The organism is Arhodomonas sp. KWT2 (assembly GCF_041949875.1).
GTDB classification, from domain to species: Bacteria; Pseudomonadota; Gammaproteobacteria; order Nitrococcales; family Nitrococcaceae; genus Arhodomonas; species Arhodomonas aquaeolei.
In genome coordinates, this window is the sequence record NZ_JBHFPQ010000043.1 from 55,661 (window position 1) to 112,294 (window position 56,634).

47 protein-coding genes and 1 pseudogene (1 of these 48 running past the window's edge) are annotated in these 56,634 nt (G+C 70.0%); 19 read left to right on the forward strand and 29 right to left on the reverse strand.

Translation table 11 applies throughout. The features are described from left to right. Nucleotides 1-436: 436 nt before the first annotated feature. Complete coding sequence (locus tag ACEZHJ_RS09595; protein ID WP_163138653.1) at nt 437-1,621, forward strand: FAD/NAD(P)-binding oxidoreductase; 1,185 nt, start codon at nt 437-439, stop codon at nt 1,619-1,621. A gap of 82 nt (nt 1,622-1,703) precedes the next feature. Here ACEZHJ_RS09595 and xdhC read toward each other — a convergent pair whose 3' ends face one another. Genes xdhC through xdhA form a run of 3 tightly spaced genes read right to left on the reverse strand, consistent with a single transcriptional unit; the run spans nt 1,704 to nt 6,303 of the window. Further along, complete coding sequence (xdhC, locus tag ACEZHJ_RS09600; RefSeq protein WP_018718180.1) at nt 1,704-2,489, reverse strand: xanthine dehydrogenase accessory protein XdhC; 786 nt, start codon at nt 2,487-2,489, stop codon at nt 1,704-1,706. Further along, nucleotides 2,486-4,843, reverse strand: a complete 2,358-nt coding sequence (xdhB, locus tag ACEZHJ_RS09605; protein WP_018718181.1) for a xanthine dehydrogenase molybdopterin binding subunit — start codon at nt 4,841-4,843, stop codon at nt 2,486-2,488. Before xdhB ends, xdhC begins: the two co-directional genes overlap by 4 nt. Beyond that, nucleotides 4,840-6,303, reverse strand: a complete 1,464-nt coding sequence (gene xdhA / locus ACEZHJ_RS09610) for a xanthine dehydrogenase small subunit (RefSeq protein WP_018718182.1) — start codon at nt 6,301-6,303, stop codon at nt 4,840-4,842. The genes xdhB and xdhA overlap by 4 nt, the downstream gene beginning before the upstream one ends. Nucleotides 6,304-6,608: 305 nt before the next feature. Here xdhA and ACEZHJ_RS09615 point away from each other — a divergent pair, with 305 nt between their 5' ends. Further along, complete coding sequence (locus ACEZHJ_RS09615; protein WP_163138652.1) at nt 6,609-7,316, forward strand: GntR family transcriptional regulator; 708 nt, start codon at nt 6,609-6,611, stop codon at nt 7,314-7,316. Nucleotides 7,317-7,329: 13 nt separating this feature from the next. Here the strand turns inward: ACEZHJ_RS09615 and guaD are convergent, their stop codons facing one another. The 11 genes from guaD to ACEZHJ_RS09670 all read right to left on the reverse strand — a co-directional run bounded on the left by guaD (nt 7,330) and on the right by ACEZHJ_RS09670 (nt 22,260). Further along, on the reverse strand, nt 7,330-8,649 hold the full coding sequence (gene guaD / locus ACEZHJ_RS09620; RefSeq protein WP_018718184.1) for a guanine deaminase: 1,320 nt from the start codon (nt 8,647-8,649) through the stop codon (nt 7,330-7,332). A 92-nt stretch (nt 8,650-8,741) separates the two neighbouring features. Then, the gene (locus ACEZHJ_RS09625; RefSeq protein ID WP_018718185.1) at nt 8,742-9,917 is read right to left on the reverse strand and encodes a Xaa-Pro peptidase family protein; all 1,176 of its coding nucleotides are present in this window, start codon (nt 9,915-9,917) and stop codon (nt 8,742-8,744) included. 120 nt (nt 9,918-10,037) lie between these two features. After that, a complete protein-coding gene (locus tag ACEZHJ_RS09630; protein WP_018718186.1) occupies nt 10,038-10,796 on the reverse strand; it encodes a peptidylprolyl isomerase in 759 nt (252 codons plus the stop codon). Nucleotides 10,797-10,871: 75 nt separating this feature from the next. Then, nucleotides 10,872-11,534: a hypothetical protein gene (locus tag ACEZHJ_RS09635; protein WP_163138651.1), complete on the reverse strand. Its 663-nt coding sequence runs from the start codon at nt 11,532-11,534 to the stop codon at nt 10,872-10,874. After that, on the reverse strand, nt 11,534-12,496 hold the full coding sequence (locus ACEZHJ_RS09640; protein ID WP_163138650.1) for an META domain-containing protein: 963 nt from the start codon (nt 12,494-12,496) through the stop codon (nt 11,534-11,536). The genes ACEZHJ_RS09635 and ACEZHJ_RS09640 overlap by 1 nt, the downstream gene beginning before the upstream one ends. A gap of 98 nt (nt 12,497-12,594) precedes the next feature. Beyond that, a complete protein-coding gene (gene narI, locus ACEZHJ_RS09645) occupies nt 12,595-13,281 on the reverse strand; it encodes a respiratory nitrate reductase subunit gamma (protein WP_018718189.1) in 687 nt (228 codons plus the stop codon). 18 nt (nt 13,282-13,299) lie between these two features. Further along, the gene (gene narJ, locus ACEZHJ_RS09650; protein WP_018718190.1) at nt 13,300-13,989 is read right to left on the reverse strand and encodes a nitrate reductase molybdenum cofactor assembly chaperone; all 690 of its coding nucleotides are present in this window, start codon (nt 13,987-13,989) and stop codon (nt 13,300-13,302) included. Nucleotides 13,990-13,999: 10 nt separating this feature from the next. After that, nucleotides 14,000-15,568, reverse strand: a complete 1,569-nt coding sequence (gene narH / locus ACEZHJ_RS09655) for a nitrate reductase subunit beta (protein WP_018718191.1) — start codon at nt 15,566-15,568, stop codon at nt 14,000-14,002. Beyond that, nucleotides 15,565-19,317 carry a nitrate reductase subunit alpha gene (locus ACEZHJ_RS09660; protein WP_163138649.1) on the reverse strand — a complete coding sequence of 1,251 codons (3,753 nt, stop codon included), beginning with the start codon at nt 19,315-19,317 and terminating at the stop codon, nt 15,565-15,567. Before ACEZHJ_RS09660 ends, narH begins: the two co-directional genes overlap by 4 nt. A gap of 85 nt (nt 19,318-19,402) precedes the next feature. Continuing rightward, on the reverse strand, nt 19,403-20,812 hold the full coding sequence (locus tag ACEZHJ_RS09665; protein ID WP_163138648.1) for a NarK family nitrate/nitrite MFS transporter: 1,410 nt from the start codon (nt 20,810-20,812) through the stop codon (nt 19,403-19,405). Nucleotides 20,813-20,877: 65 nt separating this feature from the next. Further along, nucleotides 20,878-22,260, reverse strand: coding sequence for a nitrate/nitrite transporter (locus ACEZHJ_RS09670; protein WP_018718194.1), 1,383 nt, complete (start codon nt 22,258-22,260; stop codon nt 20,878-20,880). A 227-nt stretch (nt 22,261-22,487) separates the two neighbouring features. Between ACEZHJ_RS09670 and ACEZHJ_RS09675 the strand changes: the two genes are divergently transcribed. Continuing rightward, nucleotides 22,488-24,341: a type IV pili methyl-accepting chemotaxis transducer N-terminal domain-containing protein gene (locus tag ACEZHJ_RS09675; RefSeq protein WP_018718195.1), complete on the forward strand. Its 1,854-nt coding sequence runs from the start codon at nt 22,488-22,490 to the stop codon at nt 24,339-24,341. Next, nucleotides 24,338-24,985, forward strand: coding sequence for a two-component system response regulator NarL (gene narL, locus ACEZHJ_RS09680; RefSeq protein ID WP_018718196.1), 648 nt, complete (start codon nt 24,338-24,340; stop codon nt 24,983-24,985). Before ACEZHJ_RS09675 ends, narL begins: the two co-directional genes overlap by 4 nt. Nucleotides 24,986-25,054: 69 nt before the next feature. Here narL and ACEZHJ_RS09685 read toward each other — a convergent pair whose 3' ends face one another. After that, nucleotides 25,055-25,477, reverse strand: coding sequence for a hypothetical protein (locus tag ACEZHJ_RS09685; RefSeq protein ID WP_018718197.1), 423 nt, complete (start codon nt 25,475-25,477; stop codon nt 25,055-25,057). Between the two features lie 138 nt (nt 25,478-25,615). Next, nucleotides 25,616-26,572 (reverse strand): SH3 domain-containing protein, encoded by a 957-nt coding sequence (locus tag ACEZHJ_RS09690; protein WP_163138647.1) that lies wholly within the window; start codon nt 26,570-26,572, stop codon nt 25,616-25,618. 265 nt (nt 26,573-26,837) lie between these two features. Here ACEZHJ_RS09690 and ACEZHJ_RS09695 point away from each other — a divergent pair, with 265 nt between their 5' ends. The 5 genes from ACEZHJ_RS09695 (at nt 26,838) to ACEZHJ_RS09715 (ending at nt 33,422) form a co-directional block, all read left to right on the forward strand. Next, a complete protein-coding gene (locus ACEZHJ_RS09695; protein WP_163138646.1) occupies nt 26,838-27,302 on the forward strand; it encodes a ProQ/FINO family protein in 465 nt (154 codons plus the stop codon). A 131-nt stretch (nt 27,303-27,433) separates the two neighbouring features. Then, nucleotides 27,434-27,655 carry a hypothetical protein gene (locus tag ACEZHJ_RS09700; protein ID WP_163138645.1) on the forward strand — a complete coding sequence of 74 codons (222 nt, stop codon included), beginning with the start codon at nt 27,434-27,436 and terminating at the stop codon, nt 27,653-27,655. 149 nt (nt 27,656-27,804) lie between these two features. Continuing rightward, nucleotides 27,805-29,622 (forward strand): assimilatory sulfite reductase (NADPH) flavoprotein subunit, encoded by a 1,818-nt coding sequence (locus tag ACEZHJ_RS09705; RefSeq protein ID WP_163138644.1) that lies wholly within the window; start codon nt 27,805-27,807, stop codon nt 29,620-29,622. 183 nt (nt 29,623-29,805) lie between these two features. Beyond that, complete coding sequence (gene cysI / locus ACEZHJ_RS09710; RefSeq protein ID WP_163138643.1) at nt 29,806-31,536, forward strand: assimilatory sulfite reductase (NADPH) hemoprotein subunit; 1,731 nt, start codon at nt 29,806-29,808, stop codon at nt 31,534-31,536. A gap of 95 nt (nt 31,537-31,631) precedes the next feature. Beyond that, nucleotides 31,632-33,422 (forward strand): SLC13 family permease, encoded by a 1,791-nt coding sequence (locus ACEZHJ_RS09715; protein ID WP_163138642.1) that lies wholly within the window; start codon nt 31,632-31,634, stop codon nt 33,420-33,422. A gap of 40 nt (nt 33,423-33,462) precedes the next feature. Here the strand turns inward: ACEZHJ_RS09715 and ACEZHJ_RS09720 are convergent, their stop codons facing one another. The 6 genes and pseudogenes from ACEZHJ_RS09720 to tadA all read right to left on the reverse strand — a co-directional run. Further along, on the reverse strand, nt 33,463-33,807 hold the full coding sequence (locus ACEZHJ_RS09720) for a histidine triad nucleotide-binding protein (RefSeq protein ID WP_018718204.1): 345 nt from the start codon (nt 33,805-33,807) through the stop codon (nt 33,463-33,465). A 62-nt stretch (nt 33,808-33,869) separates the two neighbouring features. After that, on the reverse strand, nt 33,870-34,193 hold the full coding sequence (locus tag ACEZHJ_RS09725) for a YnfA family protein (RefSeq protein ID WP_018718205.1): 324 nt from the start codon (nt 34,191-34,193) through the stop codon (nt 33,870-33,872). A gap of 10 nt (nt 34,194-34,203) precedes the next feature. Further along, nucleotides 34,204-35,142: a LysR family transcriptional regulator gene (locus ACEZHJ_RS09730; protein ID WP_018718206.1), complete on the reverse strand. Its 939-nt coding sequence runs from the start codon at nt 35,140-35,142 to the stop codon at nt 34,204-34,206. Nucleotides 35,143-35,152: 10 nt separating this feature from the next. Beyond that, the gene (locus tag ACEZHJ_RS09735) at nt 35,153-35,623 is read right to left on the reverse strand and encodes a YbaK/EbsC family protein (RefSeq protein WP_018718207.1); all 471 of its coding nucleotides are present in this window, start codon (nt 35,621-35,623) and stop codon (nt 35,153-35,155) included. Next, entirely contained in the window at nt 35,607-36,005 is a 399-nt protein-coding gene (locus ACEZHJ_RS09740; RefSeq protein ID WP_240466047.1) for an N-acetyltransferase, read from the reverse strand. The genes ACEZHJ_RS09735 and ACEZHJ_RS09740 overlap by 17 nt, the downstream gene beginning before the upstream one ends. Before the next feature lie 117 nt (nt 36,006-36,122). Then, nucleotides 36,123-36,602: pseudogene (gene tadA, locus ACEZHJ_RS09745) on the reverse strand (tRNA adenosine(34) deaminase TadA); the annotation flags it as partial. Nucleotides 36,603-36,950: 348 nt separating this feature from the next. On the opposite strand from tadA, the gene ACEZHJ_RS09750 reads away from it, so the two are divergent. Further along, nucleotides 36,951-37,541: a LysE family translocator gene (locus ACEZHJ_RS09750; RefSeq protein ID WP_205599687.1), complete on the forward strand. Its 591-nt coding sequence runs from the start codon at nt 36,951-36,953 to the stop codon at nt 37,539-37,541. Here the strand turns inward: ACEZHJ_RS09750 and ACEZHJ_RS09755 are convergent. Beyond that, the gene (locus ACEZHJ_RS09755; RefSeq protein WP_163138640.1) at nt 37,526-38,359 is read right to left on the reverse strand and encodes an AraC family transcriptional regulator; all 834 of its coding nucleotides are present in this window, start codon (nt 38,357-38,359) and stop codon (nt 37,526-37,528) included. The genes ACEZHJ_RS09750 and ACEZHJ_RS09755 overlap by 16 nt on opposite strands. A 189-nt stretch (nt 38,360-38,548) precedes the next feature. Here ACEZHJ_RS09755 and ACEZHJ_RS09760 point away from each other — a divergent pair, with 189 nt between their 5' ends. Further along, nucleotides 38,549-39,418 carry a hypothetical protein gene (locus tag ACEZHJ_RS09760; RefSeq protein ID WP_375036470.1) on the forward strand — a complete coding sequence of 290 codons (870 nt, stop codon included), beginning with the start codon at nt 38,549-38,551 and terminating at the stop codon, nt 39,416-39,418. 235 nt (nt 39,419-39,653) lie between these two features. On the opposite strand, the gene guaA is transcribed toward ACEZHJ_RS09760, so the two are convergent. Next, a complete protein-coding gene (gene guaA, locus ACEZHJ_RS09765) occupies nt 39,654-41,231 on the reverse strand; it encodes a glutamine-hydrolyzing GMP synthase (protein ID WP_163138637.1) in 1,578 nt (525 codons plus the stop codon). Between the two features lie 97 nt (nt 41,232-41,328). Between guaA and ACEZHJ_RS09770 the strand changes: the two genes are divergently transcribed. Next, nucleotides 41,329-42,132 carry a RimK family alpha-L-glutamate ligase gene (locus tag ACEZHJ_RS09770; protein ID WP_018718213.1) on the forward strand — a complete coding sequence of 268 codons (804 nt, stop codon included), beginning with the start codon at nt 41,329-41,331 and terminating at the stop codon, nt 42,130-42,132. 9 nt (nt 42,133-42,141) lie between these two features. Here ACEZHJ_RS09770 and ACEZHJ_RS09775 read toward each other — a convergent pair whose 3' ends face one another. Next, nucleotides 42,142-43,347, reverse strand: a complete 1,206-nt coding sequence (locus ACEZHJ_RS09775; RefSeq protein WP_205599686.1) for an MFS transporter — start codon at nt 43,345-43,347, stop codon at nt 42,142-42,144. Between the two features lie 16 nt (nt 43,348-43,363). Next, entirely contained in the window at nt 43,364-44,833 is a 1,470-nt protein-coding gene (gene guaB, locus ACEZHJ_RS09780; RefSeq protein WP_163138636.1) for an IMP dehydrogenase, read from the reverse strand. A gap of 218 nt (nt 44,834-45,051) precedes the next feature. Here guaB and ACEZHJ_RS09785 point away from each other — a divergent pair, with 218 nt between their 5' ends. The 7 genes from ACEZHJ_RS09785 (at nt 45,052) to ACEZHJ_RS09815 (ending at nt 54,925) form a co-directional block, all read left to right on the forward strand. Next, a complete protein-coding gene (locus ACEZHJ_RS09785; RefSeq protein WP_163138635.1) occupies nt 45,052-46,242 on the forward strand; it encodes a cation diffusion facilitator family transporter in 1,191 nt (396 codons plus the stop codon). 11 nt (nt 46,243-46,253) lie between these two features. Further along, nucleotides 46,254-46,718, forward strand: coding sequence for a flavodoxin family protein (locus tag ACEZHJ_RS09790; protein WP_163138634.1), 465 nt, complete (start codon nt 46,254-46,256; stop codon nt 46,716-46,718). A gap of 101 nt (nt 46,719-46,819) precedes the next feature. Beyond that, nucleotides 46,820-48,223, forward strand: coding sequence for an exodeoxyribonuclease VII large subunit (gene xseA, locus ACEZHJ_RS09795; protein WP_163138633.1), 1,404 nt, complete (start codon nt 46,820-46,822; stop codon nt 48,221-48,223). A 149-nt stretch (nt 48,224-48,372) separates the two neighbouring features. Continuing rightward, the gene (gene putA / locus ACEZHJ_RS09800) at nt 48,373-51,573 is read left to right on the forward strand and encodes a bifunctional proline dehydrogenase/L-glutamate gamma-semialdehyde dehydrogenase PutA (protein ID WP_163138632.1); all 3,201 of its coding nucleotides are present in this window, start codon (nt 48,373-48,375) and stop codon (nt 51,571-51,573) included. Between the two features lie 161 nt (nt 51,574-51,734). Then, the gene (putP, locus tag ACEZHJ_RS09805; RefSeq protein WP_163138631.1) at nt 51,735-53,207 is read left to right on the forward strand and encodes a sodium/proline symporter PutP; all 1,473 of its coding nucleotides are present in this window, start codon (nt 51,735-51,737) and stop codon (nt 53,205-53,207) included. Nucleotides 53,208-53,454: 247 nt separating this feature from the next. Beyond that, complete coding sequence (locus ACEZHJ_RS09810; RefSeq protein WP_163138630.1) at nt 53,455-53,895, forward strand: NfeD family protein; 441 nt, start codon at nt 53,455-53,457, stop codon at nt 53,893-53,895. A gap of 46 nt (nt 53,896-53,941) precedes the next feature. Further along, nucleotides 53,942-54,925, forward strand: coding sequence for an SPFH domain-containing protein (locus ACEZHJ_RS09815; protein WP_018718223.1), 984 nt, complete (start codon nt 53,942-53,944; stop codon nt 54,923-54,925). Nucleotides 54,926-54,970: 45 nt separating this feature from the next. Here ACEZHJ_RS09815 and azu (ACEZHJ_RS09820) read toward each other — a convergent pair whose 3' ends face one another. The 3 genes from azu (ACEZHJ_RS09820) to bluB all read right to left on the reverse strand — a co-directional run. After that, the gene (gene azu / locus ACEZHJ_RS09820; RefSeq protein WP_163138629.1) at nt 54,971-55,423 is read right to left on the reverse strand and encodes an azurin; all 453 of its coding nucleotides are present in this window, start codon (nt 55,421-55,423) and stop codon (nt 54,971-54,973) included. 294 nt (nt 55,424-55,717) lie between these two features. Continuing rightward, nucleotides 55,718-56,170 carry an azurin gene (gene azu / locus ACEZHJ_RS09825; protein ID WP_018718225.1) on the reverse strand — a complete coding sequence of 151 codons (453 nt, stop codon included), beginning with the start codon at nt 56,168-56,170 and terminating at the stop codon, nt 55,718-55,720. A gap of 140 nt (nt 56,171-56,310) precedes the next feature. Beyond that, a protein-coding gene (bluB, locus tag ACEZHJ_RS09830; RefSeq protein ID WP_018718226.1) for a 5,6-dimethylbenzimidazole synthase crosses the window boundary here: on the reverse strand, nt 56,311-56,634 show its 3' end. Its footprint extends 393 nt past the window's final position; only the last 324 of its 717 coding nucleotides appear in the window; its start codon lies off the right edge, out of view — the gene reads right to left on this strand; it ends in the stop codon at nt 56,311-56,313.

Genomic DNA, 56,634 nt, shown 5'->3' on the forward strand with positions numbered 1-56,634 from the left:
AAAAAGACCCACTGACCCAAACGGAAATACCCCGGGGCCGGGAGCCGCCGGGGCCATCGAGCCGGTCATAGGTATTGCCGCTTCTCGGAGCGTGACGCATCTGGCCGCACGGCGCGCTCATGCGCCGGCGTGGCGGGCCAGGATCAGGCGGGGGCCGGACCACGCATCGGGCCTCCGACACACTCCCGGGGAACGGTACGGCAGTACCTATGACCGGATCGGAGACTATTTTCACGCTGCATCGCACAAACGGCAAGACGCTGAGTGATGGGAAATTTCAATCGTTCCATTGAGGCGGTGAATCGCTCGCAATGAGCAAACTCAAACCGGTATGGTTTTTTAGTTCCCAACGGTCATAACAAAGAATCCATTATTCCTTCAAAATATATATAGCCCTGCGTAAGGTTGCCGGAAACGCACAACCGGGGCGAGGGGCATGACGCAATCCCATGACGTTCTCATCGTCGGCGGAGGCACCGCCGGCATCACCGTGGCCGCCCAGCTGCGCCGACGGCGCAGCGACATCGACGTCGCGGTCATCGAGCCGTCCGACACCCACTACTACCAGCCCGGCTTCACCCTCGCCGGCGCCGGCGTAGCGCGTCTGCCGGAGCTCTCGCGCCCGACGGCCCGGGTGATGCCCGACGGCGTGACCTGGCACCGTGCCGCGGTGACCGCGGTGGATCCGGCACAGTCCCGGGTGGGCCTCGACGACGGCCGCGAGCTCGGCTACAGCCACCTGGTGCTCGCCCCCGGCCTCACGGTCGACTGGGACGCCATCCCCGGCGTCGCCGAGGCCCTCGGGCGCGACGGCGTCTGCAGCAACTACTCACCCGGCACCGTCGGCTACACCTGGGAGTGCCTGCGTAACCACCGCGGCGGCCGGCTGGTGTTCACGCAGCCGCCGATGCCGATCAAGTGCCCGGGTGCGCCGCAGAAGATCGCCTACCTCGCCGCCGACCACCTGCGCCGGCAGGGACACCGCGACGAGGCACAGATCGATTTCTACACCGCCGGCAAGGCGCTGTTCTCGGTGCCCGAGTTCGTGCCGCCGCTGGAGCGAGTGGCCGAGCGCCACGGTATCGACGTGCACTACGGCCGCCGCCTCACCGCGGTGGACGGCGCCCGCCGGGAGGCCACGTTCACCGGCGAGGACGGCGACGAGACCGTCGGCTACGACGTCCTCCACGTCACCCCGCCCCAGCGCGCCCCGGCGTTCGTGCGCGAGGGACCGCTGGCGGACGAGGCGGGCTGGATCGCCGTCGACAAGGCCACCCTGCGCCATCCCGACTACCCGGCGGTGTTCGCGCTCGGCGATGCCTGCAACACGCCGAACTCCAAGACCGCCGCGGCGGTGCGCCGCCAGGCGCCGGTGGTGGTGGACGGCCTGCTCGCCGAGCTCGACGGCCGCACCAGCGAAGCGGCCTACGATGGTTACGGCGCCTGCCCGCTGACCACGGCCTACGGGCGGGTGCTGCTCGCGGAGTTCCGCTACGGCGGCGAGCTCGCTCCCACCTTCCCCGGTAAGCCGACGGAGGAGCGCCGGAGCATGTGGCACTTCAAGAAGGACTTCCTGCCGCGCTTCTACTGGCACCACCTGCTGCGCGGCGGCACGCTGTAGGCGCGGCCCGGCAGCGGCTTCCGCTGCCTGTCGCCGCCGCGGACAGCACCGTGGGTGCCGCGCATCGACCGACCCGGCCGAGTCAGGAGCGGCCCCCGGCGTCGCGCCACTGGAGGAGCTGGGCGGCGACGGCGACGCCGATCTCCGCGGGCCGCTTACCACCCACGCCGGGCAGACCGATGGGAATGGTGAGCCCGTCGATGGTGGCCTCGTCGAGCCCGCGCTCGGCGAGGCGGCTGCGGAATCGCGCGCGCTTGGTCTTCGAGCCGATGGTCCCCACGAACGGGAAACGCCCGGCACGCAGCGCGGCGTCGACGATCTCCAGGTCGATGTCATGGCTGTGGGTCATGGCGATGACGAAGGCCCCGTCGGGCAGCGACTCGACCTCCTTCTCCGGCTGCTCGGCGAGCACCGGCTCGGCGACACCGGGCACCGCCTCCGGGAACATGCCGGGGCGAGAATCCACCCAGTGGATCCGGCAGGGCACGTCGGCGAGCACCCGGACCAGCGCCTGACCCACGTGGCCCGCGCCGAACAGGCCGATGCGGAAGGCGGCCGGCCAGACCGGCTCGAAGAGCAGCGACATGCGCCCGCCGCAGGCCTGGTCGATGGCGTCGTTGAGGGTGAAGGACTCCAGCGCCGGGCCGTCGATATTGCCCGCACCGGCGGCGAGGATCTCGCGCGCACGCTCCTGCGCCAGGTGCTCGACGGTGCCGCCGCCGAGGGTGCCGCTGGCACCCTCGGCGGTGACCAGCATCTTCGCCCCGGGCTCCCGGGGCGAGGAGCCCTCGATGGCGACGAGGGTCACCACGACGCAGGCCTCGTCGGCACGGTAGTGCCCGGCCAGGCGCTCGCTCCAGTGGCTCATCCGGCGACCTCCGGCTGCGCCGCGGCAACCCCGGCGCCGACGGTCCCGCGCACCGCCTGCACGGCCATGAGCACCGCCTCCGGCGTCGCCGGGGCGTGCAGCGGCGCGGCCACGCGATAGTCGGCCGCCGAGGCGACCGCGTCCTTCAGCGCGTGGAGTACGGAGATCGCCAGCATCAGCGGCGGCTCGCCCACCGCCTTGGAACGGTAAAGGGCCTCCTCGACGTTCTCGCCCCGCTCGTAGATGCGGGCGCGGAAGTCGGCGGGCAGATCACTGCACGCGGGGATCTTGTAGGTGGACGGCGCGTGGGTCATCAGCCGGCCGTGTTCGTCCCACCACAGCTCCTCGGTGGTCAGCCAGCCCATGCCCTGGATGAAGCCGCCCTCGATCTGGCCCATGTCGATAGCCGGGTTCAACGAGCGGCCCACGTCGTGGAGGATGTCCACCCGGGTGACGCGATACTCGCCGGTGAGCGTGTCCACCACCACCTCGGAGCAGGCCGCGCCGTAGGCGAAGTAGTAGAACGGCCGGCCGGTGCCGTCCTCGTTGATCTGGAGCTTCGGCGTGGCGTAGAAGCCCGCCGCGGAGAGCTGCACGCGGCGGAAGTAGGCGAGGCGTACCACCTCCGCGAAGGACGCGAGCTCGCGGCCGCCGGCGTACACGGCGTTGTCGCGGAAGGTGATGGCGGCGTCCGTGGACACGTCGAAGTGGTCGCGGATGACCGGAAGCAGCCGGTCGACGATCTTCGTCGCCGCGTTGTAGGCGGCGGCGCCGTTGAGGTCCGAGCCGGAGGACGCCGCCGTGGGCGAGGTGTTCGGCACCTTGCCGGTATGGGTGGCGGTGATCCGCACCCGCTCGAGGTCGATGCCGAAGACCTCCGCCACCACCTGGGCCACCTTGATGTGCAGTCCCTGGCCCATCTCGGTGCCGCCGTGATTGAGCTGGACGCTGCCGTCCTGGTAGACAAGCACCAGCGCGCCCGCCTGGTTGAGGTGCTTGGCGGTGAAGGAGATGCCGAATTTCACCGGCGTCACCGCGATGCCCTTCTTCAGCCAGGGGCTCGCCGCGTTGTACGCACGCACCGCCTCGCGTCGGCGGGCATACTCCGAGCTCGTCTCCAGCTCGCCGAGCAGCTCGGGGAGGATGTTGTCCTCCACGGTCATGCCGTAGGGGGTGATGTTGCGCTCGTCCACGCCGTAGAGGTTGCGGCGGCGCACGGCCAGCGGATCCAGGCCGAGCTCGCGGGCGATCTCCTCGATCACGTGCTCCATGCCCACCATCCCCTGGGGCCCACCGAAGCCGCGGAAGGCGGTGTTGGAGACGGTGTTGGTGCGCAGCCGCCGGGAGGTGATCTCGACGTTCTCCAGGAAGTAGGCGTTGTCCGCGTGGTACATCGCCCGATCGGAGACGGAGTGCGAGAGGTCCGGCGCGTAGCCGCAGCGCACTGCCTGCATGAAGGTGATGCCGCGGATGCGGCCGTCGTCGTCGAAGCCCACCCGGTAGTCGATGCGCAGATCGTGGCGCTTGCCGGTCATGGTCATGTCGTCGTCGCGGTCGAGGCGGTACTTCACCGGCCGCCCCGTGCGCTGCGCGAGCAGCGCGGCGATGACCGCGATCTGCGCCCCCTGGGTCTCCTTGCCGCCGAAGGCGCCGCCCATCCTCCGGGTCTCCACGGTGACCGCGTGGTCCGGCAGGCCGAGGACCTTCGCGACCAGGTGCTGCACCTCCGAGGGGTGCTGGGTGGAGCTGTAGACGAGCATGTCGCCGTCCTCCTGGGGGACGGCCATCGCCACCTGGCCCTCCAGGTAGAAATGCTCCTGGCCGCCCACGTAGGTCCGGCCCTCAAGATGGTGGGGCGCGGCCTCGATGGCGGCCTCCGGCTCACCACGGCGCCAGCGCTTGGGCGCCAGCAGGTCGGCGTCGGCGTCCAGCGCGGCATCCACGTCCAGGATCGCGGGCAGGTCCTCGTAGTCCACCTCGGCGCGCATCGCCGCGCGCCGGGCGGCGTCGATGCTGCCCGCGGCGACGGCGAACAGCGGCTGCCCGTAAAAGAGTACCTCGCCGTCGGCAAACACCTGGTCGCCCGGGAAGACCGGGCCGATGTCGTTGGTGGTGCCGAGCCCCTCCGGCGTGACCACGGCGGCGACGCCCCCGCCGTCGACCGCGGAGACGTCCAGCCGGTTGATGCGGGCATGGGCGCGCTCCGCGAGCCGGGCATAGGCGTGGAGCAGCTCCCGGGGCTCGGGCAGGTCGTCGACGTAGCGGGCGCTGCCGCTGACGTGCTTGTGGGCGCTGTCGTGGGGCCGGGCGACGTTCACGCCCGGGTTGCCCCGGCGGGTATCGGTCTCGCTCATGACGCGGCCTCCTCCGCGAGCACCCGCGTGCGGGCCTGCGGATCCGTCGTCTCGATGTAGAACTTGTGCAACAGCTGCGCGGCAACGAGCCGGCGGTACTCCCGGCTCGCGCGCATGTCCGTGATCGGGGTGAGCTCGGCGGCCAGCGCGGCCTCGCCGCGACGGACCCCGGCCTCGTCCCAGGCGGCGCCGGTGAGCTCGCGCTCGGTGCGCGGCGCCCGCCGCGGGGTGGCGGCGACGCCGCCGAAGCCGGTACGGATCGCCACCACCCGGCCGTCCGACAGGCGCAGGCGGAAGGCGGCGCAGACCGCGGAGATGTCCTGGTCGAAGCGCTTGGAGATCTTGTAGCAGCGGAAGTGCTCGTCCCCGCCGAGGGCGGGGATCCAGACACGCTCGACGAACTCCCCGGGGCGGCGGTCCTGGCGGCCGTAGTCGATGAAGTAATCCTCGATGGGCATCTCCCGCCGGCCGTCCGGGCCGTTCAGGGTCAGCCGCGCCCCCAGGGCGATGAGCACCGGCATGCTGTCGCCGATGGGCGAGCCGTTGGCGATGTTGCCGCCCAGGGTCCCGGAGTTGCGGATCTGCACCGAGGCGAAACGGCGCAGGAGCTCGCCGAAGTCCGGGAAGCGGCGCCCAAGCACGTCCAGCGCCTCGCCGTGGGTGACCGCCGCACCGATAGCCACGCCGTCCGCGTCCTCGTGGATGCCGTGGAGCTCCGCGACGTCGCCGACGTGGACCACCGTGTCCAGGTCCATGTGGCGCTTGGTCACCCACAGCCCCACGTCGGTGCCGCCGGCGAGCAGGGTCGCGTCCGGGTGTTCACCGAGGACCCTGGCCAGGCCGTCGGCGGACACCGGTGCGAAGTAGCGCCGCCCCTGCCACGCCAGCGCCAGGGTGTCGGTGCGGCGCAGCGCCGTCAGCCGCTCCGCCGTCCCGGCGGCCCGTGCACGGACCGGGTCGTCCCAGGGATAGTCGTGCATGGCGAGCGCGGCGTCGACGATCGGCCGGTAGCCGGTGCAACGGCAGAGGTTGCCCGCCAGGGTATCGTTGATCCGCTGCCGGTCCGGACGCCCGCCCTCGAGGTAGAGCGCGAACAGCGACATCACGAAACCGGGGGTGCAGAACCCGCACTGGGAGCCGTGGTGGTCCACCATCGCACGCTGGACCGGGTGCATGGCGCCGTCCGCGCCAGCGAGGTGCTCCACGGTGAGTAGCTGGCGACCGTCGAGCACCGGCACGAAGAGGATGCAGGCGTTGACCGCGCGATAGCGCATGCCACCCTCCCCGTCCGGCTCGCCGAGGACCACGGTGCAGGCGCCGCAGTCCCCCTCGGCACAGCCCTCCTTGGTGCCGGTGGCGTACTGGTCCTCGCGCAGCCACTGGAGCACGGTCCGGGTCGGGTCCACGTCGCGGAGCTCCCGCATCTCGTGGCCGAACAGGAAACGCACCGAATCCGTCATCATCTTCTCCCGCAGCCCGGCGGCCTGTCGAATCGCCGCCTGTACCCAAAGACTAGAAGCCTATTGTCGACATTCAAATCCGCCGATCCGGCCCTGCATGTCGCCGGACGGGAACCACCGCCCCGCATTCCACCGGCATCATCCGGTCATGGGGGCTATTTGACGACAGTATTAGACATTAATTGTCGACACAACATGAAGGCAACTTTCCCGGGGACCGGTGCGTGACGTAATGCGGCAAACGGGTTACCTTACGGGGCCTTACCCAATGCCCCAGGCAACCGTCACGGCCGACCTTGAACGACATGGTGCAATCGCTGGCTCAGGGACGTAGCACGCACTCGGCGGCACGCGCCGAGGACCGGATCTACGACGCAATCCGCCACGCCGTACTGGCCCAGCAGCTGCCGCCGGGCTCGCGTCTGCCGGAGCTGACACTGAGCGAGATCTTCGGGGTAAGCCGTTCGGTGGTCCGCCGGGCGCTGGTCCGGCTCGCGGGCGACCACATCATCCTGATGCGGCGCAACCAGATCGCGGTGGTCGCGAGACCGGGGCCGGAGGAGACCGCCCAGATATTCGAGGCGCGCCGCCACATCGAGAGCGAGGTGATCCGCCAGGTCGCCGGTCACCTCGGCGAGACGGCGCGCACGGAGATCGCCGGCCTGGTCGACGCCGAGCACACCGCCCACCGCGAGGGCGCCCACGAAGACCGCATCCACCTGTCCCTGCGCTTCCACGAGCGCCTCGCGGACTTCTGCCCCAATCAGGTGCTCGCCGGGATCCTGCGTGAGCTGATCCTGCGCACCTCCATCGCGGTCGCCCTGTACAAGGTCCCGGGGATCAGCGCCTGCTACCGCGAAGGCGACCACCGCGGCATCGCGGATGCGATCTTCGCCGGCGACAGCGAGCTCGCCGCCCGGCTCGCCCGCGAACACCTCGACCACCTTGAGCAACGCCTGACCCTCGCCGAGCGCGACGGCCAGGTCGACCTCGCGAGCATCCTCCGGCGCTGAGCGGGCGCCGCGCTCAGGAGGCGGCGCGGGTATAGGCGGGCTGGCCCTGGAGCCAGGTCTCGGCGATGCAGTGCTCGTCACCCAGCGTGAACAGCGCGAACAGCCGCTCCGCGACGGTCTCCGCCGCGGCGGTGCGCCGTGCGATCATGGGCGTCGCGGCGGGGTCGAGCACCACCAGGTCCGCCTCGCACCCGGCACGGAAACTGCCAATGCGGTCCGCCACGGACAGCGCCTCCGCCCCCGCCAGGGTCGTAAGGTAAAGCAGCCGCGCCGGCGACAGCGCCGTCCCCCGGAGCTGGGCCACCTTATACGCCTCCGCGGCGGTGCGGAGCATGCTCATGCTGGTACCGCCGCCGACGTCCGTCGCCAGGCCCACCCGCACCCCCGCGCTGCGCGCCGCGGCGTAATCGAACAGGCCGCTGCCGAGGAACAGGTTCGAGGTCGGGCAGAAGCCCATGACCGCCCCGGTCTCCGCCATGCGCCGGCGGTCGTCGTCGTCCAGGTGGATGCAGTGGGCGTAGAGTGCGCGCTCGCGCAGCATGCCGTAGCGGTCGTAGACGTCCAGGTAGCTCCGGCTCCAGGGGAAGAGCTCCGCCACCCAGGCGACCTCCTGGGCGTTCTCGGCCACGTGGGTGTGCACGTAGGTGTCCGGGTACGCCCGCGCGAGCTCGCCGACCCGCTCTAGCTGGGCGTCGCTGGAGGTGGGCGCGAAGCGCGGGGTGATGGCGTAACTCAGCCGGTCGACGCCGTGCCAGCGCTCGATCAGCGCGCGGGTGTCGCGGTAGCCCGTCTCCGGCGTGTCCCGGAGGTAGTCCGGGGCGTTGCGGTCCATCAGCACCTTGCCCGCCGCCAGGCGCATACCCCGCGCCCGCGCCGCCTCGAGGATGGCGTCCGCGGAAACGGCGTGCACCGTGCCCAGCACCAGTGCTGAGGTGGTGCCATTGCGCAGCAGCTCGTCGACGAAGAACCGCGCCGTCTCGGCGGCGAGCCCGGCATCGTGGAAACGCCCCTCTGCGGGGAAGGTGTAGCGCTCCAGCCAGGTGAGGAGCTGCTCGCCGAAGCTCGCGATCACGTCGGTCTGGGCGTAATGGACGTGGCAGTCCACCATCCCGGGTATCACCAGCCGGCCACGGTGGTCCGCCACCGGGGTGTCCGCGTCCAGCCCGGGGAGCACGGCGTCTGCCGGGCCGGTGCGCACGACCCGGCCGTCCTCGATGACGATCACGCCGTCCTCGAGGATCTCCAGCGCGTTCGGGTCGTCGCCCTCGCCCGGGTCGTGCAGGCAGTGGACGATGCAGCCGCGGATCGCACGGCGCGCCTCGGATGGGCTCATTGTCACCGGCGCGTCCCCCTCTGGGCGAACTGAACACAATCAAAGAGGATAACTGTATTCACTTCGCCGGGGGAACCACCCGGCACCCGCCCTCAGGTGCCCAGCTCCCAGTCGTTGGCGGTGATCGCCCGCGCACCGCCGGCCTCGACCACCACTGTCTCGCTCATGCCGATGCCCCACTCGCCGGGACGGCGCAGGCAAATGGGCAGGTGGAAGACCATGCCCGGCTCGAACACCGTCCCGACCCCACGGGCAATGAAGCCCGTGCCCTCCACCCAGGACGGCGGGAACTGCACGCCGACGGTATAGCCGAACACACCGGAGAAGAACACCGAGTCGGCGTGGGGCGCTAGCACCGCCTCCGCCGCCCGGGCGGCGGCGTCGAAGGTGTTGCCCGGGCGCATGGCCTCGCGCAGGCCCGCGACGAGATCGGCGCAGGCGCCATAGAGCCCGCGCATGGCCTGTGTGGGTTCGCCGCAGACCACGGTGCGCATCTGCGGCGCGGTATAGCGCCCGCGCACGGCGCCGTACTCCAGGAACACCGGCTCGCCGTCGGCGATCCGGTGACCGTTATGGTTGCTGTGGATGATGCTCGAGCGCACGCCGGCGGCGACGATGGGCTGCATGCTCATGAACTCGCTGCCCGCGGCGAGCATGGCGCGGGCGCCGGCGGCGGCGACCTCGGAGTCGGTCACACCGGGGGCGACGGTCTCCGCGGAGGCCGCCAGGCCCGCCTCGGTGATCCGTGCGCTCTCGGCGAGCACCGCCAGCTCGGCGTCGGACTTCACCCGCCGCACCGCCGCGACCAGCTCGCCGGTGGCGACCCACTCGGCCTCGTGGACGGCGCTCAGCGCGGCGAGCAGCCCGGGGCGCAGGCCCGGTGCCCACTCGTCGACGCCGACCCGGCGCGCTCCGGCCAGGGCTTCGGCGAGCTGCCGCGTGGCCTCGTGGGGGAACTCCCAGCGATAGCCCACGATCTCGTCGACGTGGGCCATGGTCACCGCCGGGCCGGTCTCGATGGAGGGCACCTGCAGCCACGTCCGCGAGGGCGTGACCACCAGCGCGATGGACACGGAGACCTCGAAGGTCGAGTAGCCGGTGAGATAGCACACCTCGGCGGCGTCGGTGACCAGCAGCGCCTCCAGGCCGTCGCGCTGCATGCCCGCGCGCACCGCCTCCAGGCGGCGCCGGTACTCCCCGGCATCGAACCGCGCCGGCAGCCGGCCGACGCGCTCGCTCAGGACCTCGCGATAACGTTGGTAGTCCATCGGTGCTCGTGCCCTCCCCGGGCCGTGGTGACTGACGCCCGCCGCGCGGCGGGCGGTCCGCCGGACAGCATGGCAGGCGTCTCCACACCGTGCCAGGGAGTGACCGATCTTCTCACTGGTTCACTGCACCAGCGGGGAGTCCGCGGCGTCGAGGTCGACACCCTCGATGTCCGCCTCGGCGGCGAGCAGCCGCACGTACTGGCCGAAGGCGCGGCGGCGCACCCGCTCGGTGAGGTAGTCGGCGATGCGCGGGCGCACCGTCTCGTAGTCCGGCAGGTGGCCGGGCTCGTGGCTCTGCACGTCGACGACGTGCCAGCCGTAGCGCGTCTCCACCGGGCGCGCCGCCAGCCCCTCGGGCAGCCGCCACACGGCGCGCTCGAACTCCGGCACGGTCGCCCCCGGGGCGATCTCGCCGAGCTCACCGCCGTACTCCCGGGACGGGCAGTCGGAGTGGCGCCGGGCGAGATCGATGAACGGCGCACCGTCGCGGCACTCGGCGATCAGCGCCTCCGCCTGGTCGCGCTGGCTCACGCGCTTGTCGGGATCGTCGGGCAGCGCCGCCAGCAGGATGTGCCGGGCGTACACCCTCGGCGGTTCGCGGAAGCGCTCGCGGTTGTTCTCGTAGTAGGCCCGGCAGTCGTCGTCGCCGGCCTCCGGGATGGTGACCTCGCGTTCGATGAGGGCGTCGATCACGCCGTCGTCGGCCTCGGCCTCGGTGGCGAGGCCGGTCTCCACCGCCCGCTGACGCAGCAGCTCGCGCACGGCGAGCGCCACCGCCGCCTGGCGCTGGCGCTCGGCGATGTCCCCGCCCTCGTAGTTGGCGGACTCGATATTCACCGCCTCGTCGCTGATCTCGATTGCGTTGATCGTGATAGGCATCGTTGCCCTCTCGTGTCGCGCCGGGTCATGGCGACCCGGCTGATGGTGTCGGTCCGCGGCCGCCGGCCCGCGGTCTCAGCAGCCCCCGCCGCCGTCGCCACCACCGCCACCGGCCGTGCCGCCACCCGCGGAGCCGGAGGCGGTGGGCAGCCAGCCCATCATGTGGACGGCGATGGCAAGGGCGTCCAGCGGCACCGGCCGCTGGACGGTAAGGTCGAGCTCCAGCGCCGAGAACGGGTTGGGCACGGCCTCCGCAACGGCCAGCCCGTCGGCGAACAGCGTGCGGTCAAGCCCACGCCGGCCGGCGCTGTGACGGCGGCAGAGCACCTTGTAGCCGGTGCCGTCCAGGCGGTAATGCGCAGTCCAGCTCCGCCGCTGCTGGATGCCGCCGCTGTCCACCGTGGTGTCGGTCTCCAGCTCAGCCACCACGCCCGCCCCGGCGCGCCAGGTGACGCGGCGCCGCGGCCTGCCGAAGAGGCGGCCCAGAACGTCGCCGGCGATCTCCCCGGCACCGCGGTCGCGGGGGTAATCCAGGCGGTAGCGCCGGCCGGTGAAACGCAGCTCGGTGAAGCCGGGGCGCAGCAGCCCCGGCTCGACCAGGCTCGCCAGGCGTTCGTCCACGTCCGCGATCACGAAGGTCTCGTCGTCCCCGCGGAAAGTGCCGGCCAGCGACAGCTTGGGGAAGTGGACGGTAAGCTCGCCCTCCACCGGGCGCTTGTGTGCGGATTCCCCGTCCATCACTGCGCCTCCCCGACCGCACGGAGACGCCGTCCGTCACCGGTGTGAAGGATCAGCGCGCCGTCGTCGGCAATGCCGAAGCGGCGCACGTCGGCGAGCAGGCGCAGCAGACGCGGCGCGGCACCGTTACCGGCCGCCGCCAGCCCGCTCAGCCTCAGCGTGGCGGGCGTCAGCGTGTAGGTGCCGGCATAGCGCCGCCCCGCCGCCCGCCCGGTGACCCGCCCGTCCCGGCGAAAGCGCAGGGTATAGGCGCCGGCGTCCGTGTGCCCTGCCGCCGGCATCCCGGTCACCCGCCAGCGGCGGCCGGCGAGCAGCGCCCGGGGATCACCGCCGCAGCCGCGCAGCGTGCGGCCGTCCAGGCTCACCTCGACCCGGTGGGGATGGGGCATGCCGGTCATGTCGTCCGCGCACGGCCCCTCGCGCACGGTCACCGTGACCGCGTCGGCGCCGCCGCTGCCCGGCGCCCGGTAACGGCGCCCGCCGGCCACCGGCTCGGGCGCCGGCGCGGGACGGTCGACGCGCCGCTCGCCGTAGTCCGCCACCAGGACCAGGCGGCTGTCCCTAAGCTCCAGGTGCCAGCCCGGCTCGTTGCCCCGCGCCTCGTAGGGCCGGCTAAGCGCGGCGACGCACTCCGGCAGCACCCGGCCGTCGAGCACGACCCGGGCGCGGGCGCCGTGGGACCAGACACTGACCGCGCCACCCCGGCCCGCGTACTTCGCCCCCGAGGCGGTACGCACCCGCTCGAGCCGGTAACGCCGGCAACCGGCGTTCAGCCAGGCGGTGGCGCCGGTACCGACGAGGTCTACGGCGGTATCGCCGCAGCGATAACGGGTCACGGGCGCCTGCTCCGGCGGCCCCGCCGCGGCACCGCCCACGTCCGCGCCGTCACCCGCGGGCACGGCACAGCCGGTGAGCGGCGCAAGCACCGCGATCACAGTGAGTCGGGTCAGTCGTGGCGTCATCGGCCTTCTCCGGGTCGCTTACGGCTCGGCCGCAGCATGCCTGATCGACGGCGCCCGGCGCACGCCCCGCCGCCCGCAGGCGGCGGGGTGGCGGAGGCTCAGCCCTGGCGCTGACGCACCAGCTGGTAGCTGCGCCCGAGGTACCACACCGGCGCGCTCCAGATGTGGACGAGCCGGGTGAACGGGAAGACCAGGAAGGTCGTCAGCCCGAGGAACAGGTGCAGCTTGAACACCAGGCTCACGTCGGCGATGTACTCCGCCGCGCCGGGGCGGAAGGTCACGATGTGCTGCGCCCAGTCGGCGAGCTCCAGCATCGTGCCACCGTCCAGGTGGGTCGCCGAGACCGGGATGGTGAGCATGCCCAGTACCAGCTGCACGTACAGCAGCAGGATGATGAAGGTATCCATGCGGCTCGAGTTGGCCCGCACGCGCTCGTTGGTCAGCCGGCGCTGGATCAGGATCCAGCCGCCGACCAGGGCGAGGGTGCCGAAGATGCCACCGGCGGTCATCGCCATCACCTGCTTGCTGCCGGGGGTGAGGCCGAACCACGGGTACATCCAGTGGGGCATCAGCAGCCCGACGAGGTGGCCGAAGAACAGCAGGATGATGCCCACGTGGAAGAGGATGTTACCGATACGGAACCGCCGGCTGGAGTCGAACAGCTGGCTGGAGTTGGTCTTCCAGGTGTACTGGCTCATATCGAAGCGCACGATGCTGCCGAGCAGGAAGACCGTGCCCGCGATATACGGGTAGTAGCCGAAAAGCAGGTTGTTCAGGAACGACATGGTCGCCTCCTCGATTGTTCAGGCCGTGCCGCTGCGCGGCGCGCCCCACTGCACCGGTTGCGCCCCGCCCTTGCGCCCGGCGGCGGCACCGCAGCCGCCCTCCGGGCCAAAGGTCACCGGCGCCTCCATCCACACCGCGTCGAGCGCCTCCGGGGTGTCGTCCCGGGGCTCGGCGGCCACACGCTCGCGCACCGACTCGTCCGCCTCCACCGCGGCAAAGGCGAGCAGCGGCTCCAGGAGTACGGCGTAGGGGCTCTCCCGCTCGGCGAGCCGGGCGTGGAGGAGCTGGATCAGGTGCCCCACCTCCTCCAGCCACGCCAGGGCCTCGCCGTCCGGCAGCGACGCGCAGAACTCCAGGAACAGCGGCACGTAGTCCGGCAGCTCACTGACCGCGATCTCGAAGCCGGCGGCCCGGTAGGCGAGCTGGAGGTCCACCATGGCGGCCCCGCGGTCGCGGGACTCGCCGTGGACGTGCTCGAAGAGATACAGCGAGCGGGCCCGGCCGCGGTCGAAGGTCTCGACGTAGCGGGACTGCACGTCCAGCAGGTCGCTGTCGCGCAGCTCCGCCGCCAGCGCCCCGATCCGCCGGCGGGACTCGCCGGTGACCAGGGCCTCGGCGTCGAGGGCCTCCAGGATCTCGTCGACGTGCCGCTGCAGCGCCGCGTCGGGATAGTGCAGCAGTGCCGCGATTACCTTCAGTGTCTGCATGGTGCCCTCCTCAGGAGACCTTGCGGGCCCGCGCCAGCAGGTCCTCGCGGTTGGGGAACGCCCGCTTGCGCGGGTTCTTGGCACCGAAGAGGTTCGGCCGGGTGACGCCCTGGGTGTGGCAGCCGTCGCCGAAGCTGAAGCCGCAGCCGCTGCGCTCGCCCCAGGGGTCGTCGGTGCTGAGCTCCCGGTGGTTGGTGGGGATCACGAAGCGGTCCTCGTAGTTGGCAATGGCCATGACCTGGTACATCTCCTCCATGGCCGCCTCGCTGAGGCCCACCTGCTCCAGCAGCTCCCGGTCGGTGACGCCGTCGACGGTCTGGCGCCGGCGGTAGAGGCGCATGGCAAGCATGCGCCGGAGCGCCGAGGCCACCGGGCGCTCGTCGCCGGCGGTGAGCATGTTGGCGAGGTAGGTCAGCGGGATGCGCAGGCTCTCCACGTCCGGGATGAGGCCGTCAAGGCCGACGTGGCCGGCGTCCGCCGCGGCGCTGATCGGCGAGAGCGGCGGCACGTACCAGACCATCGGCAGCGTGCGGTACTCCGGGTGCAGCGGGAAGGCGACCTTCCACTCCATCGCCATGCGGTAGACCGGCGAGACCTTCGCCGCCTCCAGCCAGGAGTCGGGCACGCCGTCGCGGCGGGCCTGGGCGATGACCTCCGGGTCATTGGGGTCGAGGAACACCCGCAGCTGGGCCTCGTAGAGGTCCTGCTCGCTGGCCGTGGAGGCGGCCTCCTCGATGGCGTCGGCGTCGTAGAGCATCACCCCGAGGTAGCGGATGCGGCCCACGCAGGTCTCGGAGCAGACCGTGGGCTGGCCGGCCTCGATGCGCGGATAGCAGAAGGTGCACTTCTCCGACTTCCCGGACTGCCAGTTGTAGTAAATCTTCTTGTACGGGCAGCCGGAGATGCACATGCGCCAGCCCCGGCACTTGTCCTGGTCGATCAGGACGATGCCGTCCTCCTCGCGCTTGTAGATCGCCCCCGACGGGCAGCTCGCCACGCACGTGGGATTGAGGCAGTGCTCGCAGAGACGGGGCAGATACATCATGAAGGTGTTCTCGAACTGCCCGTAGATCTCCTTCTGCACGTTCTGGAAGTTGTAGTCCTGGGAGCGCTTCTCGAACTCGCCGCCGAGGATCTCCTCCCAGTTCGGCCCCCACTCGATCTTGTCCATGGGCTTGCCGGTGATCGCCGAGTACGGCTTGGCCGTCGGCTGGGCCTTCGACTCCGGGGCGTTGTGCAGGCGCTGGTAGTCGAAGTTGAACGGCTCGTAGTAGTCGTCGATCTCCGGCAGGTCCGGGTTGGCGAAGACATTGGCGAGCACCCGCCACTTGCCGCCGATGCGCGGGCGGATGCCCGCGCGGTCACCGCGGCCCGTGCGCTGCCAGCCACCCCGCCAGCGGTCCTGGTTCTCCCAGTCCTTGGGATAACCGATGCCGGGCTTGGTCTCCACATTGTTGAACCAGGCGTACTCCATACCCTCGCGCGAGGTCCACACGTTCTTGCAGGTCACCGAGCACGTGTGGCAGCCGATGCACTTGTCGAGGTTGAGTACCTTGCCGATCTGTGCGCGCACCCTCATCGCGTGTACTCCTGTTCCAGAATGCTTTCGTCGTCGCCTTCCAGCCAGTCCACCTTGTCCATCCGCCGGACGATCACGAACTCGTCGCGGTTGGAGCCGACCGTGCCGTAGTAGTTGAAGCCCCAGCTCTGCTGGGCGTAGCCGCCGATCATGTGGGTGGGCTTGAGCACCGCCCGGGTCACGGAGTTGTGGATGCCGCCGCGGGCGCCGGTAATCTCCGATCCGGGGGTGTTCACGATGCGCTCCTGGGCGTGGTACATCATCGTCATCCCGTCCGGGACGCGCTGGGAGACCACCGCCCGCGCGACCAGCGCGCCGTTGGTGTTGAACACCTCGATCCAGTCGTTGTCCTCGATGCCGGCACGCTTGGCGTCACCCTCCGACATCCACACGATGGGCCCGCCGCGGGAGAGCGTGAGCATGAGCAGGTTGTCCGAATAGGTGCTGTGGATGCCCCACTTCTGGTGCGGGGTGATCCAGTTGAGCACCAGCTCGGGGTTGCCGTTGCCCCGCTCGCCCAGCAGCGGCCGGACGGTGCGCGTGTTCACCGGCGGACGGTAGGTGGTGAAGCCCTCGCCGAAGGCCCGCATCCACGCGTGGTCCTGGTAGAGCTGCTGGCGGCCGGTGAGCGTGCGCCAGGGGATGAGCTGGTGGACGTTGGTCCAGCCGGCGTTGTAGCAGACCTCCTCGGACTCGATCCCCGACCAGGTGGGCGAGGAGATGATCTTGCGCGGCTGGGCGACGATGTCGCGGAAGCGGATCGACTCGTCTGCCTTGTGCGCTGCCAGGTGACTGTGCTCACGGCCGGTGAACCGCTCCAGCGCCCCCCAGGCCTTGACCGCGACGTGGCCGTTGGTCTCCGGGGCGAGGCTCATCACCGTCTCGGCGGCGTCGATGGCGGTGTACATCTTCGGCCGGCCCTTGTGGTGCTCGCCGTCGTGCCAGCGGCCGTTGAGGCGGCCGAGGAACTCGACCTCCGCCTCGGTGTTCCAGCTGATGCCCTTGCCGCCGTTGCCGAGCTGGTCCATGAGCGGGCCGAGGGCGGTGAAGCGCTCGTAGAGCGCCGGGTAGTCGCGCTCGACCACGGCGATGTTGGGCATGGTCTGCCCGGGCACCGGGTCGCACTCGCCCTTGCGCCAGTCCTGAACGTCATAGGGCTGGGCGAGCTCCGCGGGGGTGTCGTGGAGCAGCGGCACCGTGACCAGGTCCTTCTCCACGCCGAGGTGACCGGTCACCAGCTCGGAGAACCGCTTCGCCAGGTCGCGGTAGATGTCCCAGTCGCTGCGGGACTCCCACGCCGGGTTCACCGCCTCGGAGAGCGGGTGGATGAACGGGTGCATGTCCGAGGTGTTGAGGTCGTTCTTCTCGTACCACGTGGCCGTGGGCAGAACGACGTCGGAGTACAGGCAGGTGGTGGACATGCGGAAGTCCAGCGTCACCAGCAGGTCGAGCTTGCCCCGCGGCGCCTCGTCGTGCCAGGTGACCTCCGCGGGCTTCTCGCCGTCGTCGAGCTCATGGAGGTCCTCGGCCTGGACGCCGTCGCTGGTGCCGAGCAGGTGGCGCAGGAAGTACTCGTGGCCCTTGCCGCTGGAGCCCAGCAGGTTGGAGCGCCACACGAACATGTTGCGCGGGTAGTTTGCCGGGTCGTCCGGGTCCTCGCAGGCCATGTGCAGGCGCCCGGAGCGCAGCTGCTCGACCACGTAGGCCTTGGGGTCCTCGCCCGCCTCGATGGCCTCGCGGGCCACCTCCAGGGGGTTGCGCCCGAGCTGGGGCGCGGACGGCAGCCAGCCCATGCGCTCGGCACGGACGTTGTAGTCGATGAGGCTGCCCTGCCAGTCGTCGGCGTCGGCCAGCGGCGAGAGGATCTCGTCGACGCGCAGCCGCTCGTAGCGCCACTGGTCGGTGTGGGCGTAGAAGAACGAGGTGCCGTTCATCTGCCGCGGCGGCCGGGCCCAGTCGAGGGCGAAGGCCACCGGCAGCCAGCCGGTCTGCGGACGGAGCTTCTCCTGGCCCACGTAGTGGGCCCAGCCGCCCCCGCTCTGGCCGACGCAGCCGCACATCACCAGCATGTTGATGATGCCGCGGTAGTTCATGTCCATGTGGTACCAGTGGTTGAGCCCGGCACCGAGGATGACCATGGAACGGCCGTTGGTCTTGTGGGCGGTCTCCGCGAACTCCCGGGCGACCTGCACCACGTCGCGGCGGTCGACGCCGGTGATGTGCTCCTGCCACGCGGGGGTGTAGGGGAGATCGTCGTCGTAGCTCGAGGCCACGGCATCGTCGTCGAGGCCGCGGTCGAGGCCGTAGTGGGCCATCATCAGGTCGTAGACCGTGGCCACGCGGGCGGTCTCGCCGTTGGCCAGGGTCACGCGGCGCACCGGCACGCGGCGCTCGAGCACGTCCGGGTGCTCGGTGCTGTTGAAGTGCTCGTGGGCGATGCCGCCGAAGTACGGGAAGGCGACGGTGGCGACATCGTCGCGGCTGTCGAGCTGGCTCAGGCGCAGGGAGATCTCCCGGCCCTGGCCGTCGCGCTGCTCCAGGTTCCAGCGCCCGCTCTCGTCCCAGCGGAAGCCGACGGAGCCCTGGGGCACGACCACCTCGTCGCTGGCCTCGTCGAAGGCGACGGTCTTCCAGTCCGGCTTGCCGTCCTCGCCCAGGGCCTCGGCGAAGTCCGCCGCCCGCAGGAAGCGTCCCGGCACGGTGTGCCCGGCGTTGTCGTCGAGGCGCACCAGGAAGGGCATGTCCGTATAGCGCCGGCAGTAGTCGACGAAATAGTCGCTGGGATTGTCGAGGTGGTATTCGCGCAGGATCACGTGGCCGAGGGCCATCGCCAGTGCGGCGTCGGTGCCCTGCTTCGGCGCCAGCCAGCGGTCGGCGAACTTGGTCGCCTCGGCGTAGTCCGGCGAGACGGTGACCATCTTGGTGCCGTTGTAGCGCGCCTCGGTCATGAAGTGGGCGTCCGGGGTGCGCGTCTGCGGCACGTTGGAGCCCCACATCATGATGAACTTCGAGTTGTACCAGTCCGCGGACTCGGGCACGTCGGTCTGCTCGCCCCAGGTCATCGGCGACGCCGGCGGCAGGTCGCAGTACCAGTCGTAGAACGACAGGCACACGCCGCCGAGCAGCGAGAGGTAACGCGTGCCCGCGGCGTAGGAGAGCATGGACATGGCCGGGATCGGCGAGAACCCGGCGATGCGGTCCGGCCCGTAACGCTTGATGGTGTGGATGTTGGCCGCGGCGATGAGCTCGGTGACCTCGTCCCAGTCGGCACGCACCAGCCCGCCGAGCCCGCGCACGGACTGGTAATCGCGTACGCGCTCGGGGTCCGAGGTCAGTGCCGCCCAGGCGTCCACCGGGTCATTGTGCTCGGCACGCGCCTCACGCCATGCCCGCAGCAGCCGGCCACGGATCATGGGGTACTTCAGCCGGTTCGCCGAGTAGATGTACCAGGAATAGCTCGCCCCGCGCGGACAGCCCCGGGGCTCGTGGTTGGGCAGGTCGGGACGGGTGCGCGGATAGTCGGTCTGCTGGGTCTCCCAGGTGACCAGGCCGTCCTTGACGTAGATCTTCCAGGAGCAGGCGCCGGTGCAGTTCACCCCGTGGGTGGAGCGCACGATCTTGTCGTGCTGCCAGCGCTGGCGGTAGGCCTTCTCCCACGAGCGGTCCTCGTAGGTGGTCTGGCCGTGGCCGTCCGCAAACTGGTCCTGGACCTTGCGGAAGAACATCAGGCGGTCGAGAAAGTGACTCATGGTCGGGCCTCGTTCAAGCGTTGTCTGTCGTCATCGGGGCCGGCCGGGACCCGCTCTGGGGGCGGGCCTCCGGCAGGGACCGTGCTCAGCAGGGGATCTCCGCGTCGTGACGCTCGTAGAACCACCACGTCACGACGACGCAGGTGACGTAGTACGCGACAAAGGCGTACAGGGCGGCGGTCGGACCGCCGGTCAGGGCGATGGACGTGCCGTACGCCTTGGGGATGAAGAAGGCACCGTAGGCCGCCAGCGCCGAGCTGAAGCCCAGCGTCGCCGCCGACTCCTTGTTGGCGTCCTTCACGGCCTGGGCCCGTGCGGCCTCGTCCTTGCCCTCGCTCCAGCGCCCGTGCTGGGTGTGGAAGATGATCGGGATCATCCGGAAGGTGGAGCCGTTGCCCACGCCGGTGGTCACGAACAGCACCATGAAGGCCAGGAAGAAGCCCCAGAAGTTGCCCGCGGTGCCCATCACCGGCAGGAAGTAGACCACCCCGAAGACCGCGGCGATCATCACCACGAAGTTCCACAGCGTGACCCGTGCACCGCCGATCTTGTCGGCCATCCAGCCACCCACGGGGCGGATGAGCGCACCCACCATCGGCCCGAGGAAGGCGTACTGCAGCGGGTCGACGTCGGGGAACTGGGTCTTGATGAGCATGGGGAAGCCGGCGGAGTAGCCGATGAAGCTGCCGAAGGTGGCGATGTAGAGCCAGCTCATCAGCCACTGGTGCTTGCGCCGGAAGATCACGGCCTGGTCACGGAACGAGGCCCGCGCCGAGGCCACGTCGTTCATCCCGAACCACGCGATCACGGTGAACAGCACGATGAACGGCACCCACACCAGCCCGGCGTTCTGCAGCCACAGCCGGCCGCCGTCCGCGAGGGTCTGGTAGGAACCGAACATGAACGACAGCGAGCCGGTGGTGATCACCGCCGGCACCACGAACTGCATCACCGACACGCCCAGGTTGCCGAGACCGGCGTTGAGGCCGAGGGCGGTGCCCTGCTGGCTCTTGGGGTAGAAAAAGCTGATGTTCGCCATGCTGGAGGCGAAGTTGCCGCCGCCGAAACCGCACAGCAGCGCAATCGCGGCAAACTCCCAGAAGGTGGTGCCCGGGTCCTGCACGGCCACGCCCATCCACAGCGCCGGCAACGCCAGCGAGGCCGTGGAGATCGCCGTCCAGCGGCGGCCGCCGAAGATCGGCACCATGAAGCTGTAGAAGATGCGCAGGGTCGCGCCGGAGAGCCCCGGCAGCGCCGTGAGCCAGAACAGCTCATTGGTGGTCAGGGTGAAGCCGATGTTGTTCAGCCGCGTCGCCACCGCGCTCCAGACCATCCACACGCAGAAGGCCAGCAGCAGGCAGGGGATGGAGATCCAGAGGTTACGTGTGGCGACGGCCTTGCCCTCGCGCTCCCAGAACTCGGCGTCCTCGGGGCGCCAGTCGGTGAGCACCCGGCCCTGGTGCCCGCCCTTGTTTGCCGTGTTATTGATGGCCATGGTCGATAACTCCCGATGGTTGCTTGCAGCGGCCGGGGCGCTCACCCCGGCCGCCGTGTTTTCTTTCAGGCGCGGGCCCCGGCGCCCGAGCCGCCGTGCTCGGGGGTGGAGGCCGACGCGGACTGACCGTGTCCGGCCTCACCCTGCTCCTGGATCTCCGGGAGGTAGCGGTAGCGCTCCTCGGAGAGCTCGGGAATGCGCCGGCGCTCCATGCGGCGGATCGCCACGTGCATCCAGATGAGCATCACCGCGACCAGCACGAACAGCACCATGTAGGAGCTGGTCCACACGCCGGTGAGGTCGAGCACGATCCCGAAGAGGATGGGCAGGAAGAAGCCGCCAAGACCGCCGATCATCCCCACCAGACCGCCGACGGAGCCGACGTGGTCGGGGTAGTAGACCGGGATGTGCTTGTAGACCGCGGCCTTGCCCAGGGACATGAAGAAGCCGAGCAGCACGGTGATCGTCACCACACCCCACAGCGGCATGGCCAGGCTGAACGCGATCGGGCCGTTCTTGCCCTCGACCACGTAGCGGGTCTCCGGATAGGCGAGCAGGAACAGGCACACCAGCGAGGCGATGAAGGTGAGGTACATCACCGTGCGCGCCCCCAGGCGGTCGGAGAGATAGCCGCCGAGGGCACGGAAGACGCTGGCGGGCAGCGAGTACAGCGCGGCGAGCGTGCCGGCGACGCCGATGCTGAGCCCGTAGGCGCCGACGTAGTAACGCGGCAGATAGGAGGCCAGGGCGACGAAGCCGCCGAAGACGAAGAAGTAGTACAGCGCGAAGCGCCACACCTGCACGTAACGCAGGGGCTCGAGCTGGGTGAGCGCGGAGGTGCCCCGGGCACCGGCCTTCCGCCGGGCCACGGTCATCGGGTCCTCCTTGGTGAGCACCCAGAACACAACCGCCATGATCGCCAGGATCACCGCGTAGACCTCCGCGGTGCGCTCCCAGCCGAGGGCGACCAGCAGGAACGGGGCACCGAAGTTGGTCACCGCCGCACCCACGTTACCCGCGCCGAAGATCCCCAGTGCCGTGCCCTGGCGCTCCTTCTCGAACCAGTAGGAGGTGTAGGCGATACCCACGATGAACGAGCCGCCGGCCAGGCCCACACCGAGGGCGGCGATCAGGAACATCCAGTAGGTGTGCACGTAGGAGAGCAGGAACACGCACACCGCGGTAACGAGCATGAGGATGCTGAACACCCGCCGGCCGCCGTACTGCTCGGTCCAGATACCGAGAAAGATCCGGCTGATGGAGCCGGTGAGCACCGGCGTCGCGATCAGGATACCGAACTCGGTCTCGTTGAGCCCGAGCTCCTGCTTGATCTTCACCCCGAGGACCGAAAAAATCGTCCACACCGCGAAGCACACGGTGAACGCGACGGTGCTCAGCGTCAGCGCCCGATACTGATCGGGCCTCGTTACGCCTTCCAGGTTCTTCATGGCAGCCTCCCTGACACGAGGGGAATGATTGACTGGGTGTCAGCGTGGGCTCGTGAAGGCGGGCGCCCCTTGATCCAGGTCAATCATGAATCTCCAATATTCCCGGAAAATCAGTTACATATATATTACTGGGTATCCCGGAATAGCATGCCAAGTCACTGTTACTTCAGGTGAAAAACCCTCTGGAATACCACTTTATGGGTAGAACGGATGAAGGGAGCGGTTCATTGGAGGTAGAGACGGACGGCTCGTGGCCCCTCGGGTCACTCTCCCGCCGCTCGCTGCTGGTGCGCGTGGGACTGGCGATGACGGCCATATCGACGCTGGCGATCGTGAGCATGCTCACCTCTATCATCATCGCGGAGACGGCCAAGGGTGACGCCGCGGCGATCAACATCGCGGGCACCCTGCGCATGCAGACCTACCGCCTGGCCGATGCCCTCCGCGCCGACGCCCCGGACGAACGCCTGCGCGAGTACGTCCGCGAGTTCCGCGAGACGCTGGAGGCGCCGGCGCTCACCGGTGTGATCCCGGACGAATCCACACACCCGCTGACCGAGACCTATCACCGCGTGCACCGGCGCTGGGACGACGAGCTCGCCCCGGAGGTGACCGGCGACGCCGCAGGCCGCCAGCGCTACCTGGCCCAGGCCCGGGGCTACGTGGGCCGCCTGGACAGCATGGTGCGGCTGCTCCAGCAGGAGGCGGAGAAGAAGATCCAGCTCCTGCGCCTGGCCCAGGGCCTGAGCCTGTTCGTCACCATCGCGCTGGTGTTCTTCAGCATGTACCGCATCCTCACCGACGTCGTACCGCCGCTGCGCGAGCTCGTCCGCGTGGTCGAGGCGGCGCGCCGGGGCGACCTCGGCGCGCGCACCAGCTATCGGGGCGACGACGAGATCGGCCTGATATCGCGCACGTTCAACCGTATGGCCGCCAACCTGCAGGCCATGTACGGCAACCTCGAGGAGCGCGTGCGCTACAAGACGGCACGCCTGGAGGAGAGCAACCGCGCGCTGCAGGTGCTCTACGACACCGCCCGGCGGCTGAGCCAGCACGCCGACCGGGACGCGGACTACGCCGATGTCCTCGCCCGCCTGGAAACCGCCCTCGGCGTGGGGCCACTGGCGCTGTGTCTCACCGGCGGGGGCGGCTCTCGCCGTATCGTCGCCGCCGACGGATCCGGGGCCGTCGATGCCCCGCCCTGCCCCGCGGCGGACGCACTACCGGCGCCGGGCGGCGCCTGCCTGGTGGGGGACGGCGTGCTCGCCGTGCCGCTGGCGGAGGGCGATGACCACCACGGCGCCCTGCTGGTGCGCCCCCCGGGCGGCAATGCCCTGCCCGACTGGCAGCTGCGCCTGTGCGAGACGGTGGCCGGCCACATCGCCACCGCCCTGGGTCGCCAGCGCCGCGAGGCCGACCGGCGCCGGCTCGCACTGATGGACGAACGGGCGGTGATCGCCCGGGAGCTCCACGACTCCCTCGCCCAGGCACTGTCGTACCTCAAGATCCAGACCGCCCGGCTGGAGGCCCAGCTCCGCGGCGACCCGGTGGACCGCCCGGCGGCGGCGGCGATCCTCGCCGAGATCCGCGAGGGCCTCAGCAGTGCCTACCAGCAGCTGCGCCAGCTGCTGAGCACCTTCCGCCTGCGCCTCGGCGAGGGCGGCCTGGAACAGGCCCTGACCGCCGCGGTCGACGAATTCGCCGACCGTGGCGGCATCGGCATCACCCTGGATCACCGGGTCTCCGACGGCATGCTCACCCCCAACGAGGAGCTGCACACCGTGCAGATCGTGCGTGAGGCCCTCGCCAACGTCGTCCAGCACGCCAACGCCCGCCACGCCCGCGTGCGGCTCTGCCCGGAGGGCGACCGGATCGTGGTCACCGTGACCGACGACGGTACCGGTATGCCCCCGGAGCCACACCGGAGGAACCACTACGGCACCACCATCATGCAGGAGCGCGCCCGCGGGCTCGGCGGGGAGATCACCTTCGGAAACGCCCCCGAAGGCGGTACCGTGGTACGACTTGCCTTTCAGCCCGCCCTGCGCCGCGGTGGGCCCGGACCGGGAGTGAACGAATGAACGACGAGCTCACGCGGGTACTCATCGTCGACGACCATCCGCTGTTCCGCCGGGGCGTGCGCCAGCTCCTGGAGATGGACCCCAGCCTGAAGTGCGTGGGCGAGGCGGCGGACGGCGAGACCGCCGTGCGTCTGGCCTGCGAGCACGAGCCGGACCTGGTCCTGCTGGACCTGCAGATGGAGGGCATGGACGGCCTCGCCACCCTGCGCGCGCTGCGTGAGCACGACCGCCATGCACGGGTGATCATGCTCACCGTCTCCGACAGCGAGGACGACGTCATGGCCGCCCTGCGCGACGGCGCGGACGGCTACCTGCTCAAGGATATGGAGCCGGAGGACATGCTCGAGCGCATCCGCGAGGCGGCCACCGGCAAGCTCGTGCTCAGCGACCGGCTCACCCGGCTGCTGGCCACCGCCATCACCGGCGGCCGCGACCACGACAGCGCGCGGCTCGCCGAGCTCACCTCCCGCGAGCGCGAGGTCCTCGGCGGCATCGCCCAGGGGCTCAGCAACAAGCTCATCGCCCGGCGGCTGGATGTCAGCGAGGGCACCGTGAAGGTCCACGTGAAGAACCTGCTGCGCAAGCTCGGGCTGAAATCCCGGGTCCAGGCCGCGGTATGGGCGGTGAATCAGGGGCTGCGCTAGACGGCCGGCGTGGGAGGCGGCGGGGACGTCGGGACGACCCGGGAGCGGGCCGCCCCGGCTCGGGGACGGTCAGTGGACGGTGGCCTGGCGCTCGCGGGTCTCCTTGAGCACCCCTACCACGTCCTGCTCCCAGCTTTTCGCCAGGGGGGACTGCGCGACGATGGCGGAGACCTCGTCGTCACTGACCGGTGAGCCGCCCTCGTCCTCCACGCTGACACGCATGCGCTGTTCGTCACGCAGCTCGTAGGCACGCTCGCCGCTCTCGGAGTCACCCACGCGCAGGGTGACCTCGTCGCTGTCCACCACGGCGCGCCAGTTGACCTGCGCCATCCAGCCCTGGGCGTTGGAATAGATGGATACGCCCGCAAGCTCATGGCGCTCGTCACGCTGGTCGCCGTCGAGGACATGGACACTGCTGGTCATGTGCTCGAACGGGGCGTCCTCCAGCATGCGCTTTAGCTGCTGCTTGGGGATCGAGTGGTCGCGATTCATCAGCGTCACCTGGGGTTGAGCGCATCGGGTTTGTTCAATGATATGCGTTCGCCACCCCCCTAACACAAGCCCGCCGGTGCGATCCGGGGACCGCACCGGCGGAGGGAGAATCACCGGCTTGCTGCCGGCGAGCGGCGGCTACTGCCGCGTGACGTAGTCGGAGTGCACCCAGCCGTTGCGGCCGCTGTTCTGCACCTGAACCTGCCACCATGCCCCCTCACGCTCGCCGGTCGGCACCACCGGCGTACCCTCGGCGAGGGTGGTGATCACCGGCGCCGAACCGTTCGGCCCGGAGCGCAGATTCAGCGCCGCCGCGGTGACATAGACGCCCTTGTCCTGGCGCTGGGAGCTGGGCTGGATCGCGCGCATCTGGCTGACCAGGTTGTTGTGGGCGTCGACGAAGGCGGCAATCACGATCTTGCCGATCTCCGTGTCCTGGTAGGAGCCGCCACCACCGGCCACGCCACTGGCCCAGCCGAAGCCGCCGAAGCTCACGTCCGTCTTCTTCGCCGTGCCGGTGGCCGCGGCCTCCTGCACGCCGGTACGGATATTGGTGAGCAGCAGCGTGGTCTGCGCCTCCAGGTTCTCGGTCTTCACGCCACCGGCGATAGCGCCCGCGACGCCGGGCAGCAGCGCACCGAGACCGCCGAAGCCGCCGCCGGAGTCCGGGTCCTTGAACGCCACGTTGGGCGTGAGGATGAAGTCCGCCGCGGCCATCTGGCCCTTGCCCATGTTGCTGCCGGACTGCAGCTCGCCGCTCTGGGCGAGCCGGCGCTCCTCGCGCAGCGCCTGCGAGGCCTGGCCCCGCTCGACCACCTTGAAGCAGCCGCTCTGGGCCATCATCACCCGGATCAGCGGCAGCGGACTCTGCAGGCCGGCGTCACGCAGGCCATTGTAGTTGCCCTCGTACAGCGCGGCGGTACCGATCGGCCGGCTGCAGCGAACGAGGTCCTTGGAGGCGTTCTGCGCCCCCGCCGCGCCCCCCGAACCCGTGACCGTCGACGACGCACCGCCGAGCACCGGGTTGGTGTTGCAGCCCGTCAGGGCCACCGCCATGGCGACCGCACCGGCCGCCGCCCAGAGTTGCTTACGCATTAGTCCCCTCTCCTTAAGTCATCCAACAGCAGGAAAATCCGATCCGCCGGCGCGCCGGCGGCACCGCTGCCGGGGAAAGACCGCCCCGGAAACATTTCTGATTGTGTAGCGCAAGGCTACACCGCACGGCTTGCGCCGTGCCAGACACACACCGGCAGCGGCGCCCCCTGCGACGCGGGACTATGCCCGGCGGCGCGGGTGCAGTATGCTTCGCAAAAATCGAACGTTGCCGGCAGAGCACGCGCGCGGATAGGCCCGAGAACCCATGTCCAATACCCCCAACCAGAAACGCCGCCGCGCCGAGCGCGCGCGCGACTTCCTCGAAGTGCTGATCGACCGTCATCCGAATGCCCTGAGCCGCGAGCGCGACCATGTGCGCCCGCTCGCCATCGGCATCCAGGAGGCGCTGCGGGCCGATCTCGACGCCGACGGGGAGCTCGACGAAACGCCCAACTGGCTGCTCAAGCAGGCCCTGGCGCGTTATACCCATTCGCCCGCCTACCTCGAGGCGATCATCGCCGGTCATCGTCGCGTCGGCCTCGACGGCGCCGATGCCGGTGCCGTCACCGAGGAGGCCGTGGCCCACGCGCGCACCCGGCGCGACGAGCAGAAGGCGCGTGCCGCCGAACGCCGTCGGCAGGCGCGCAAGTCCCGCAAGCGCGGGGACGGGCAGCAGAACGTGCAGGAGCGCAAGCTCCAGCGCCTCGCCGACAAGTTCAACAGCCGGTGAGCGCCGCTTGAAACGCGGCTCAGGCGCCCCGATAACCCGGGACAACCGGACAGCCGGCCCCCGCCGGCGCGCGTCCGCGCCAGTGACCCCATGCGTGACCAGCACCTCCAGGGAGGCCCCACGAACCTGCCATGACCGCGACCAGTAACTCCCCCCGCGCCGCCCGGCCGCAGATCGATCTCGACGGGCTGAGCATCGAAGAGCTCCAGGCGCTGCAACAGCGGGTCGACGCCGAGCTCGACGCCCGCTCTTTCGAAGAAAACCTCCGCCGCGAGCTCGATTCGCACATGCGCCGTCAGCAACGCACCGCTCCCTCCGGCGGCACGCCGCGCGGCGGATCACGCCGGGCGTGACGGGCACAGGCCCCGCCGGAAGGTGTTCCGGGCCGTTCAACAATCTGTTAATGCATAAACACATAAAGATTTATACTTTTTCGATCTAAACAGCGCCGGTCTATGCTGTCCGCCAGCTCGCCAAGAGGGATCCAGCGGAGGACGACAGCATGGCGCAAGGCCCCTTACTCGAGACTAACAGCCCGCTCAGCGCCGAGCAGGCCGAGCAGCTCAACGCGCTTATCGCCTCCCTGCGCGACGACCAGATGACCTGGCTGAGCGGCTACCTGGCAGGCCTGTCCACGGCCAGCCCCGCCGCCAATGCCGAGTCCGGCGCGCGCACCGCACCCGCGGGCGAGGCGCTGCCGGAGATCACCGTCCTCTATGGCAGCCAGACCGGCAACGCCGAGGGCATCGCCGAGCTCGCGGTCGAGCGCGCGGAGGCCCGCGGCTTCGCCGCCCGCCTCGCCGACATGGCGGACTTCGGCAAGAAGGACCTCAAGGCGGCCGCCAACCTCATGGTCGTCGTGAGCACCCACGGCGAAGGCGACCCGCCGGACACCGCCGAGGCCGTCCACGAGCTGGTAAACGGCCGCAAGGCACCCAAGCTCGCCGACGCCCGCTTCGCCGTGCTCGCCCTCGGCGACTCCAGCTACGAGAACTTCTGCCAGACCGGCCGGGACTTCGACACCCGCCTCGAGGCCCTCGGCGCCGAGCGCGTGCTCGAGCGCGTCGACTGCGACGTCGACTACGACGACGACGCCTCCGCCTGGGTCGACGCCGCCCTGGACCGCTTCGCCGAGCTCACCGGCGCAAGCGCGCCGGCGGCGAGCAACGTCATCCCCATGGCCGAGGCCCGCGGCGGCGGCACCGCGGCATGGAGCAAGAAGAACCCGTTTCCCGCGGAGATCCTGGACAGCGTCGTTCTCAACGGCCGCGGCTCGGACAAGGAGACCCGCCACATAGAGCTCTCGCTGGAAGGCTCCGGGCTGACCTTCGAGCCCGGCGACGCCATCGGCGTGGTGCCCCTGAACGATCCGCGGGTGGTGGACGAGCTGCTCGCCGCCACCGGCCTGGACGGCGATGCCGCCCTGGAGGGCGGCGAGACGCTGCGGGAGACCCTGCAGCGCGACTACGAGATCACCACCCTCACCCGCCCGTTCCTGGAACGCTGGGCGGAGATCGCCGGCGCTGACGGGCTCCGGCGCCTGCTGGGCGAGGACGCCCGCGACGAGCTGCGCGAGTGGATGGACGGGCGCCAGATCATCGACGTGGTCGAGGCCTTCCCCGCCGAGGGCGTGACCGCCGAGGCCTTCGTGGCGGCACTCCGGCGTCTGCCGCCGCGGCTGTATTCCATAGCCTCCAGCCAGCAGGCCGACGAGGACGAGGTGCACCTCACCGTCGCCGTGGTCCGCTACGAGACCCATGGCCGCGAGCGCGAGGGCGTGGCCTCCACCTATCTGGCCGACCGCCTGGAGCCGGGCCAGACCGTGGGTGTCTACGTCGACCGCAACAAGAACTTCAAGCTGCCCGCCGACCCCTCGGCGGCGACGATCATGATCGGTCCGGGTACCGGCGTCGCACCGTTCCGCGCCTTCCTCGCCGAGCGTGAGGAGACCGGTGCGGACGGCCGCAACTGGCTGTTCTTCGGCGACCGTCACTTCCAGACCGACTTCCTCTACCAGGCGGACTTCCTCGCCTGGCGGGACAAGGGCGTGCTCGAGCGCATCGACGTCGCCTTCTCCCGGGACCAGGGCGGGAAGGTCTACGTCCAGGACCGCCTGCGCGAGAGCGGCGCCGAGGTCTACGCCTGGCTCCAGGAGGGCGCCCACATCTACGTCTGCGGCGATGCCGACCGGATGGCAGGCGACGTTCACGCCGCGCTGACGGAGATCGTCCGCGAGCACGGCGGGCTCGACGAGCAGGGCGCCGCCGACTACCTTCGCACCCTGCAAAAGGACAAGCGTTACCAGCGGGACGTCTACTAGGACGGCTCCGGAGCGCACCGCCACAACGGCTCGGCCCGGCGGACGCACGAGCCGGCACGCGCCGCGGCGGTGCGGCTCCGGCGTCCACCGGAACGGCGTCATCACACTGCGGCCGCGCCGCCCCGCTCCACGGGAAAGGGCGCGCCGGCACGGCATCACGGCAACAGCCAACGGGCCCTGACCATGAACGACATCAGCCGACCGCTCGAAGAGCTCAGCCACAACGAGACGCTGAAGGCCGACAGCGACTACCTGCGCGGCAACCTGACCGCCGAGCTCGCCGACCCGGTGACCGGCGGCGTGACCGAGGACAGCCTGCAGCTGACCAAGTTCCACGGCATGTACCTGCAGGACGACCGCGCCCTGCGCAGCGAGCGCCGCCGTCAGAAGCTGGAGCCGCTGTACTCGTTCATGGTCCGCGTACGCCTGCCCGGCGGCGTGGTCACCCCGGCGCAGTGGCTGAAGATGGACGAGCTCGCGCGCACCTACGCCAATGGCACCCTGCGGCTGACGACGCGCCAGACGTTCCAGTTCCACGGCGTGCTCAAACGCGACATCAAGCAGCACATCCAGGGCATCGACGCCGCCGCGCTGGACTGCATCGCCGCCTGCGGCGACGTCAACCGCAACGTCATCGCCACCGCCAACCCGCGGCGCTCGGCGGTGCACCGGCGCACCTTCGAGCTCGCCCACGAGATCAGCGCCCACCTGCTGCCGCGCACCCGCGCCTACCACGAGATCTTCCTGGGCGAAGAGCGCGTCGCCGGCGGCCCCGAGGAGCAGGAGCCGCTCTACGGCCCACAGTACCTGCCCCGCAAGTTCAAGATCGCCCTCGCGGTGCCGCCGGAGAACGACGTGGACGTATTCGCCCACGACATCGGCTTCATCGCCATCCTGGACGACGACGGCACCCTCGTCGGCTATAACGTCACCATCGGCGGTGGCATGGGCATGACCCACGGCGAGACCGCGACCTTCCCCTGCGTGGGGGAGGTCATCGGCTTCTGCACCCCCGACCAGGTGGTCGAGGTCGCCGAGAAGATCATGCTCGTGCAGCGTGACCACGGCGACCGTGCCAACCGCAAGCACGCCCGGCTGAAGTACACCGTGGACGACCACGGCGCCGACTGGTTCCGCCGCGAGGTGGAGAAACGCCTGGGCCACGAGCTCGAACCGGCCCGGGCGTACCGCTTCGACGACAACACCGACCGCCTCGGCTGGTACCAGGGCGACGACGGCGACTGGCACTACGGGCTGTTCGTGCAGAACGGCCGGGTCGCCGACTTCGACGACGAGCGCCGGATCATGAGCGGCCTGCGCGCCATCGCCGGGGTCCACGAGGGCGACATCGCCATCACCACCAACCAGAACGTGGTGATCGCCGGCGTGGCCGAGGGCCAGCGCGAGCGCATCCAGTCGCTGATCGAGGAATACGGCCTGGAGCGCCACGCCTCGGCCCTGCGCGCCGCCTCCATGGCCTGCGTGGCCTTCCCTACCTGCGGGCTGGCCATGGCGGAGAGCGAGCGCTACCTGCCGACCTTCGTCGACAAACTCGAGACGCTGATGCGCGACGCCGGCCTGGATCCGGAGGCGGACCCGATCGTCACCCGCATGACCGGCTGCCCCAACGGCTGTGCCCGGCCCTACATCGCCGAGATCGGTTTCGTGGGTAAGGCGCTGGGCAAGTACAACCTCTACCTCGGCGGCAACCGCACCGGCTCGCGCCTCGCCAAGCTCTACCGCGAGAACATCGACGAGGCCACGATCCTCGAGACCCTGGGCGCGCTGCTCGGCGACTACGCCCGGGAGCGCGGGGACGGCGAGTGCTTCGGTGACTTCGTGGTGCGCACCGGCGTGGTCCCGGAAGTCACCGCGGGACGCCACTTCCACGATCCGCTGCCTGCCGTAGAATAGCCCCCTCGGGGCACGGCCCCCGGCCGCGCGCGCCCCAACGGCGCGCGCGGTGCCCGTGCCGGAGCGCCGGCAGCCATCACACCGGGAGGAACGCGTTGACCTGGGAAGCCTGGCTCACGATCGCCGTCGTGCTCGCCGTGATCATCGGCCTCGCGCGCAACGCCGCCTCCCCCACCACCCTGCTGTTCGGCGCCCTCGGCGTGCTCATGACCGCCACCGCGCTCACCGGCACCGACCAGCTGCTCGCCCCCGCCGAGGCCGTGGCCGGCTTCGGCAACCCGGGCCTGGTGACCGTGGGGCTGCTGTTCGTGGTGGTCGCCGGACTGGTGCGCACCGGGGCGCTCGCGATCATCAGCGAGCCCATCGTGGGCAGGCCGCGGCGGCTGCTAAGCGCCCAGCTGCGGCTGCTGCCGCCGGTCTCCGGGCTGTCGGCATTCCTCAACAACACCCCGGTGGTCGCGATGTTCCTGCCGGTGGTGAGCGACCTCGCCAAACGTACGCGTCTGCCCGCCTCGCGGCTGTTCCTGCCACTGTCCTACGCCTCGATATTCGGCGGCATGTGCACCCTGATCGGGACCAGCACCAACCTGGTGGTCGCCGGACTGATCCAGGGCGAGCCGGCGGTGGCCCCGGTCGCGCTGTTCGACCTCGCCTGGGTAGGCGTGCCCGTGGCCCTGCTGGGGCTGGTCTACATCCTGGTCGCGAGCCCCCGGCTGCTGCCGGACAACCGCGCCGCGCTGGACATCGACGCAGACCCCCGGCGCTACACCGCGGAGGTGGTGGTCGACCCGGACGGGCCGCTGGTGGGACGCAGTATCGAGCAGGCGGGCCTGCGCCACCTGCCCGGCCTGTTCCTCGCGGAGATCGAGCGCGACGGCCAGGTCCTGCCCGCGGTTGCCCCCAGCGAGCGGCTCCAGGCCGGCGACCGGCTGGTCTTCGCCGGGGTGGTGGAATCGGTGGTGGACCTCCAGCGCATGCGCGGCCTCCAGCCCGCCACCGACCAGGTGCACAAGCTTCAGGGCCGGCGCGACCAGCGCTGCATGGTCGAGGCGGTGGTCTCCAACGAGTGTCCGCTGGTGGGCAGCAGCATCCGCGCCGGGCGCTTCCGCAGCGAATACAACGCCGCCGTAGTGGCGGTGGCCCGTGGTGGCCGGCGCCTGTCCGGCAAGATCGGCGACATCGTGCTGCAGGCCGGCGACACGCTGCTGCTGGAGACCCACCCGAGCTTTCTCCAGCGCCAGCGCAACGGCCGCGACTTCTTTCTGGTCAGCCAGGTGGAGGATTCCGCACCCCGCCGCCACGACAAGGCCTGGATCGCGCTCGGGCTGCTCGCCGCCATGGTCGCCGCGGCCGCCAGCGGCGTGCTCACGATGCTCAACGCCGCCCTGCTCGCCGCCGGCGGCATGGTCCTCACCGGCTGCACCAGCAGCGCCGAGGCCCGGCGGCACGTGGACTGGTCCGTCCTGCTGGTGATCGGTGCGGCACTGGGCGTGGGCCAGGCGATGGCCAACAGCGGCGCCGCCACCACTCTCGCCGACGCGCTGGTGAGCGCGGCCGGGGGACGGCCCTGGCTGGTGCTGCTCGCGGTGTTCGCGGTCACCTCGCTGTTCACGGAGATGATCACCAACAACGCCGCCGCGGTGCTGGTCTTCCCGGTGGCGCTGTCGGCGGCGCAGGGCCTGGGGGTGAACCCCACACCGTTCATGATCTGCCTGATGATCGCCGCCTCGGCGAGCTTCTCCTCGCCACTGGGCTACCAGACCAACCTGATGGTCTTCGGCCCCGGCGGCTACCGCTTCGCGGACTACCTCCGCTTCGGCCTGCCGCTCAACCTCCTCACCATGGCGGTGGCGGTGACGATCGCACCGCTGGTCTGGCCGTTCTAGCGGCCGCGGAGCGGGCGCCCGCGGCCGACGCGATCCCGGGTCAGCCCACCACCATCGGCCCCATGGGACGACCGCCCATGAGATGGACGTGCAGGTGATAGACTTCCTGGCCACCGTGCTCACGGCAGTTGACCAGCAGCCGGTAACCGGACTCCGCGATCCCCTCGCGGCGGGCGAGATCGCGCGCCACCACCACCATGTGCCCGATCAGCGCCTCGTCCTCGTCGGCGATGTCGTCCACCGTCTCGATGACCTTGTTCGGCACGATGAGGATGTGTGTCGGCGCCTTGGGCGCGATGTCACGGAAGGCGGTGACCCGATCGTCCTGGTAGACGATGTCCGCGTCCATCTCGCCGTCGACGATCTGCTTGAAGATATTCGCCATGGATCGACTCCTGTCGTTTGCCGGGCCGCCATTCTACATCGCCCCCGGCCCGGCGTAGGTGCTCAGGCGGCGCGCGGGGCGAACATGATGATTGCCATCCCGGTCAGTGCCACCGCGGAACCGAGCAGATCCCACGCGGTCGGCCGAATCCCGTCCACAGCCCACAGCCAGACCACGGCGGTGGCGACGTAGACCCCGCCGTAGGCCGCGTAGACCCGCCCTGCCGCGGTGGGGTGGAGAGAAAGCAGCCAGACGAACAGCGCGAGGCTCGCGGCCGCCGGCAGCAGGAGCCACGGGCTGCGTCCCTCGTTGAGCCAGAGATACGGCAGGTAACAGCCGGCGATCTCCGCCAGCGCCGTCACCACGAAAAGCGCCAGGGTATTCACCTCGGCGGCCTCACTCCGGCAGCGACACCGGGCGGATGCCGCGCAGGGTCTCGCCGGTGAGCCGGCGCGCGGCGGCGATGAAGCCGCTCAGGTACGGCAGCGTGGCCTCCTCCTCGCGCACCGCGGCATAGAGCGTGCTCCACAGCCCGCCGGGCCCGAGCCGGCAGACCTGGATCTGGCCCCGGGCGAGGTGCTCCTCCAGCGCCCAGCTCGGCATCGCGGTCACGCCGCGGCGGCTCGCCACGAGCTGGACGATCATCACCGAGAGCTCGGAGGTACGCACCGCCGCGGGCGCCACACCGGCCGGGTCCAGGAAACGGCTGAACACGTCCAGCCGCGACCGGCACACCGGGTAGGTGATCAGGGTCTGGTCCGCCAGGTCCTCGGGCTCGATGTGGTCCTGGGCGGCGAGCGTGGAGCCCGCGGGCACGGCCAGCTGGACCTCGTGGCGGAACAGCGGCGAGTAGTGAATGCCGGTGAGCGCCGGGTCCGGGTCGGAGGTGATAACCATGTCGATATCGCCGCGCACCAACGCCGGCAGCGGGTGGAAATTGAACCCCATGGACAGGTCCATCTCCACCTCCGGCCAGCGCTCGCGGTAGCGTTCCATCGTGGGCAGCAGCCACTGATAGCAGCTGTGGCACTCGATCGCGAGGTGAAGCCGCCCGCCCTGGCCCGCGGCCAGGTTGTTGAGCCGCTGCTCGACGGTCTCCACCTCCGGGAGCACGCGGTCGGCGAGCTCCAGCAGCATCTGCCCTGCCGGGGCGAGGCGCAGCGGCCGCGAGCGGCGGAAGAACAGCTCCGCGCCGACGCGGGACTCAAGCCCCTTGATCTGGTGAGAGAGCGCGCTCTGGGTGAGATTCAGCCGCTCCGCCGCGGCGACCAGGCTGCCCGTCTCGCAGATCGTCTTCAGGCTGCGCAGATGCCGCAGCTCCAGCCAACCGCCCATCATTCCTCCGCTATCGCGTCACGCGGGCCCGTGTCCCGCCGGTGAGTTCGGGCAGCGCCGAGGGCGCCACGGGGAAGACCGCGAACGGCGAGCCCGCCGCGGCCCAGACACGCTCGAAGCGCCACAGCGCGTCGTCCAGCCAGCAGCGCAGCCTTTCCGGATGGCCTACCGGGGGGACACCGCCGATGGCGAAGCCGGTATGCTCGCGCACGAACGCGGCATCCGCGCGGCCGATGCCCTCGCCGGCGAGCTCGGCCAGCAGCACCTCGTCCACGCGCCGGTCGCCGCTGGCGATGACCAGCAGCGCATCACCGCTGTCGACACCGCGGAAAACCAGGCTCTTCGCGATCTGGCCGACGTCCACGCCCAGCGCCGCGGCGGCCTCGGCCGCGGTGCGGGTGGACTCGTCCACCGACTCGATGGTGACCTCGCGGCCACGCTCGGCGAGCGCCCGCGCCACCCGTTCAGGTCCCTTCGCCATTCTCGTCCTCCGTGTCCAGCGGCAGGGTCAGTATGCGCTGCGGCCCCGCCGGTCCGCCGTGATAGAGCGCCCCCGTGTCGCGGAAACCGAAACGCCGGTACGCCGCCTCGGCCTTGTCGTTGCGCAGGTTCACCGTCAGGCTCAGCCACCGATAGCGCCGGGCCGCGATCGCGACGATCCCGCGCAGCGCCCGGGTCGCCACACCCCGCCCCTGATGACGGCGGTCGATGCGCAGCCCCTCCAGCCAGGCCTCGTCGCCGCGCCGTCCGGGATAGTCCACACCCTGTACCGGCGGCACCAGCGCCATCAGCCCCACCGGCCGGCCGCCGGCCTCGATGCCGTACAGCGCCTCGGCATAACCCTCGCGGAAGTGGCGCCGCATCAGCGTCGGCGCGTCGCTCACGAATGCCCCCTGGCCCTCGCCCACCGCGACGCCCTCGTAGCCGTGGGCATTCTCCGGGGTCAGCCGGACCAGCCGCACCGCCGGCCGCGAGGCGGCGCGCCGGGCACGGAAGAAGCGCTGCAGCCGCTCGCCGCAGGCATCGGCCATCACCCCGCCGTCGACCTGCAGGCGATGATTGTGACTGGCGTGCCCGTGCAGCGCCAGCGCGCCGCCGCAGGCGCCGGTCTTCGGGTCCGCGGCGCCGAAGACCACGCGGCGCACCCGCGCGTGGACCAGCGCCCCCACGCACATGGGGCAGGGCTCCAGGGTCACGTAGAGCGTGGCGTCGGGCAGGCGGTAGGCGGCACGCCGACGGGCGGCGTCGCGCACCGCCACGATCTCCGCGTGGGCCGTGGGGTCGTGGTCGGCGATGGGCCGGTTCCAGCCCTCGCCGATCACGCTCCCGTCGCCGGCGACCACCACCGCCCCCACGGGCACCTCGCCCGCCTCGGCGGCACGCCCGGCAAGGGCCAGGGCGCGGGCCATGAAGCCCTCGTCCGCCGCGGCGCCGGCCTCGGATGACGCGTCGTCGTTCACGGCACCGCGGGGACGGCCCGGCCGCCGACGGACATCACACCCCGCCCGGTCGTCAGCTGGTCACCCAACCCGGCATGGTCAAGGGGTTTCACGGTGATCGACCCGGGATTCATAACGTCGCTTTGCCATCAACGGCACACATCTTCTGCTGGCGTGGGAGAGGGAGCGCTTCGCGGGGAGACGACTCTGCTCGACACCGTCATCAATCGGCCTCAAGGATACAGGAAGCCGGCGGGCGTTGTCCGCCGCCCCGCCCCCGTCGCGCCCGGTAGCAATCCCGTTCAATACACCGGCCGCGCGGCGTTCCAGCCTGGCCGGCACGAGATCAAGACACCGAGGACATCCCCCATGACCGTGACCCTGTCGCTGTCCATGGCCGCCTTCGCACTGGCGGCCTCCCTTTCCCCCGGCCCGGTGAACCTGGTGGCGCTGAGCGCCGGGACACGGCATGGATTCCGGGCTAGCCTGCGCCATGTCACCGGCGCGACGGTCGGCTTCACCCTGCTGCTGGTGCTGATCGGTCTGGGCCTTCACCGGCTGATGGTCCGCTGGCCGGGCATTATCGAGGGGGTACGCTGGGCCGGCGTGGCCTTCCTGCTCTACCTGGCCTGTCGCCTTGCGGCGGACGACGGCCGCCTGGAGACGGCCGCCCCCGCGGCGGCGCCGTCATGGCTGGTGGGCGCGACCATGCAGTGGCTCAACCCCAAGGCCTGGCTGGCCTCGATGGCTGGCATGGGGGCCTATGCGGCGGGCGGTGACCTCGGCCTGGTGGCGTGGTTCGCGACCCTGTTCTTCGTGATCTGCTACCTGTCGATCGGCTGCTGGGCCTATGCCGGTGCCCACCTGAGGCGGTTCCTGGACCGTCCGGCGAGGGTGCGCCTGTTCAATCGCGGCATAGCGGTGCTGCTGGCGGCGAGTGCGCTCTATCTGCTGCTGTGACCCGCGGCATACTGTCCCGGCGTGGCCGCCTGCAGACGCTTGAAGGTGCGCTGGAAGTGTGCCTGATCGGCGAAGCCGCAGTCCGCGGCGACCTCGGCGATGGGACGGCCACGGCGCACCTGGCGACGAGCGAACCGAACGCGCCGGTCGGTGAGGAAGGCGTGGGGCGTCAGCCCGAAGTGGGCCTTGAAGCATCGCACCAGGTGGGAGCGGGACAGGCCGGCGACACGGCAGATGTCGTCCAGCCCGATGGCCTCCGTACAGTGGGTGTCGATGTAGTCCGCCGCGCGACGCAGACCGAGGGGGTCGTTACCGGATGGTGGCATCCTCGGTGTGAGGCAGCGCTGCATCTCCACGACCAGCGCGGTGGCCTCGGTTTCCCTGGCCAGGCGACCGGCATCCGGATCGAAGAGGGTGTCGCAGAGGGTCGTCAGGCGCCGATACAGGGCCGGGTGGCGACTCGAGCGGGCAGTGTATAGCTGTACGTCGAGGTGGCCGGGCGCACCGAGTTCCCGCTGCAGTGCGCCGAGCCAGGCGGTGTCCAGGTAGAGCATGTCGTACGACCAGGGGCGCTCGTCGATGGGATTGCAGGCATGCACCGCTTCGGGATTCATGACCACCACGGTACCGGGGGCGACCGTTTCGGCATGGCCCTGGTTCCAGTACGTGCTGTTGCCGCCAGTAACCGCGCCGATGGAGAAGCTCTCGTGGCTGTGCCTGGCGTAGCAGACACGCCGGCCGTCCGTGACCCGACGGGCCTCGAGGAAGGGCAGCGCCGGATCACGCCAGAAGCGCGGATGGTCGTGACGAAGGCTCATGGGGCCCTCCCGGATCGATGGACTACAGCCTATGCGGTGTCGCCGGGAATGGCGAGCCCACACCGTGGACCAGGCGGCCGACAATTCCGATCTGGAGTCTATCGAGAAACATCAGGTGTAGGGCTTTCTGCCCTGCTGATACCATACCGCTCTTGAAGATGATCCCGGAACTGCTGGCAAGGAGCCGAGTTGGACACTGACAATCGCCCCTTGAGCGCACTGGAGCGATACCACGCCCGTTCGATTCATCTGCGCCTGATCCTCTTCAAGTGGCTTGCCCTGTTCTTCGGGGTTGTCCTTACGCTTCTCGGTCTCATGCTGCCTGTGGCATTTGCTTTCGACAGGCAGAGCGTTCCCCTTCCACTGCTCCTCCTCCTCGTCCTGCTGGACCTCGTTATCATAGCGCTGGGCCTTTTCATTACCGCCCATGGGCTGTGGCGGGATACAAAGCTGAGGGAAACAGCGACCCAGCTGCATGGCAAGCTGACCGAGAAGAAGCATACGGTGGTCAACCCCAATACCGGCAGCCGCACCACCCATCGCCTGTACTTTATCGACGATATTCAGATCTCCTGGCCGTCGGGATCCGAGACTGTCTACCTCCCGCTGGTCGGCCGTGACATCGAACTGACGGTCGCAATGATCGATGTGAAAAGCCGGAACAGGCTCAAGGCGTTACGCCAGCGCGTGGGTATCGACAAGCTCGCCGGGCCCGGGAAACACCCTTCGGGGATCGCGGTCGTACTCAACTACCGGCAGGCAGTCAATATCCACGGGGTGCTCGATAAATATGGACACAATTACCTGCTTGGCTATCAGCTCAGGTGGGCCATCGGGGCCGGCCTTTTCGTGGCACTGACCTTTTTCCTCCTGATGCAGCCCTACACGTTAACCTTTCTCAGCCAGACCAATTTTCTCCTGATGCTTCTGGTGCTCATCGGTTACGCGATAGGAGGGGCCCTAGCCATGGGCCTCGTCATTGAAGGTTACCAGAAGCTGCGCAAGCGGCTTGATCCCGACTATGACGATACGCCCCACGAGGAGAGACTGAAGGGATAACTGGTGACTCCGATCCACGGAAACACCGCTTCATTCCGTTCCGGCGGCATCGGACCGCGGTCACGGATGCCCCCGCCTGGCCTGCAACCCATTGCTCGTGCGTACGCCCCCCGGCAGTCCTTCGAACGCTCCAGCGGGACCGTTCCCGATGCGATCTCCCCTGTTTGAAACATCGCCGATTCCCGGAACGACACACCCTCGCCCGGCGGATCTTCAAGCCGCTCCCGACGTGTAATCACTCCCACTCGATGGTCGCCGGCGGCTTGCCGGAGATGTCGTAGACCACGCGGGAGATGCCCTCGATCTCGTTGATGATGCGCCGCGAGACGTGGTCCAGGAACTCGTAGGGCAGGTGTGCCCAGCGCGCGGTCATGAAGTCAACGGTCTCCACCGCCCGCAGCGCGATCACGTACTCGTAGCGGCGGCCGTCGCCGGTCACGCCCACGGACTTCACCGGCAGGAACACGGCGAATGCCTGGCTGACCTGCTCGTAGTGACCGCCGGCACGCAGCTCCTCGATGAAGATGGCGTCCGCCTGGCGCAGGGGATCGGTGTATTCCTTGCGCACCTCGCCGAGGATGCGCACGCCGAGGCCCGGCCCGGGGAAGGGATGACGGTGGATCATCTCCGCGGGCAGACCGAGCTCCAGGCCGATGCGCCGGACCTCGTCCTTGAACAGCTCGCGCAGCGGCTCCAGCAGCTTGAGGTTCATCTTCTCCGGCAGCCCGCCCACGTTGTGGTGGGACTTGATCACGTGGGCCTTGCCGGTGGCCGCGCCGGCGGACTCGATGACGTCCGGGTAGATGGTGCCCTGGGCGAGCCACTGGACGTTCTCGAGCCGGCCCGCCTCCTCGTCGAAGACGTCGATGAAGGTGTTGCCGATGATCCGGCGCTTGTCCTCCGGGTCGTCGACACCGGCGAGGCGGTCGAGGAAGCGGTCCTCGGCGTCGACGTGGATCACGCGCACGCCCATGTGCCGGGCGAAGGTGGCCATGACCTGCTCGCCCTCGTCGAGGCGCAGCAGGCCGTTGTCCACGAACACGCAGGTGAGCTGGTCGCCGATGGCCTTGTGCAGCAGCGCGGCGACCACGGAGGAATCGACGCCGCCGGAGAGCCCGAGCAGGACGTTCTCGTCGCCCACCTGCTCGCGGATACGGGCGACGTTGTCCTCGATGATGTTGCCCGCCGTCCAGTCGCCGGCGCAGCCGCAGATCTCGTGGACGAAGCGCGAGAGGATGCGCTGGCCCTGGGCGGTGTGGGTGACCTCGGGGTGGAACTGCACGCCGTAGTAGCCGCGCTCATCGTCGCCCATGCCGGCAATCGGGGCGCTGTCGGTGCTGGCGACGACCTTGAAGCCCTCCGGCAGCGCGCTGACGCGGTCGCCGTGACTCATCCACACGTCCAGCAGCCCGTAGCCCTCGGGGCTCGCGTGATCCTCGATATCGCGCAGCAGCCGGGAATGGCCGCGGGCGCGTACCCGCGCGTAGCCGAACTCCTTGTGCGAGGACGGCTCCACGGCGCCTCCGAGCTGGGCGGCCATGGCCTGCATGCCGTAGCAGATACCGAGCACCGGCACCCCGAGCTCGAAGACCGCCGCGGGGATCCGCGGGGTGTCGGCGAAGTGCACGGACTCCGGGCCGCCGGAGAGGATCACGCCGCTCGCCCCGAAGCCGCGGACGGCCTCCCCGGTGCAGTCGCAGGGGTGGATTTCGCAGTACACGCCCGCCTCGCGCACCCGCCGGGCGATGAGCTGGGTGTACTGGGAGCCGAAGTCGAGTACGAGGATGCGGTGGGCGTGGATATCCTGGGTCATGGGCTGTTCCGGAATCTCGGGAATGGGGGTAGACTTCGCGCGCGAATTCGAATTGCGAAGGATACCGTATAGAGGCGTCACGCACGATACGACAGCCATGAATCTGATCACCTTCAACGCCTACCGCGCCCTGGGCCTGCCCGGCGTGCGTTACCTCCGCCCGGAGTCCTTCCCCGCCTGCCGCAGCGAGCTCCTCGACGCCGACTGGCTCCTCTTCCCCGAGTACTGGCAGGTCAACGCCCTCGTCTACGCGATGCAGCGGCGGATCTTCCCGAGTCCGGCGAGCTATCACCTCGGCCACGACAAGATCGAGATGACCCGTGCCCTGCAGGCGGCCTTCCCGGCCCACGTGCCCGAGACCCTCATCCTCCCGGCGAACGCCCTCGCCGTGGAGCAGGCACTCGACGTGCTCGGGCTGCCGCTGGTGGCGAAGGTCCCGCGCAGCTCCATGGGCCGGGGCGTGGCGCTGATCGACAGCGCCGCGGCGCTGCGTGCGTGGGCGGCGGAGCACGACGTGCTCTACGTGCAGGAGGTCCTGCCGGCGCAGCGCGACCTGCGCGTGGTCTACGTCGGCGACCGGGTGGTGACGGCCTACTGGCGCGAGGGCGCCGAGGGCGCGTTCCACAACAACGTCGCCCGCGGCGGGCGGCTGGTGTTCGACGACGTCCCCGACGCGGCGGTGGCGCTGGTCGGGCGCATGGCACGGCACCTGGGCATCGATCACGCGGGCTTCGACCTGCTCACCGTGGGCGGCCACTTCTACGTGCTGGAGTTCAACGTGTTCTTCGGCAACGAGGGGCTCAACGCGGCGGGCGTCCCGCTCGCACGCCATATCCTCGACTATCTCCGCGACGGCAACCGCACGCCGCCGGGAGACACGCCCCTGCGGCTCGCCGGCTGACGCCCGGGTTCAGGCCGCCGGGCGCAGCAGCCGCCGCGCGGCGATCAGCCCCAGCAGCGGACCGATCACCAGCGGCGTGAGCAGGTAGCGCGCCGGCAGCACGAACTGCAGCCAGTCCAGCAGGCCGAGGGTGACGATGCTGATGGCGAAGCCGACCGAGTTCACCAGCGTCAGCGCCGAGCCCACGAGCTCGCGGGGGGCATTGGCGGCGTTCAGCGTCGAGAACTGGGGCGAATCGCCGGCGACGGCAATCCCCCAGACCAGCAGGATCCCGACGAAGGCCGTCGGTCCGGCCTGGAAGATCAGCGGCGAGAGTGCGCAGCACACCCCCGAGACGAGGAGCTGCACCCAGGCAACCCGGCCGCTGCCCCACCGCCGCGCCAGCAGGCCGCCGCCGGCGCAGCCCAGCGCCCCCATGGCGATCACGCCGAAGGCCAGCAGCGGGATCGCCCGGGGATCGCTGCCGTGGGCGGCGAACCACACCGGCGCGAACGCCCAGAACGCGTAGAGCTCCCACATGTGGCCGAAATAGCCGAACGCCGAGGCACGGAAGGCCGGGGAGCGGAAGGCGAGGAACACACCGCCGAAGCGCACCGGCCCGCTGCGGGCGAGGTGCGGCCCCTCCGGGGCCAGGGCCATCACCGCGCCGGCCACCACCCCGGCCAGCGAGGTCGCGGCGATCACCAGCGGCCACAGGGCGCCCGGCAGGATGCTGCGCAGCAGGTGGCCGGAGGCGGTGCCGAGCACCAGTGCCCCCACCAGGAAGCCCAGCGCCCGGCCCAGCCCCTCCCGGTACCAGCCGGCGGCGATCTTCATCCCCACCGGATAGATCCCGGCGAGGCACACCCCGACGACGAACCGGGCCACCACGACGGCGACGGCCTGGTCCGCGAGGGGGATCACCGCGGCGTTGGCAGAGGCACCGGCCAGCGCCGCGACCAGGAAAACCCGGCCGGGGTGGAAACGGTCCGCCACCGCCAGCAGCGCGTTGACGAGGGTGCCGGCGATGAAGCCGAGCTGCACCGCGGCGGTGACCCAGCCCACACCGCCGGGGACGTCCCAGTGCGCCTGCAGTGCCGGCATCACCGCGTTGGGCGCGAACCACATGGACGTGGCCAGCAGCTGGGCGGCCACGATGGCGGGCAGGAACCAGCGGGGGCGCCCGGCGGCGTCCGTGCCCCCGCTGTGGTGCCCCCGCTGTGTCCGGCGATCCACGCGCGTTCGCCCGGGTTCAGTCGACCCGGTAGTTCGGCGCTTCCTTGATGATGTTCACGTCGTGGACGTGGCTCTCGCGCACGCCGGCACCGGTGATGCGCGTGAACTCCGGACGGGTGCGGAAGTCCTCGATGGTGGCGCAGCCGCAGTAGCCCATGCTGGCACGCAGGCCGCCCATGAGCTGGTGGACGATGGCCGTGAGGCTGCCCTTGTAGGGCACGCGCCCCTCGATGCCCTCGGGCACGAGCTTCTCGACGCTGTCGGCCTCCTCCTGGAAGTAGCGGTCGGAGGAGCCCTGGGCGCCGGACATGGCACCGATGGAGCCCATGCCGCGGTAGGACTTGTACGAGCGGCCCTGGTAGAGCTCGACCTCGCCGGGGGCCTCCTCGGTGCCGGCGAACATGCTGCCCATCATCACCGCGTGGGCGCCGGCGACGATGGCCTTCGCCATGTCCCCGGAGTAGCGCACGCCGCCGTCGGCGATCACCGGCAGCCCCGAGCCCTCAAGCTCGCCGGCGACGTTGGCGATGGCGGTGATCTGGGGCACGCCCACGCCGGCGATCACGCGGGTGGTGCAGATCGAGCCGGGTCCGATGCCGACCTTCACCGCGTCGGCGCCGGCCTCGTAGAGCGCGCGGGCGGCGTCCGCGGTGGCGATGTTGCCGGCGATCACCTGCATGTCCGGATAGGTCCGCTTGATCCAGCGCACCCGGTCGGCGACGCCGCGGCTGTGGCCGTGGGCGGTGTCCACCACCACCACGTCGGCACCGGCCTCGACCAGCGCGTCGACGCGCTCCTCGGTGCCGGAACCGGTGCTCACGGCAGCGCCGACGCGCAGCCGGCCGTGCTCGTCCTTGCAGGCGAGCGGGTAATCGCGGGACTTCTGGATATCCTTGACGGTGATCATGCCGCGGAGCTGGAAGTCGTCGTTGACCACCAGCAGCTTCTCGATACGATTCTGGTGCAGCAGCTCCAGGATCTCGTCGCGCTCGGCCCCCTCGCGCACGGTGACCAGGCGGTCGCGCCCGGTCATCGCCTCGGTGACCGGTGCGTCCAGGCGCCGCTCGAACCGCAGGTCACGGCTGGTCACGATGCCCGTGAGATTGCCGGCGCCATCCACCACCGGAACGCCGGAGATGCCGTGCTGGCGGGTGATCTCGAGGACCTCGGCGATGGTGGTCTCCGGCGGCACCGTGATCGGCTCCTTGATGATGCCGCTCTCGAACTTCTTGACCTGGCGGACCTCCCGGGCCTGGGCCTCGGGGGTCATGTTCTTGTGCACGATGCCGACACCGCCCTGAGCCGCCAGCGCGATCGCGAGGCGGGCCTCGGTGACCGTGTCCATGGCCGCGGAGACCAGCGGGATGTTGAGCTCGATGCCCCGGGTCAGCCTGGAACCGAGGTCGGCGTCGCGGGGCAGGACGTCGGAATAGGCCGGAAGGAGGAGGACGTCGTCGAAGGTCAGGGCTTCCTGGGCGATTCGCATACGGCGGGCACCTGCTCGTCATGGCGGGATTGATGAATAACCGGCCATTATAGTCCGCGCGCGAGTCACGGTAAACGCGCGCGGCCCGCGCGGAGAGACGCCCGCCGGCCCCACCGCGACGACGGTGCACACGGCATCGCCCGTCCCCGGCCCTGGTAGTATCATCCGCGGACGGCGGGCGCCTCACCGCCCCATTCACGAGCCGCCGATACGGGACCATGAACGAGTCAGACACCGACACCGCCGCAACGCAAGACAACCGACGCGACGCCGAGACGCGGGAGGCCCACCGGGTCACACTGCTCGGCGCGGGCATCGACACGGCCATCGGTGTTGCCAAGGTCGTCGCCGGCGCGCTGGTGGGCTCCGCTGCACTGATCGCCGACGGTATTCACTCGTTCTCGGACGTGCTCACCGATGCGTTCGTGATCGCCGCCACCCACTTCGGCCGGCGCGGGCCGGACAGCAATCACCCCTACGGCCACGGCCGTATCGAGACCCTCGCGACACTGTGGCTCGGCAGCGTGCTGATCTTCGTCGCCGGCGGCATCGCGTGGGCGAGCATCTCCCGCCTGGTCCACGGCACACCGGTGCACGCCCCCGGCGCCTGGGCGATCGGGGTCGCGGTGATCGGCCTCGTCTCCAAGGAGTGGATCTACCGCTACACCCTCGCTGTCGCCCGCCGGATCGGCTCGCGGTTGCTCGAGGCCAACGCCTGGCACTCACGCTCTGACGCCCTCTCCACCGTCGTCGTGCTCCTCGGCCTGATCGGGGCGCAGTTCGGGATCGGCTGGCTTGACGCCGTCGCCGCCACGGTGGTGGGCATCATGGTCGGACAGATCGGTGGCCAGCTGCTGTGGGAATCCAGCCAGGAGCTGGTGGACACGGCACTGCCGGAGGCCGAGCAGGAGACCATGCGCGAGGTCGCGGAGGCCGTCGAGGGCGTGCGCGGCGTCCACGAGCTGCGCACCCGCACCCTCGGCAGCGAGGTCGTCGCGGACCTGCACATCGTCGTGCCCGCAAGGGTCACCGTCTCCGAGGGCCACGAGATCGGCAACGAAGTTGCCCGGCGCCTGCGCGAGTCATTCCCGCGGCTCACCGACGTCACCTTCCACATCGATCCCCAGGATGACGAGGCCAAGCCGGAGCACGGCCTGCGCCCCGGCCTGCCCCTGCGGCGGGACGTGGAGGGCGAGCTGGAGGCGGTCTGGTCCGGTTTACCCGCCTGGCGGGACCGCGTGGCGCTGGACCTGCACTACCTCGACAACGAGATCGACATCTCGCTGTACGTCGACGACCTCCCGGACGGCCAGGACCTGCACCAGGCAGCCGCCGTGCTGCGCGAAGCCGCCCGGGGACTCGAATGGATCGGCGACCTGCGCGTCTGGAAGGGCCCCGGCCGGGGCTGAGGGGAGGGATCATGGCCCGCCGCCTGCTGATCGTCGCCCACGCACCCTCCCCCAACACCCGGACGCTGCTGGAGGCCGCCGAACGCGGCGCGCGCAGCCCCGAGGTATCCGGGGTGGAGGTCGAGGTGTCCGCGCCGCTGGAGACGGGCCCGGAGTCCGTTCTCGCCTGCGATGCCATCCTGCTCGGCACCACCGAGAACCTCGGCAGCATGAGCGGCGCGCTCAAGGACTTCTTCGACCGCTGCTACTACCCGGTGCTGGAGCGCCAGCAGGGCCTGCCCTGCGCGCTGTACATCCGCGCCGGCCGGGACGGCACCGGCACCCGGCGCCAGGCCGAGACCATCATCACCGGCCTGCGCTGGCGCTGGGTGCAGCCGCCGCTGATCCTGCAGGGCACGTGGGACCCGGCCTTCGCCGATCAGGTCGAGGAGCTGGCGGAGGGCCTCGCCGCAGGGCTGGAGACCGGCATCATCTGAACGCAGCCTTGACGGCGGCCGCCGGACGGTCCGGCGGTTGCGCTGTGCAGCATCATCCGTGCTTGCCCGGGCACACCCCGACCTTGGTATTCTTCCCGCCCATGGTCGACAACGCGCCGCCGCCACAGGACGTCTACACCGTCTCCCGGCTCAACCGCGAGGTGAAGCTGCTGCTGGAGAGCGGCTTCCCCCTGCTCTGGGTCGAGGGCGAGGTCTCCAACCTGGCACGTCCACGCTCCGGCCACATCTACTTCAGCCTCAAGGACAGCGAGGCGCAGGTGCGCTGCGCCATGTTCCGCAACCGCAACCTCCACCTGCGCTTCCGCCCGGCGGACGGGACGCGCGTGATCGCACGCGTTCGCGTGAGCCTCTATCCCGCCCGCGGCGAGTTCCAGCTCATCGTCGAGCACATGGAGCCGGCCGGCGACGGCGCACTGCGGCAGGCCTTCGAGCAGCTCAAGGCGCGGCTCGACCGCGAGGGGCTGTTCGCCGCCGAACGCAAGCGCGCCCTGCCGTCGCGGATCCGGCGCCTGGGGGTGGTCACCTCGCCGACCGGCGCGGCGATCCGCGACGTGCTCCACGTGCTCCGGCGGCGCTTCCCCGGCATGCATGTCATCGTCTACCCGGTACCGGTCCAGGGCGAGGGCGCGGCAGAGGCCATCGCCGCACGGCTGGCCCAGGCGGGCCGCCGCGGCGAGGTCGACACGGTCCTGCTCACCCGGGGCGGCGGCTCGCTGGAGGACCTCTGGGCGTTCAACGAGGAGGTCCTCGCCCGCGCGATCGCCGCCTGCCCGCTGCCGGTGGTCTCCGCCGTGGGCCACGAGGTGGACGTCACCATCTCCGACCTGGTCGCCGACCAGCGCGCACCGACCCCCTCCGCCGCTGCCGAGCTCCTCTCGCCGGACGCGGCAACGCTGCGCCAGGCGGTCGTCGAGCGGCGCCGCCGCCTCATCGCCGCCATGCGCGATGTGCTCCACCGGCGGCGCACGACACTCACCGGGGTGGACCACCGGCTGCGCCTGCAGCATCCCGGCCGGCGCCTGCAGGAGCGCGCCCAACGGCTCGACGAGCTGGAGCAGCGCCTCGCCGGCGCACAGCGGCGGGCCATCGCCACGCGGCGGCAGCACCTGGCCGGCCTGGCCCGCCGGCTCGCGCCCCACGATCCGCGCCGGCGGATCCCGGAGCGGCGCGAGCGCGTGGACGAGCTCACCCGGCGGCTGGGCAACGGTGTCCGGCGCACACTGGCCGCCAAACGCACCGGCCTGACACACCAGATGCACGCCCTCCAGGCCGTCAGCCCCCTGGCAACCCTGGAGCGCGGCTACGCCATTGTCGCCGATGCCGGAAATGGCGTGCCGCTTCGTGACGCCACCGAGGCGGGCGACGGCACCCGGGTGCTGGCCCGGCTCTCCCGCGGCGAGCTCCTCTGCCGGGTGGAGTCGCACCGGCCGGCCGGCGGGGAGACGCTGCTGCCCGCACCGGACAATCCGGACTCCACGGCGTGAACGCGCCGGAGGACCCGACAATCGCCGTGGGAGGCACCAGCCGTCACCCCACGGCATAGCGATGCCAAAACGTCTAGGATGGTGCGATCGGCCCGGACTGCCGGACCGCAGCACCGATATGAGCCGTATCAACCCTTAACGAGGCGCCCATGCACTTCGAGAAACCCTCTGTTGTCGACCACCCGCTGTACCAGCCCGTCATCTCCGCCTATCGCTGTGACGAGACGGCGCACGTGCGCAAGCTGCTGGACGCCGCGGATCTGCCCGCCGAGTCCAAGGAGCGCATCGCCGAACGCGCCCGGGGCCTGGTCCAGGAGGTCCGGCGCAACAGCCGCGACAGCGGTATCGACGCGTTCATGCACGAATACGAGCTCTCCAGCCAGGAGGGGGTCGTGCTCATGTGCCTGGCCGAGGCGATGCTGCGGGTGCCGGACGCGGAGACGGTCGACAAGCTCATCGAGGACAAGATCGGCGGCTCCAACTGGGAATCGCACCTCGGCGCGAGCACCTCGTGGTTCGTCAACGCCTCGACCTGGGGCCTGATGCTCACCGGCCGCGTGCTCAAGAGCCAGGACAACCCGGAGCGCAACTTCCGCACCATCATGCACCGGATGGTCCGGCGCAGCGGCGAGCCCGTGATCCGCCAGGCGGTGCGCCAGGCCATGCGCATCATGGGCCGGCAGTTCGTGATGGGCCGCACCATCAACGAAGCGCTCAAGCGCGCCCGCCCCCTGGAGAAGGAGGGCTACCGCTACTCCTACGACATGCTCGGCGAGGCCGCCCGCACCGAGGCGGACGCCCTGCGCTACTTCGAGGACTACCGCCAGGCCATCGAGGCGATCGGCGCCGTCGCCGGCGACCGCGGTCCGTACGACTCCCCCGGGGTGTCGGTGAAGCTCTCCGCGCTGCACGCGCGCTACGAGCTCAGCCACCGCCGCCGCGTCATGGAGGAGCTGCTGCCACGGCTGCGCGACCTCTGCCGGCTGGCCGCCCACCACGACATCAACCTCACCATCGACGCCGAAGAGGCCGCGCGCCTGGACCTGTCCATGGAGATCATCGAGATGGTCTCCTCGGACCCGGAGCTGGGCGACTGGCAGGGCCTCGGCCTCGCCGTGCAGGCCTACCAGAAGCGCGCCTTCCCGCTGCTGGACTGGCTCGCCGACCTGGCACGGCGCCACGGCCGGCGCTTCATGGTGCGGCTGGTCAAGGGCGCATACTGGGACACCGAGATCAAGATCGCCCAGGAACAGGGCCTCGACGGCTACCCGGTGTTCACCCGCAAGGCGAACACCGACGTCGCCTACCTGGCCTGCGCGCGCAAGATGCTCGCCGACCGCGAGGCGTTCTACCCGCAGTTCGCCACCCACAACGCCCACACCCTCGCCTACGTGCTGGAGGTGGCCGGCGATAACCGCGACTTCGAGTTCCAGCGCCTGCATGGCATGGGCGAGGCGCTCTACGACCAGATCGTCGGCGAGGACAACCTAGACCTGCCCTGCCGCATCTACGCCCCGGTGGGCAGCCACGAGGACCTGCTTGCCTACCTGGTGCGCCGGCTGCTGGAGAACGGCGCGAACAGCTCCTTCGTCAACCGCATCGTCGACGAGAAGACCCCGGTGGACGAGATCATCGCCGACCCCATCGCCCAGGTCCGTCGTCACCATACGATCCCGCACCCGCGGATCCCCCTGCCCGCGGACATCTACGGGCCGGAGCGGCGCAACTCCATGGGCGTGGACATCAGCGACATCACCCACCTGAACTGGCTGCACGAGGGCATGCAGCGCGCCGACGCGATGGACTGGCAGGGTGGCCCGATCATCGGCGGCAGCACCCGGCTCGGCGAGGGCGAGGCGGTACGCGCCCCGGCGGACCGCACCCGCGTGGTCGGCCAGATCACCTGGGCCACGCCCCAGGACGTGGAGGACGCCATCGCCCGCGCCCAGCGCGCCTTCGACGACTGGGACCGCACCCCGGCGAGCGAGCGCGCCGCCTGCATCGAGCGCTACGCGGACCTCCTCGAGGCCGAGATGCCCACGCTGATCGCCCTGTGCGCCCGTGAGGCGGGCAAGCACATCCCCGACGGCATCGCCGAGGTGCGCGAGGCGGTGGACTTCTGCCGCTACTACGCAGCCCAGGCCCGGCGGGAGTTCGACGGTCCCATGCCCCTGCCCGGCCCCACCGGCGAACGCAACACCATCGAGCTGCGCGGCCGCGGCGTGTTCGTGTGCATCAGCCCGTGGAACTTCCCGCTGGCGATCTTCACCGGCCAGGTGACCGCCGCCCTGGCGGCCGGCAACGCGGTGATCGCCAAGCCCGCGGAGCAGACCAGCCTGATCGGCCACTACGCCGTCAGCCTGCTCCACCGCGCCGGCATCCCCGGCGACGTGCTCCAGCTGCTGCCCGGCGACGGCCCCACCGTGGGCGCGCCGCTGGTGGCGGATCCGCGCATCTCCGGCGTGGCCTTCACCGGCTCCGTGCCCACCGCCCGCGGTATCAACCAGACCCTGGCCCAGCGCGACGGGCCGATCCTGCCGCTGATCGCCGAGACCGGTGGCCAGAACGCGATGATCGTGGACTCCTCGGCGCTGCCGGAGCAGGTCGTCGCGGACGTGCTCAAATCGAGCTTCCAGAGCGCCGGCCAGCGCTGCTCCGCGCTGCGGGTGCTCTACGTGCAGGAGGACATCGCCGACAAGCTGCTGGTGATGCTGCGCGGCGCCATGGCGGAGCTCAGCATCGGCGACCCGTGGTCGCTCGCCACCGATGTCACCCCGGTGATCGACGAGGACGCCCGGCGGATGCTGAGCGAGCACGCGGAGCGCATGGAGAAGGAGGCGACCCTGCTGCACCGCTGCGAGCTCCCCGTCAACGGCGGCAGCGGCACATTCTTCCCCGCCCAGGCCTACCAGCTCGAGAGCATCGAGCAGCTCGGCGAGGAGAAGTTCGGCCCGATCCTGCACGTGGTCCGCTTCCGCGCCCGGGACATCGACCGCGTCGTCGACGAGGTCAACGCCATGGGCTACGGGCTCACCTTCGGCATCCACAGCCGCATCGACACCACGGTGAACCGCGTGGTCTCGCGGATGAAGGTGGGCAACGCCTACGTGAACCGCAACATGATCGGCGCGGTGGTCGGCGTGCACCCGTTCGGCGGCGAGGGGCTCTCCGGCACCGGCCCGAAGGCCGGCGGCCCGCGCTACCTCTACCGCTTCGCCACTGAGCGGGCGCTATCCATCGACACCACCGCCGCCGGCGGCAACGCCTCGCTGATGTCGCTGGAGGACGAGGGCACCGGGGAATCCGGCGAGAACCTGCTGCTGCCCGAACCGCAGCGCTTCAACGAGTAACCACCCACACGAGAGACGCGACAACGAGCAAAAGGGGATCCCCATGGAAGACGCACTGACCACGGCCACCTGGTTCTGGCTGCTCGTGCCCATGCCGCTGTGCGTGGCGCTGTCCGTCATCACCTGGCTCGGTGCACGCCGGGGCTAGAGGAGGCGAGGCGATGGAAGTCACGATGAATCTCCCGACGGTGACCACGTTCGTGGTCTACCTGGTGGCGATGATGGCCATCGGCATCGCCGCCTACCGCCTGACCAGCAACATGTCCGACTACGTCCTCGGCGGACGCAGCCTCAACGCCGGCGTGGCGGCCCTGTCCGCCGGCGCCTCGGACATGAGCGGCTGGCTGCTGCTCGGCCTGCCCGGTGCGATGTACGCCTCGGGCATGAACCAGATCTGGATCGCCATCGGCCTGACCATCGGCGCCTACCTGAACTGGCAGTTCGTTGCCCGGCGGCTGCGCGTCTATACGGAGGTCGCGGACGACGCCATCACCGTGCCCGACTACCTGGAGCGGCGCTTCGACGACACCAGCAAGATCCTGCGGGTGATCTCGGCGGCGGTCATCCTGCTGTTCTTCGCCTTCTACACCTCCTCCGGGCTGGTGGCCGGGGCGAAGCTGTTCGAGGCGAGCTTCGGGCTGTCCTACACCGCTTCGCTGTGGATCGGCGGCCTGGTGATCATCTCCTACACCTTCCTCGGGGGTTTCCTGGCCGTCTCGTGGACCGACTTCATCCAGGGCATCCTGATGTTCCTGGCCCTGGTCATCGTGCCCCTGGTCGGCATCCAGGCGATGGGCGGCTGGGGGTCCACGGTCTCCCAGGTCGGCAGCATGGACCCGAGCTTCAACGATGCCCTGAGCGGCATGACCCTGTTCAGCATCGTCTCGCTCATGGCCTGGGGGCTCGGCTACTTCGGCCAGCCGCACATCATCGTGCGGTTCATGGCGATCCGCAGCCATCACGACGTGCCCACCGCGCGGCTGATCGGCATCGCCTGGATGGTGCTCGGACTGTTCGGCGCCATCTTCACGGGCTACGTGGGCTACGCCTATTTCGCCGACAACCCGCTCCAGGACAGTGAGAAGGTGTTCATCCTGCTCTCCACCACGCTCGCCAACCCGTGGATCGCCGGCGTTCTGCTCGCCGCCATCCTCGCGGCGGTGATGTCCACCATCGACTCCCAGCTGCTGGTCTCCTCCAGCGCCCTCGCGGAGGACATCTACAAGCCGTTCGTCCGGCCCAACGCCACGCAGAACGAGCTCGTCTGGGTGGGACGCCTCGCGGTGGCGGGCATCGCGCTGATCGCTCTGATCATCGCCGGCAACCCGGACAGCAAGGTGCTGGGGCTCGTCTCCTACGCCTGGGGCGGCTTCGGCGCGGCCTTCGGCCCGGTGATCATCGGCTCGCTGTTCTGGCGGCGGATGACGCGCAACGGCGCCCTGGCGGGCATCATTGTGGGTGCCGTGACCGTGGTGGTCTGGAAACAGCTCTCCGGCGGCATCTTCGAGATGTACGAGATCCTGCCGGGCTTCGTGCTCTGCGCGGTGGCCATCGTAGTCGCGAGCCTCCTCGGCCAGCCCACCGGTCACATGACCGAGACCTTCGACAAGGCCGCAGCCGAGTGGCAGGGCTGACCCGCACCGCCATGCGGTGAACGGCGGATGGGGGCACCCCCATCTGCCGTTCACCCCCTACCGACGGGCACCGGGCGGGCATCCACCGACCGCTGCGCCCCCTCCCGACCCTGGTATGCATACGAACGGCTTCCCGCTATGCTGTGCGGACCCGGGCCGCCCCGGCCATGTCCCTGCGGAGGCCACTGCCGGCACGGGGCCAAACGATGCAACCAGGCCAGACCCACGCTCACGACAGGGAGATTTCATGGGCCTCGAGTTCGCCGCCTGGCACCTGTGGCTGATCGCCGCCCTCGCCGCCCTGCTGCTCGAGCTCCTCGCCGGCGGTGAGCTGTTCTTCCTGGCGCTGGCTGCCGGCCTCGCGGTCGGGGGCCTGGTCGCCGGATTCACCGGCTTTCCCCTGACCGTCCAGATTATTACCGCCGCGGTGGTCGACATGGCGCTAACGCCGCTGGTCATCCGGCGCGTCCGCCGCCGGCGCGAGCGTGTCCGGTACGCCGTCGCCGGCGAAGGCGGCGAGGCCGGCCGGATCTGCACCGTGATCGTCCGAAACGGCCGCGCGGTGATCCACCTGCGTCATGACGCCCTGCCCGTGCGCTTCGAGGACGGCAGCATCCCACCGGCGGACAGCCGTGTCCGCGTGCTGCGCATCGAGGGCATCACCGCCATCGTGGCGCCGGCGGACTGACGCCGACGCCACACCGCCCCCCGCAGAGACGAGGAGACTCACAACCATGGGCCTGACCATCGCGGGCATCCTGGCCGCCGTCGCCATCGCCGTCATCATCAAGGGCATCATGCTCGTTCAGCAGAGCGAGGCCGTGGTGATGGAACGGCTGGGTTCCTACAGCAAGACGCTGACTCCGGGTATCAACTGGGTCATCCCCTTCATCGACCGCCCGCGGGCGATCACCGTGCGCCGCTATCGCGAGAAAGGCGGGGAGATGACCGCCTTCGTCGAGCGGGTCACACGCATCGACCGCCGCGAGACGGTGCTGGATTTTCCCGGCCAGAACGTGGTCACCCGGGACAACGTGACCGTCACCGTCAACGGCGCACTGTACTTCCAGATCCTGGACCCGAAGATGGCCGTCTACGAGGTGGAGAACTTCATCCAGGCGGTGGAGGTGCTCGCCAAGACGTCCCTGCGCTCGGAGATCGGCAAGATGGAGCTGGACAAGCTCTTCGAGAGCCGGGACGAGGTTAACAACGCGCTGCAGACCACCATGGACGAGGTCGGCGACAAGTGGGGCGTGAAGGTCAACCGCGTGGAGATCCAGGATATCGCGATGCCCACGGAGGTCGAGGAGGCGATGCGACTCCAGATGGCCGCCGAGCGCAAGCGCCGCGCCACGGTCACCGAGGCCAACGGCCAGAAGGAAGCGGAGATCGCCCGCGCCGAGGGCGAGAAGCGCGCCGCCGTGCTCACCGCCGAGGGCGACCGGGAGGCGGCCATTCTGCGCGCAGAGGGCGAGAGCAAGGCGATCACCCGGCTGACCGAGGCCACCGGCGACGCCGCCGGCATGGACACCATCATCGGCTACCTGCTGGGGCTGGAGTACCTCAAGAAGCTCCCGGATATCGCCAAGGAGGGCGACCGCGTGCTCGTCCCCTACGAGTCTTCGGCCCTGCTCGGCGCCCTCAGCAGCTTCCGCGAGCTCGGCGGCAACGCCGAGGCGGCCCGCTCGTTCCTTGCCATGGGCGAGGGCTCGCGCTAGCACCAGTGGCGGGCGGGGCCGGCAACGGCCCCACCGCCGGCGCCGTCACTCCACGACGACGAGCTCGCCCTTCATCTGCGAGGCATGACCGGGGAAGGTGCAGTAGAAGCTGTAATTCCCGCCCTTCTCCAGCTTCGAGGGGTCGAAGGTCGTCGAGGTTTGCTCGCCACCGCCGATAAGGTCCGTCGCGGCGATCACGCGCTCGTCGCCGGGCTTCACGTAGCCGTTGTCCACGCCGGCGGTATTGCCCGCGTTCACCACGTCCCACATGTCGTTGGTCTCGCTGAGGACCCAGTCGTGGCCCATGGCCTGGAGCGAGAGGTCGCCCACGTGCTTGAGCACGACCTTGAACGTCTCGCAGGACTGGCTGACCTCGATATGCTCGGTGCTGAACTGCATGGCGTCGTTCGCTTCCACCGTGGCGGTGCAGTTGGCAGCGAAGCTCGCCGGCGCGGCGGAGAACAGCACCAGGGCGACGAGAAGACAGGAATAACGCATGGGAACCTCCTGAAGTGGGAGAGAGGAATGGCAATGGCCGAATCCGTGGCGATCCCCATGCTGCAACTTAGAACCATTCCACGTATTGATGGATATCAATCGCCACGTCGGGTCCGCCCTGGCCCCCGGCCCCGGGCAGGTGGTCGAGGCCACGGCACCCGAACAGCCACCGGTCCGCGCGAAGGGCGCCCCCGCGGACATCGCCGGGAGGAACCCGGCACCCCGGCGGGCCTCCGGGGTCGGGAGGGGCGCCGGCGGCGCGCCCCGGGCACCGCCGCCGGCCTGGGGAGCGGGTCAGTCCGTGACCACGAGCTTGCCGGTCATCACCGACGCGTGGCCGGGGAAGGTGCAGTAGAAGCTGTAATCCCCGCCCTCCTCCAGCTCGGAGGGATCGAAGGTCACCGTCGTCTGCTCGCCACCGCCGATGAGGTCCGTGGCGGCGATGACCCGCTCGTCGTCGGGCTTCACGTAACCCTTGTCGATGCCCGCGGCGATGCCGTCATTGACCACGCCCTGCTTGTCCGCGGTGGTGCTGAGGACCCAGTCGTGACCCATCGCCGCGCGGGGCAGCTGGCCGACGTGCTCGAGGGTCACGGTGAACGTCTCGCAGGACTGACTGACCTCGATGCGGTCGGTGTCGTACTGCATGGCGTCGTTGGCCTCGACGGTGACCTCGCACTGCGCCGCGAAGGCCGCCGGCGCCGCCAGCAGCAGTATCAGGGCTAAGAGGGCTCGAGGGTGGTGCATGGGTCGACCTCCTGGAAGGCTGTTGCTGAGAGATCGCCCCACCATACCCCCTAAAACGCGAACGCGAAATATTCTTATTAACAAAACGTGTCTGCGTATGTCTCGGCGGACCCGGTCCCCGGGATAGGCACGCGGACGGGCTATCCCCCGAAGGGATCGGGGTCCCGCAGCGCCGATGCCAGCGGCCCGACCGGCAGCGGCTGCCCCCAGACGTCGGTGTGCACGAGCTCGTCCAGCGGCAACCGCGAGCGCCAGCCGCGGCTCTCCAGCTCCGGCCGGGTCAGGAACTCGCTCACGTAGCCCACGCAGAGATAGGCCAGCGGATAGACCGCTTCGGGCAGCCCCAGCGTTCCGGCCAGCTCCCCCTGATCAAGGATGCTCACCCAGCCGACGCCAATGCCTTCCGCCCTGGCGGCAAGCCAGAGGTTCTGCACGGCCAGGCAGGCGCTGAACAGATCCGTCTC

What these genes read in the sequence shown, in the direction of transcription:
- azu (WP_018718225.1), bottom strand. Translation starts at nt 56,170, where the DNA reads ATGCACCACCCTCGAGCCCTCTTAGCCCTGATACTGCTGCTGGCGGCG.
- ACEZHJ_RS09695 (WP_163138646.1), top strand. Translation starts at nt 26,838, where the DNA reads ATGTCCAATACCCCCAACCAGAAACGCCGCCGCGCCGAGCGCGCGCGC.
- xdhB (WP_018718181.1), bottom strand. Translation starts at nt 4,843, where the DNA reads ATGAGCGAGACCGATACCCGCCGGGGCAACCCGGGCGTGAACGTCGCC.
- ACEZHJ_RS09750 (WP_205599687.1), top strand. Translation starts at nt 36,951, where the DNA reads ATGACCGTGACCCTGTCGCTGTCCATGGCCGCCTTCGCACTGGCGGCC.
- ACEZHJ_RS09770 (WP_018718213.1), top strand. Translation starts at nt 41,329, where the DNA reads ATGAATCTGATCACCTTCAACGCCTACCGCGCCCTGGGCCTGCCCGGC.
- ACEZHJ_RS09755 (WP_163138640.1), bottom strand. Translation starts at nt 38,359, where the DNA reads ATGAGCCTTCGTCACGACCATCCGCGCTTCTGGCGTGATCCGGCGCTG.
- putA (WP_163138632.1), top strand. Translation starts at nt 48,373, where the DNA reads ATGCACTTCGAGAAACCCTCTGTTGTCGACCACCCGCTGTACCAGCCC.
- azu (WP_163138629.1), bottom strand. Translation starts at nt 55,423, where the DNA reads ATGCGTTATTCCTGTCTTCTCGTCGCCCTGGTGCTGTTCTCCGCCGCG.
- ACEZHJ_RS09740 (WP_240466047.1), bottom strand. Translation starts at nt 36,005, where the DNA reads ATGCGGCGCCACTTCCGCGAGGGTTATGCCGAGGCGCTGTACGGCATC.
- ACEZHJ_RS09670 (WP_018718194.1), bottom strand. Translation starts at nt 22,260, where the DNA reads ATGAAGAACCTGGAAGGCGTAACGAGGCCCGATCAGTATCGGGCGCTG.
- narJ (WP_018718190.1), bottom strand. Translation starts at nt 13,989, where the DNA reads ATGCAGACACTGAAGGTAATCGCGGCACTGCTGCACTATCCCGACGCG.
- ACEZHJ_RS09685 (WP_018718197.1), bottom strand. Translation starts at nt 25,477, where the DNA reads ATGAATCGCGACCACTCGATCCCCAAGCAGCAGCTAAAGCGCATGCTG.
- ACEZHJ_RS09635 (WP_163138651.1), bottom strand. Translation starts at nt 11,534, where the DNA reads ATGGACGGGGAATCCGCACACAAGCGCCCGGTGGAGGGCGAGCTTACC.
- ACEZHJ_RS09705 (WP_163138644.1), top strand. Translation starts at nt 27,805, where the DNA reads ATGGCGCAAGGCCCCTTACTCGAGACTAACAGCCCGCTCAGCGCCGAG.
- ACEZHJ_RS09615 (WP_163138652.1), top strand. Translation starts at nt 6,609, where the DNA reads ATGGTGCAATCGCTGGCTCAGGGACGTAGCACGCACTCGGCGGCACGC.
- ACEZHJ_RS09720 (WP_018718204.1), bottom strand. Translation starts at nt 33,807, where the DNA reads ATGGCGAATATCTTCAAGCAGATCGTCGACGGCGAGATGGACGCGGAC.
- cysI (WP_163138643.1), top strand. Translation starts at nt 29,806, where the DNA reads ATGAACGACATCAGCCGACCGCTCGAAGAGCTCAGCCACAACGAGACG.
- guaA (WP_163138637.1), bottom strand. Translation starts at nt 41,231, where the DNA reads ATGACCCAGGATATCCACGCCCACCGCATCCTCGTACTCGACTTCGGC.
- ACEZHJ_RS09665 (WP_163138648.1), bottom strand. Translation starts at nt 20,812, where the DNA reads ATGGCCATCAATAACACGGCAAACAAGGGCGGGCACCAGGGCCGGGTG.
- ACEZHJ_RS09595 (WP_163138653.1), top strand. Translation starts at nt 437, where the DNA reads ATGACGCAATCCCATGACGTTCTCATCGTCGGCGGAGGCACCGCCGGC.
- xdhA (WP_018718182.1), bottom strand. Translation starts at nt 6,303, where the DNA reads ATGACGGATTCGGTGCGTTTCCTGTTCGGCCACGAGATGCGGGAGCTC.
- narI (WP_018718189.1), bottom strand. Translation starts at nt 13,281, where the DNA reads ATGTCGTTCCTGAACAACCTGCTTTTCGGCTACTACCCGTATATCGCG.
- narH (WP_018718191.1), bottom strand. Translation starts at nt 15,568, where the DNA reads ATGAGGGTGCGCGCACAGATCGGCAAGGTACTCAACCTCGACAAGTGC.
- xdhC (WP_018718180.1), bottom strand. Translation starts at nt 2,489, where the DNA reads ATGAGCCACTGGAGCGAGCGCCTGGCCGGGCACTACCGTGCCGACGAG.
- ACEZHJ_RS09630 (WP_018718186.1), bottom strand. Translation starts at nt 10,796, where the DNA reads ATGCCTATCACGATCAACGCAATCGAGATCAGCGACGAGGCGGTGAAT.
- ACEZHJ_RS09735 (WP_018718207.1), bottom strand. Translation starts at nt 35,623, where the DNA reads ATGGCGAAGGGACCTGAACGGGTGGCGCGGGCGCTCGCCGAGCGTGGC.
- ACEZHJ_RS09690 (WP_163138647.1), bottom strand. Translation starts at nt 26,572, where the DNA reads ATGCGTAAGCAACTCTGGGCGGCGGCCGGTGCGGTCGCCATGGCGGTG.
- guaB (WP_163138636.1), bottom strand. Translation starts at nt 44,833, where the DNA reads ATGCGAATCGCCCAGGAAGCCCTGACCTTCGACGACGTCCTCCTCCTT.
- ACEZHJ_RS09810 (WP_163138630.1), top strand. Translation starts at nt 53,455, where the DNA reads ATGGGCCTCGAGTTCGCCGCCTGGCACCTGTGGCTGATCGCCGCCCTC.
- ACEZHJ_RS09815 (WP_018718223.1), top strand. Translation starts at nt 53,942, where the DNA reads ATGGGCCTGACCATCGCGGGCATCCTGGCCGCCGTCGCCATCGCCGTC.
- ACEZHJ_RS09785 (WP_163138635.1), top strand. Translation starts at nt 45,052, where the DNA reads ATGAACGAGTCAGACACCGACACCGCCGCAACGCAAGACAACCGACGC.
- ACEZHJ_RS09730 (WP_018718206.1), bottom strand. Translation starts at nt 35,142, where the DNA reads ATGGGCGGTTGGCTGGAGCTGCGGCATCTGCGCAGCCTGAAGACGATC.
- narL (WP_018718196.1), top strand. Translation starts at nt 24,338, where the DNA reads ATGAACGACGAGCTCACGCGGGTACTCATCGTCGACGACCATCCGCTG.
- ACEZHJ_RS09790 (WP_163138634.1), top strand. Translation starts at nt 46,254, where the DNA reads ATGGCCCGCCGCCTGCTGATCGTCGCCCACGCACCCTCCCCCAACACC.
- ACEZHJ_RS09660 (WP_163138649.1), bottom strand. Translation starts at nt 19,317, where the DNA reads ATGAGTCACTTTCTCGACCGCCTGATGTTCTTCCGCAAGGTCCAGGAC.
- ACEZHJ_RS09640 (WP_163138650.1), bottom strand. Translation starts at nt 12,496, where the DNA reads ATGACGCCACGACTGACCCGACTCACTGTGATCGCGGTGCTTGCGCCG.
- guaD (WP_018718184.1), bottom strand. Translation starts at nt 8,649, where the DNA reads ATGAGCCCATCCGAGGCGCGCCGTGCGATCCGCGGCTGCATCGTCCAC.
- ACEZHJ_RS09625 (WP_018718185.1), bottom strand. Translation starts at nt 9,917, where the DNA reads ATGGACTACCAACGTTATCGCGAGGTCCTGAGCGAGCGCGTCGGCCGG.
- putP (WP_163138631.1), top strand. Translation starts at nt 51,735, where the DNA reads ATGGAAGTCACGATGAATCTCCCGACGGTGACCACGTTCGTGGTCTAC.
- ACEZHJ_RS09700 (WP_163138645.1), top strand. Translation starts at nt 27,434, where the DNA reads ATGACCGCGACCAGTAACTCCCCCCGCGCCGCCCGGCCGCAGATCGAT.
- xseA (WP_163138633.1), top strand. Translation starts at nt 46,820, where the DNA reads ATGGTCGACAACGCGCCGCCGCCACAGGACGTCTACACCGTCTCCCGG.